This is a genomic window from Paenibacillus sp. CAU 1782 (assembly GCF_054551715.1).
Map to the genome: position 1 here is coordinate 59,463 of NZ_JBTOLL010000011.1, position 57,671 is coordinate 117,133.

The window sequence follows — 57,671 nt, forward strand, 5'->3', positions numbered from 1 at the left end:
ATAAACAGCCGGGCTACAACTAAATGATGCTTGTTCACAAAATAGCGCCGGGCTGCGTAAGCTTGGCTCTTTTTTTTGCCTTTTTTCAGCCTCCAATCTCTCTCCTTCAGCAAACACCTCATGTTACATCTGTCTATTTTGCACAGTCCGCCTACCGTTTTTTAGCGACAATATCTATTGTTGCTTATGTTTCCAGATGATAACATGTCAATAAAAGTGACATGAACAATGGTTGAGCAACGATTTATTGAACAATAAAAAGTAGCGGTTAACCAAAGTGTGATTGGTTCTGAAGAAGCGAAGTGTCGAGATCCATTGAAGGGACGGGAGGGATTTACTGTGCAGACTGCGGACGTTAACGATATCGTTGCCTTTCATCACGTAGGCAAAAAGTACAATACGGGTACGGTCGCTTTGAAGGATGTGCATTTTGGCATTACGGAGGGGGAGTTTGTCAGCTTTCTGGGTCCGTCCGGCTGCGGCAAATCCACTGCGCTGCGCATGGTTGCGGGACTTGAAGAACCAACAACAGGCGTTGTTGCGGTGGAAGGACAGGAGCCGAAAGCGTTGATCTCGGCAACGAGCGATGTTGCGTTTGTGTTCCAGGAAGCCAATTTGCTTCCCTGGAGAACCGTCATAGACAATGTGGTTCTTCCGCTGGAGCTGCGCGGGGGGAGCATGAAGGAGCATCGCAAGGAAGCGAGACGGGTGCTGGAGATGGTGGGGCTTCACGATTATGCCAACGCGTATCCCCGGCAGTTGTCGGGCGGCATGAAAATGCGCGTGTCCATTGCGCGGGCGCTGGCGGCAAAGCCCAAGCTGCTGCTGATGGATGAGCCGTTTGCGGCGCTGGACGAAATGACGCGGCAGGGACTGCAGCGTGAATTGCTGGACATCTGGCAGCGCGAAAAAATGACGGTGCTGTTTGTGACGCACAATGTGTTCGAGGCCGTTTATTTATCCTCCAAAATCGCGGTGATGTCAGCGCGGCCGGGGCGGTTGTCCGCCTTGATCGATGTGGCGCTGCCTTATCCCCGGACGCTTGCCATGCGGACGGAGAGGGCGTTCGCCAGCTATGTGGAGCAAGCTTCGCGCTATCTGGAACAAGGCTCAATAGGAAAGGAGCTGGAATAATGTCTCTTTCATCGGCGGAAACGATGAACGCGGCTTCGCCAGCGGCGGGAGCAGCGGGGAAAAAAGCCAGCAGAGCCAGGCAAATTTTTATGCGCCGGTATTTGGGGCCGATCGTTGCGTTTGTTGTGGTGGTAGCGTTGTGGCAGCTCATTCCTTCCTGGCTGGGCATGAAGCCTTTTATCCTGCCAAAGCCAACCGACGTAGCAAAAGCGGCAGTCGAAGATTGGCCGATTCTGTGGGAAGCCGTGCGCATTACCGTCATTGAATCAATCATTGGCTTTTTGCTCAGCGCGGTGATTGGCATCGCCATATCCGTGCTGCTGGCCAGCTCCGTCATTCTGGAAAGAAGCATTTATCCCTATGCCATCATTCTTCAGACAATCCCTGTAGTCGCGGTTGCGCCTCTGGTCGTAATCTGGTTTGGCGCAGGCTACAATTCTATCGTGGTTATCGCCTTTCTGATCGGATTTTTCCCGGTCATCTCCAATTCCTTAATGGGATTAAACTCCGTAGACAAACAAATGGATGAGCTATTCACCCTATACAATGCCTCCAAATGGCAAAAGATGTGGAAGCTTCGTCTCCCCGCAGCACTCCCCTACATGATGGCCGGCCTCAAAATCTCCTGCACCCTGTCGATCGTCGGCGCGATTGTTGGCGAATACGTAGCCGGAATCGGGGGCGGCAAAGGCGGCTTGGGTTACGCGATAACGATTGCGGCAGTCCAGATGAAAACGCCATTTCTGTTCGCGTGCGGCATTACCGCTGCTTTGCTGGGGATCAGCTTTTATCTGGTTGTAAGCCTGATCAGCAAACGGATGCTGGGTTACTGGCACGAGTCGGCAATGAAGTCGCAATAAATATGATAAAGGGAGAGAGAAGCTATGATGAAAAAGAGAAAAGGGTGGTTGTTGGGATTGCTGCTGGCGGCGGTTATGCTGGTGGCGGCATGCGGCGGAGGCGGGGGAAATGCTGAACCTGCGGCTTCGGAGACGGCGTCTCCTTCTCCAACAGATACGGCTGCCGGGGAAGCAACGGCTGAACCGTCACCTGAACCGTCGGCGCCTCTGGAAGTGAAGAAGGCCAAAATCGTATTGAACTGGTTTCCGAAAGCCCAGCATGGCGGCGTCTATGCTGCCCAAGGCGAAGGCATTTTCGAAAAACACGGATTTGAAATGTCCATCGAGCCCGGCGGTCCCCAGGTTTCAGCGGTGCAAATCGTAGCTTCAGGCAATGCCCAATACGGTCTGGCGCATGCCGACCAAATCGTAATCGCCAAAAATCAGGGGATCGACCTCGTCGTTGTAGCGGCAGCGCTGCAAGGAAGCCCTCAGGCCTTTATGTTCCAGGAAAATGTAGACGTAAAGGATTTTGAGGATTTGAACGGCAGGACGGTGTTTATTCAACCGGGCATTACGTACTGGGACTATCTGAAAAAGACGTATGATTTGAGCGGAGTTAAGGAAATGACCTATACCGGCCAACATGTCAATTTCCTGGCTGATCCGGAGTCTGTGACGCAAGCCTTTCTTACCTCCGAGCCTTTTTTCATGGAAAAAGAGGGAATTAAGACAAAAACGCTGCTTGTGTCGGAATCCGGATATAACCCTTATAACGTCGTGCTTTTTGTCACCAAAGATTATCTAGAGGGCAATCGAGAGGAAGTCGCCCGTTTTGTCACAGCCTTCCATGAAGGCTGGATGTCCTACAAGGACCATTCCGAGACGGTTAATGCCGCAATCCACGAGGCTAATCCCAATATCGATTTGGACGCCATACAATTTGAGGATGAAGCGCAGCGGGAGTTTGTTTACGGCGGCGATGCCGCGGAGCATGGGTTTGGCTATATGACGGAGGAGCGATGGTCAACTCTGATTGGTCAGCTTGTGGAGCTTGGTTTGCTGAAGGAGACATTTGACGCCAAGGATATCTTTACGACCGAGTTTTTACCAAAGCCCTGAATGAAAGGCATGCCAAACTGAAGGAGTACCAGAGGGGTCAACAACAGGCCTTCAGGATGTGATTAAACCATCGGACAGCCCCATTTCGATTGATTGGGTCAACCAGAGATTTCTGGTTGGCCTTTATTTTGCATGAAGGAAAGCCCGAGAGGAAATAATGGAAGGTATCATTACATTTTCCATGCGCAGAGGTGGTTCAAGATGGCAGACAGCTTCAGCTCTACATCGCAATCCGTCTCCTCGGATTCCACGATTGCGGCGGGCAATGCCGATGGGAAGGGAGAGGAGCAAACCTCCATCCCCCGAAATCTGGATGCTGTCATGCAGCAGATCCATCAGTTGTTCGACGGCAGCTCCGATATCGTGTATAAGCATTGGAACTACGGCCCCGGCTTACAGCTCCGCGCATGCTCGGTTTATTACAGCTCGCTAATCCAGGAAGATACCACAAATTATATGAAAACGTCGCTGCAGGACCTTGATACACACGAAATCGGCCCTGGAGCGGACGTGACGCTGGAGCAGCTTGTCCACTTTTTTGAAAAGGACGGCGTTTCCTCCAAAAAGGCAGAGGTTGTGGCGGATTTGAATACCGCGGTCAGCGAAATTTCCAACGGCCGTCTGCTAATCTTTATTGATGGATGGGACAAAGCTCTCAACTATTTGGCGGCATCGGTAGAAACCAGACAAGTAACCGAACCAGTTAACGAATCGGTTGTCCAGGGGCCTCGGGAGAGCACAGTTGAAAATCTGCAAAAAAACCTGGGTCTTCTCCGACTGCGCCTCAAAACGCCAAAGTTTAAAATCTGCATGTTGACCGGCGGAGGAGCAACCAATACAACCGTTGCTTATGCTTATCTGGATGGGGCGGTCGACGGCGAGCTGCTGCGGGAATTCAAAAAAAAGATGGAGCAGATTGGATCGGTTGAAATATTGGAAACCTCCTATATCGAGCAGTTGATTGAGGAGTCCACCTATTCGCCATTTCCGCAGCATCGTTATACGGAGCGGACAGACATGGCGGTAGCGGCGCTGCTGGATGGCAAAATAGCGGTGCTCGTTCAAGGGACGGGAAGCATTCTTCTCTGCCCCGGCCTGTTCGTGGAGTTTTTCCAGAGCAGCGAGGATTATTATCAGCGCACTGTACTGTCTACAATGCTCCGCTGGCTGCGGATGCTGGCTTTTATCATCGCGTTGATGCTCCCCAGCGTCTACATTGCGCTTTCCACGTTTCATCCGGAGCTGATTCCCACCGTGCTGCTGCTGGCTATCGCCAACGCTAGGGAAGGCATTCCGCTGCCAGCTTTTTTTGAAGCCTTGCTGATGGAATTTTTTTTCGAGCTGCTGAGGGAAGCGGGAGTTCGGCTGCCGCGCCCAATCGGGTCTGCGGTCAGTATTGTGGGAGCGCTGGTTATCGGGGATGCCGCGATCAGCGCGGGCATTGCCTCGCCCATTATGGTTATCGTGGTCGCATTGACGGGTATTGCCTCCTTCTCCATGCCGCAATACGGGATGGCGATAGCCCTGCGCATTCTTCGTTTTCCTCTCATGATCAGCGCGGCGTTAATGGGCGGTTTTGGCATGATGATCTGCCTGCTGCTCATTCTGCTGCATCTCTGCAAGCTAAGGACATTGGGACGCCCTTATCTAGCCTCGCTTGCACCGCTAAGAATAGCGGATTTACGGGATATTGCCTTCCGCCAATCCTTGAAGAAATTGCTGCGCAACCCGCGTAACGCCAAGCGGCATAAATCCATCATTTAGTGAACACCTTAGAGAGTTGACGGAGGTCGGAGATGCCATGGGGAAAAAACTGCCGGTAATCATCCTGTTATTGCTGCTACTGCCGGGCTGCTGGAGCAAATATGAGTTGACGGAGCGCGGTTTTGTCATGGGTGTCGCCATAGATCGCAACCAGAAGGGGCAGGTAGAGCTTCTGACGCAAATCTACCGTCCTTCATCTCCCCAAGCGGACAGGCCGGGCAATAATCCCGCCGAATCCAGCATCAATATCGCCACAGTCAACGATACGGTCATGGGAGCGATACGCGACATACCTATTCATCTGGGCCGCAAAGCGCAGTGGAGCCATCTTCGCGTCATTCTGGTGGGGGAGCAGTTCGCCAAACAAATGGATCTGATGAGCATGCTTGATTTTTTTCACAGGGATCATGAACCTCGCAGCAGCGTAACCCTGATGATCGCCAAAGGAAAAGCAAGCAAGCTGCTTGAGAAAAAGCCGCTGATCGAGCAAACAACCTCGCAGCAGCTTCTGCGCTCCGGGGAATCTTCCTTCCGCAACACGGGCAAAACGCTGGATACCACCCTGCTGGACGTGATTCGGCAGCTTAAAAGCCCCAATAGCAATGCCGCCTTGGCTTACGTTTATGAGGACAAGGTCAATCCGGCGCTGTGGTCGGCAGCGGGAGTTGCGCTGCTGCGGGATGGCAAGCTGGATAACGTTGTTCCCGCCGAAAAGGTGAAGGGGTTGCTGATCCTGCGAAATCAGTTTCACTTGGGCATTATGGAGGTGCCTTGCGCCGGAAAGGAAAAAGTGCACGAGACAAGCGAGGTTTTGTCTCTCGTGGTCAAAAAAAATCCTCATTTTGTAAAAGGCAGACTGGTTGTGGATGTAAAGATCAGGGGTGAAATCGCGGCAACGGAGCTCAAATGCTCCACGATTAAAGATGAGGCCGAGGAAAAGCGGTTTGTGGGCGAAGTAGAGCGGCAGATGGAGAAGGAGGCAAAGGAGGCATTGGGTTATATTCAACGGGAGAAGCTTGATGTGATCGGGATTGGCAATGAGATCTACAGCCGTAATCCAAAGGAATGGAGTAAATTGAAAGAGAATTGGGGCCAGCAATTTTCGGAAATTCCGTTTATGTTCGATATCAAGCTAAAGCTCATTACGGGAGGAAGTATTAGCGCCAAACCATTACCCTAGCCGGAAGCCTTTGAAAAAGCGCCTTTCATGGAACAAACATTCGGAAACAGCTGCTCTCCGCGGGGGTGAAAACAAGCCCTAGCAATTTCATAATTCCAAGCGGGTTAGTTTGATATAAGAGTGTAATCTTTATTTATACCATAACCCAATATTAAAAAGCAATAAAAAATCAAAAAAAACACTTGTCATCCTGGACGAGTGTGAGGTATGATAGGAAACGAGATAAGAAACGGAAAAACAGGAGGTGAATGGCGATGGAAAAGATGGCTATGCAAATGATGATGACCATGTGCATGGATGAAATGATGTGCAAAATGAAATCCATGAAGATGATGATGGACATGATGATGGAAGCCAAGATGATGGACGGCATGGATATGAATATGATGATTATGAAAATGCAGGAATGCGATGAAATGATGACCATGATGATGAAAATGATGCGCGAAATGGAGCAAGTGTCCATGTAAGGATTCAGGATGAATCTGGCCATTCATCCCGGGTTTGATGCAGATTTTACATCGGCAGAGCAGTCCACTGCATGCCAATAAGATGTTCGGTTTAACCTGTCAGGTTTGGCAAAGCAGATCACTGCATGCCGAATTTTTTTTATTTTTGAGGGCCTTGACCCTGATCCTATAACGTTTCGCCCTGCGCGACGTAATGTTCCTTCAGCTTGCTGGCGATCATAATGCGCTGCAGCTTGAATTCCCAAACCTTCTCCGTCAACTGGCGTCTTTCGGCGTCGCTGTATTGCACATTGTGCAATTGCTCGTACAGTTCCAGAACCTTGCGGTTAATGGCATCGAATCGCAACCACAAATCAACTCGCAATCCATGCTGAATTTCCAACGCAATGTGAGCATCCCTGGCCTTTAAGGTTTGCAGGATGTGCTGCTGCCACTCCGTATCCCCGATTTCAATCGCAAAATTGTAAAGATCCAAATAATTATCCGTCCACTTTGCAGCGATATCTTTTTCGGTAATCTTCATAGCTGGCATCCTCCTGAATGAACTCGCTTTATATACCTAGTATTATACTAGGAATTAAGGGGATTGCAAGCCCCAATTCAGAAAACACAAAAATTTATCCTTTTTCTCATTCTTGAATGCAGTATAATACAAGGTGGGCCGTTGTTGGTCCCATTTAGGCAAAACCTTTTTTCAAGGATGTGTCTGCAGCAGCTTGATTTGCTTCTACAGGAGGGTTGAATTGTGGGTTACGTACAGGAGACCTCGAAGGAATTGTTTCAATACTTTCCTTTGTTGACCAAGAGGGATGATTTCGATGAATTTTGGGGACAGACGATAGCAGAAGCGCAAGCGGCGCCGTTGAATCCGGAAAGAAACCAGCTGGATTACCCGTCCAAGGCGGTGACGGTTAGCGAAATATCCTATTGCGGCAGCGATGGGACCCGGATTTATGGCTGGTTTATCGTGCCGGCATTTATGGGCAAAGCGACGTATCCTTGCCTGATTCATTATCATGGCTTCGGAGGCAGTCGTGGCGAACCGTCCGAGCTGATGCATTGGGCCATGATGGGGCTTGCGGTGCTGTCGGTCGATTGCCGCGATCAAGGCGGCCGCACCGGGAGCCAGGCGCCTTACAGCCACGGCTTTGTCGGCAATGTAGCCAGCAGGGGCGTACATAGCCGGTTTGAATATTATTTCCGCCATGTGTATACGGATTGCTTGAAGGCGATTGATTTTGCTTGCGGGCAGCCGGAGGTCAACGCCGACCGGATTATCCTTGAAGGCGGAAGCCAGGGAGGAGCGCTTGGCATGGCCGTTGCCGCATTGGATGACCGGCCCAAGCTGGCCATGGTTGATGTGCCCAGCAACAGCGATATCGGCGAGCGGGTTCGCGGCAATCACGGAGCGTTTGGCGCAGTAGCGGAATATTTGAGGCGGCATCCCGACCAGACTGATCTGGTAATGGACAACCTGAGCTATTTTGACACGATGAACATGGCTGACCGGATTACATGCCCTGTGCTGGCATCGGTGGCTCTTAAAGACGAAATTTGCCCGCCGCTCATGTATTTCGCCACCTATAACCGGATAGCGGGGGAGAAGGAAATTCACATTTACCCCTTTAACGGACACGAAGGCGGAGGGGCGAGGCATACGGAGATCAAGCTGGCTTATCTAAAGGAGCATTTTGGCCATTGGTTTTAGGATTTAGGACACCCTGGATTTGACGGAAACTGAATGATACATGCATCCGGCAGAGCGAATATAGTTGTAGCCTGCGGAATAGCCCCTCTTCCTCCATCGACTGTCAGCCCTGTTGGAGCTTTCCTCATTGCGGCAACAAAATGTTCCAAGCAAGCTGATGATGAGGACATTTTGAACAACCTTTTTAACAGGGATGGGTGGGGGAAAATGAGACGGAGCAAAGGAATAAATTCACCGTGGACGTACGCGTTCGGGATGTTGGCCATGATGATTCCGAGTCAGGCGTTCAGCACGTTTTATACGTACTATTATATTGAAAAGCTGGGATTGGGACTGGCCCTGGCAACATTGGCCCGGGTGATCTTTATGATCTGGGATGCGGTCAACCAGCCGCTGGCTGGGTATTTCTCCGACCGGACCCAATCGCGATACGGCCGCCGAAAACCTTGGATTTACATTGCGGTTCCGCTTTTTATGCTGACGTTTATTCTGATTTTTTCGGTGCCGGGCGGTTTGTCGGGGTACGGCCTGTTCGCGTGGTTCCTGATTGCGTTAATTCTGTACGAAGCCGCCGCAACGATTCTATGGGTCAACTATGGCGCGTTGTTCCCTGAGTTATTCAGGGGCGGGACGATTCGCACCAAGGCATCCGCCATTCAGCAGGGGTATCAGATTGTGGCGCTTCTGATCGGAACCGCCGTGACCCCTATTCTGTTCAACAGTTTGGGCTTTGGCTCCATGTCGATCATTTATGCGGTAGTATTTGCCTTCTTTATGCTGCTGTGCATGAGATATGTTCAGGAGGACTCGGAGGCGCTCAAGACGCCCCGCATGGGATTAAAGGAAGCCTTTAGCGCGACGTTGTCGAATAAGCCGTTTTGGGTGTTTAATATCTCCAATTCGTTTGCCCAGACGGTAAACGGGCTTCTTAGCTCCATGATCCCCTTTTACGCGAAATATGTGCTGAAAATCCCTGAGGAACAGGTAACCATTCTGCTGGCCACCATCTTTGTTTCGGTTATACCGTTGGTTGGCGTATGGTATTGGCTGGTCCGCCGGATGGATCCTGTCATCGCATGGCGGTTATCTCTTGGCGCGTATGCGCTCTCCGTTATCCCCCTCTGGTTCGGCAACAGTCTTGGAGCGGGCGTGGTAGCAGGAGTTATTGTCGGGTTCGGCATGGCCGGTTTTCTGGTTACGCCGCCTGTTGTCACCGGGCTGATAATCGACCGGGATTTTGAGGAAACAGGTCGTCGAAGAGAAGGGGTTTATACAGCTGTCGCTGGTTTTATTACTCGCTCCAGCGGCTTGATTTCGGTGCTGGCCTTTTTTATCGTCGGTCAACTATTCGGGTACAAAAGCGGGGATGAGCCGGGTCCTGATCCCGAGACGACCTTCCGCGTGCTGATCAGCGTCGTGCCTTTCCTGCTGCTGTTTACTGCGATTGGGTTATCGTTTCTGATGAAATTCAAGGACGGCGTTTCTGTGAAGGAAAATAATGGGGGTTCGGGAATCAATGTATGAAATTAGTATGGATCTTAAAAGCGACTGGGCCAAAACGGCCCTTGAAGTGCTGCGCGGCGCTGGCAGCGCAATCGACGATAACGCCGGGTTCCAGGAAACGGCGCTGAACTATTTCCTGCTGACAATGCCACAGGAGCAGGCTGAAGCTATGACGGACGAGACGGGACGAAGGCTGGAGGAGATGGAGAACATCGTCATCTCCCATATGCAGGACACGATCGTGCCGGATATCCGCGAGCGCACCCGCTATACGGGAAATACGTTCCATTTTTGCTGGGTATACAATCAGGGCGAGCATATCGTGGAGCTGAATTCGGAATACCGAATTCCTTTGTAAATATAAGATAGGTGCAGTGCCTTCGTGGCAAAATAGAGAAACAAAGCTTTGGATGAGAAGGAGTGGAGACATGGTCAAGGAAAAAACAGGCGGCGCTTTCGGCAGCCGCAGCAACTTTATTGTCGTAATGGTTATGATTCTTGGCGTGTTCGTCGCCATTCTGAATGAAACCTTGCTGAATGTGGCGTTGCCGCAGATTAGAGGAGATCTTGAGATTGCCGCAAGCAAAGCCCAATGGCTGAGCACGGGATATTTGCTGGTCATTGGCGTGTTAATCCCCATGACGGCTTATTTGATGAGACGTTTCCCGACGCGCAGCCTGTTTCTGTCGGCGATGCTGCTGTTTATGGCAGGGACGCTGGTCGCGGCGCTTTCACCCGGCTTTGAGCTGCTGCTGCTGGGACGTATTCTGCAAGCATCCGGCACGGGATTGCTGTTCCCGCTGCTGACCAACGTTGTATTTTCGGTTGTGCCGATTGAAAAAAGGGGCTCCGCCATGGGTACGATCGGCATCGTTATTACATTCGCCCCAGCGATCGGGCCAACGTTATCCGGCATTATCGTGGAGCATTTCAGCTGGCGCGTCCTGTTCTACAGCGTGCTTCCGGTAGCCTTGTTTGTTATTTTGTTCGCCTACTACAAGCTGCAAAATGTGACGGAAACCAGCAAGCCGCGAATCGACGTGTTGTCCATGCTGCTGTCGACCATCGGGTTTGGCGGTCTGGTGTATGGCTTCAGCAGCGCGGGGGAAGGACACGGAAGCTGGAACAGCCCGACCGTGCTTGTTCCCATGATTGCGGGAGCGGTCGCCCTGCTGCTGTTTGTATGGAGGCAGCTGACGATCAAGGAGCCGCTTCTGGATCTGCGTACCTTCACCCATCGCATATTCAGCCTGTCGACGCCAATTATGATGATTGTCATGATGGCGATGTTCTCCGCGATGCTGCTGCTGCCGATGTTCCTGCAGGAGGCGCTGCAGTATACGCCGCTTGAAGCAGGACTTGTTATGCTGCCTGGCGGCATTCTGATGGGGATCATGTCGCCGATTACCGGACGCCTGTTCGACCGGTTTGGAGCCAAATGGCTGTCCATCATCGGACTCGTATTGCTTGCCAATACGCTGTGGCAGTTCTCCGGCCTGACGCCGGAAACGCCATATGCGTTTATCATGGTTATGAATACTCTGCTCATGCTGGGCATCTCCATGATGATGATGCCGGTTATGACCAACGCGCTGAATTCTTTGCCGCCAAAGCTGTACACGCATGGCACGGCCATATTGAGCACGCTGCAGCAGGTATCGGGCGCAATCGGCACGGCCTTGCTTGTAACCGTGATGAGCAATCGCTCCGCAAGCTTCCTCGCGGAAGCGGGAGTTGACCCGGCGGATGATCCCGCAATGGGAATGGCCGCCATGATGGCAGGCATGAAAAGCGCGTTTCTGATCGCGTTTGCCTTGGTTGTCACGGCGCTGGTTCTGACCCTGCTGCTGAAGCGGGCAAACCGCCCTTCAGGCGAGGGAGAGACGGCTCCTCAGCCGAGCCACTAATACAAACGAATACCAATGAACACAAATAAAGGCGCCGCTTTGGGGAACGTTGATGTTTCCCAAGGCGGCGCCTTTTGCGTGCCGGTCGTTTAGTGGATGCCTCGGTAATAACCGAGGCGGCTTTGAACGACCCCCTCTAGTTGAGGCCGATGGCTGCTGGCTTGCGTTATTGCTGAACGCTGGTTTTCAGCAGCTCGGCGAAGGCGTCCAACTGCTTCCGCGTAGACAGCGGATCGGTAGTAAAATACGTATTCCAATCTAGCGAAATAACCTTGCCGTTTTTGGCCGCCGGAAGCTGGCTAAAAATAGGGCCGTTTACGATTTCGTCGGCTCTTTCAGCGCCGCCGTCGTTTGCGAGTATGGACAGGAATACATAGTCGGAGACGACATATTCAGGCAGCACCTCCAACGAAATTTCCAATTGCCCAAGTCCTTGATCCAGCACGTCACGCTGAATAATGTCCGGGGCTTTCAAGCCAAGCAGGTCGTAGATGACATAACCGCCCATTGCTTTATTGCCATAAATAAACTGATTTTGGGGACGAACGTTGAAGATCGACACCGTTTCATCTTCGCCGATAATGGATGAAACGTCTTTCTTGGTTTGCTCCAGCTTTTCATTAAATTCCTTGAGCCATGTCTCGGCTTCCGCCTGCTTGCCTAAGATATCGCCAAACAACGCGATTTGCTCCTGAGGATTGTATTGCAGCCATGGAATCCACAAGGTAGGCGCGATTTTGGACAACTCGTCATAGGTAGCTTCAACATGAGTCACGATGAGATCAGGCTCAAGCTCGACGATTTTTTCCAGGTTCAGGCCGTTCCAGGGATCGCCTATAGGCTCGATACCCTCCCATTCGTTTTCCAAAAGGGGATAGGCTGACCATTCATTGTCGCCGCCAACCGGCTTGACGCCAAGCGCCAGCATTGCTCCTGTATACTGGATGGCCACAATTCGCTGCGGCCTGACGGGAATGACGCTTACGCCTTTGCCGTGCTGGAATTCTCTGGTTTCAGCTTCTTCGCTCTCGGCAGGTTCGGAAGCCGCCGGCTCCTGAGTTGCCGATGAATCGGAAGAAGATGTCGGCGACGATAGCGGTTCTGCGGAGTCCGGCTGGTTATTGCCATTTCCGCCGCAGGCGGTAAGGATTGCAAGCAGCAGGATAGCTGCGATAAAGCCCCCATGTCTAAAAGATAATTTCACGTTTTCCCCTCCATGATATTGATTCTCATTGTCGAGAAAAATCATACCAAACGCCGCCGACTTGGAACATGGCCTGCCGTAAGAAGTTTGGTGGACTTTTATAAGCAGACAACCTAAAAAAAGACTGCTTGTCGGGGAGGTTGCTATAGGCCAAACCAGTTTTCCATATCTTCTAGCTGCCGCTGGTTGGACAGGGGATCATAGCCGTGCCAGCGGCTCATATCGGCCTGATGAACAATGCCGCCATTCCGAACATACTGAATCCAGGCTTCTTCCTTCAAAAGGATTCCTGTTCGGGCTGCCGCCTGCGGTGACGGTTCGGTAATCAGCAGGATCACATCGGCAGTGAAGCGGGGGAGAATATCCTCGAGTTGTATCGCGAAGGAAGCGCCGTCCAGGCTTAGCTTCTGTACCTCCAAAGGCGCATGAAACCCTAATTCGCCATAAACGACCTGACTGCCCATGCCCCGATTCAGATACAGGTAAGAGGATGTGTTACGGATATTCACAATAAGCAAAGTCCGCTTCAAGCTGACGGAGGCCTGAAGGCGTTCTTTGAGGATAGCGCCGCGCTGCCCAAAGTCTTGAAGCCAAAGCCGCTTTTGCTCCTCACGGCCCGTTATGCCCGCCAGCAATGAAAAGTGTCCGCGCCAATCGCTGCCGTACCATGGGACAACCAGAGTGGGAGCCAGCGTTCGGCAGGCTTCAATTTTGCTTTTCTCCAGATTGTCGATTGCCAGAATGATGTCGGGACGCAGAGCGGCCAGTTCATCCTGTGAAAAGCCAACCGCCGAGTCACGTACCAGGCAGCCGCCTTCGGAAAGCACGGTTTCGTATTCGCCGAAGCGCCATGGATAAGCAAGCGTAGCCGCAGGCGCAATGCCAAGCGCCAGCAAATGCAGAGTCAGATGGGGACTCAGGGAAACAATCTTTTTGGGTGAGCGGATATAGCTGGTCGGAGATACTCCGACCTCTTGCTTGAAGCGCCGGCTGGCGTAATGCTCGTCCTTGTAGCCAACCTCTCTTGCGGCCTCAAGCAGCCTAGCGCCGCCGAACAGCAGCCGTTCCTGAATATGACGAATGCGCAATTCCGTAATGAACTCGGTTAAGCTTTTGCCGGTAACCTGTTTGAACAGGGCCGAAAAATATTCCGGCGTAAATCCCGCCTTCTTCGACAAAACGCCTCTTTTCAAATCCTCGTGGTAATGGCTGCGAATATAGTCCGCAATTTTTTGAATGACGGCTTCATTCCCGTCGCTCTGGTCTGAACGCGGGGAATTGGCAGAGCTAAGCTCATGCATCCAATCGTGGAACAGGGCGACGGCCAGCGAATAGTGAATTTGCTCCGAAGCGGGCTTCAAGCGGACCAACTCGTCCGCTAACTGCAGAAGCCGTTCCGGCCGGGGAGCGGATAATGCGCCCCAATCTGCAAACCCTTCCCTCAGCCGGGCGAATATAATCTGTTCGTCTTGCTCCACACGGGAGCCAAGCCGATTGAAGGAAACCGCATAGACGACAGCTTCATTAAAATAGGGCTCTACCGATATGGCCATGCCGGGAAGTCCGTAGAAGCATTTGCCTGAAGCAAGCGGATATTTCTGCCCATTCAGCAGCAAGGTGCCCATTCCGGATTCCACCAGCAGCACGATATGCATATTGGAAGGGGGCAGAGTCAGCTTGTCTCTGCATACATGCCTGACTGCGCCTGCAAACTCGTTAGTGACGATGCTACCGGGAACCTGCTGCGGCGATTCTGGCTGTCCATACTGCGTCATGGAGGCTCACCTTTTCTTCAGTTGTAGTCATGGATCGTTGTTGGCTTTATTTTGTCAGTATAGCATATAGGGGTGTGATGGGGAGCGGAGGAGCATGCGGTAAGGCGTTGTTATGCAAGGGGCTGCCGTTGGAAACAACGCTCATAAAAAAACTTATTGAAAAAAGCTTGATAATAATTATCGTTATTGTTAAAATAAAAAAAGAAGAAGGAATACCCCAGTATCCCTTCTCCAGATCATTATTTAACTTCGAATGTTTTGCAGTCTGTTTCAGACGATGTGTGCGCTTTTTCTTGAGATGTGATATAGATTTGTTCAGCAGCGCATTTGTTTCCGTTATGCCAGTGGACACAAGTGTCAACTTCGCAGAGTACGTCTTTAGCCATCGTGAGCACCTCCTTATGAAATTGTTGTGAAACCCAATACAGCACAGATCGTCAATATCAAGTTACCAGCTTGACTAAAGATCTGCATGTCCCTTTTACCAGAAGGGGCTATTTGCGTTTCAGTACTATTTTAACCCATTTCCATTATTTCTGCAACATGACCGGCAATCGTGAATGAAAATGAAAGCGCGGCGACGGGATGGATTGAGGACAACTGGTGCAACGGAGCTTTGAGCTGAAATCAGGCGAAGGCGACAGCGTCAGGGGCGAGGTCAGGATGCAAGGGATATCTGATGCCGAGGGTTCGGCGGATATCCCTTTATTTATTGGTATCTTCAGTTTTCTTTAACGGCTTCGGATATTTTCTTAGCCTCATTAATTAGCCCGTTGCTGTTGATTTTGTTGAAATCTTCATAGGTGAAGGTTATGGTTCTATCACTGTAGAGCTTCTCTCCTGAATAATCCATCATTTGCTCGACTTCCTCAATTTTCTGCAGGGGTAAAAGGGTGTCCTTATGGATAACGTAGCGAAGCTTGTACTTCTGGTCTTTGTTGATGACCAATGTGTACTCTTTGCCATTCATGTCATGATGGCCTTCCTGTGACGTTTGCTCATGGTTGATCCCCGTAACATTTAGAATGAATCTATCGTTTTCTTGCCCGATTGTTAGGGTAAGATCCTTCAACCCTTTTATCACGGCAAAGGGATCTATTTCTGGTTGCCATTGTTCCTTATGGATATCCATAGCCCTTTGATCCCCATTCGAAATCTCGATCCACGGCTCTCCGATTCTTTTCTCGAATACTCCATAGGCATCGGCTACATAGTAATTGATGATTGAATTATCCTTTTGAAAACGTATTTCGCTAAACAGCAAGTATGGTGACTTGACGTATTGTAATGCCGTGGCGGAAGTTGGCCCCTCCCAAATGAGTTCCTCTTTTGTACTGCCGTAATTCCGCAGGAAACCTTCAGTGTCTACGCCGTAGCTCTCAAGAGAGTTGACTAGTTCAGAGGATAATCGAAGCAACTCCTCCGCTTCTGGCAAACCCTGATCATTTGTGTGTATTTCTACTTTCTTGATGGATTGCTGTTCACAACCGCTTAGAACAAAAAGCAGCAGCAGACTGACTGCCAGCGTGGTTTTACAAAAACTAGACATCGCTTCTCATCCATTCCCTTCATGTTGTATATAGACTACCTCCTATATCGGCACCTTATTTTCCAAACTTTAGGATGGTAAGCTGAGACTGCCAAAATAAAAAGCCCGCACGAGCAGGGAAGTTACGGCCTCCCTGCTCAGTACGAGCGTCTGCACCATTGCATTGGTGGATTAAACCGCCGTGAAGCAAGCAGTCTATACGTATTGCGGGGTTATACAATCAAGAGGGGTCCGGGCTAATGCTGTAGGTGATCCACTCTTCGCGTTCGCCGCCTATTTTGTCATAAAAACGCTGAGCGCGATGGTTGTCATGTGCTGTAACCCAGCTTATGTCCGCATAGCCGTGCTGCGCCGCATAACGCCGGCAGGCTTGAACGAGTGCGGCCGCGACATCCCGGCCGCGTTGTTCCTCCACCACGTAAAGGTCGTTCATAACGACAACCCGTGATGCTCTCAAGGTGCTGAAGGTAAAATAAAGCGTTGCAAAACCCGCCAGCTTTTCCCCGTTATCCGCCACCAGTTGAATGCCTTCCTTTTGCTCAAGGAGCTGTTCGATCAGAGCATCTAACCGATTTTCGTCAGGAGGATTGCTTCCATAAAAGTCAACGATATATTCCAGCATCAAAGATTTTAAGCGTGGCAAGTCCCCTTTTTCAGCGGGTCTGATCGCAAAGTGGTGTTTGTTTTCCATCATTCCTTTTCCTCCCAATGTTCATCCGATGACTCTATTGTAGCGATGGATTCTCGGCCCCGTAATAGAGGAAGTGGAGGAAAGTTTGTATTTCCTTCGGTCCCTATTCCATGCGGTCGCCTGCTAGGCGCTTCTAAACTAACAATGCTGTAAGGAAACTGTAATGCTAATCGATAGGAAATGAATGGGAAGTCAACTAAGCTTGGAATAGATGTTTGGGCATAGCAGAAGGGAGAAATCACATTGGGGATAGAAGAACGGAAACAGCGGATTGAAGTCATTGATATCGTACGTGGTATTGCTTTATTAGGTGTATTCATTATTAATATGAGGTTTTTCAGTACGCCTTATCTAGCGATAGCTTATCAAGCTGAGTTATGGCCGGGATTTTGGGACAAGCTTGTAAGCGAGCTGGAAACCTTGTTTGTGGCGGGCAAGTTTATTTCCATTTTTTCATTTCTGTTTGGTTTTGGAATGGTCTTGATGCTGGAGAGTGCGAAAAAACGAGAGATATGGTTTGCCCCGTTAATCACTAGACGGCTGCTGGCGCTAGCCCTGTTCGGCCTGCTTCACGGTTTTCTCATCTGGTATGGGGACATCCTGCTTCATTATGCGCTGCTGGGGTTTCTGCTTTTATTGTTTGTGAACCGTAAGCCGCGGACGCTGCTTATTAGCGCGCTGGCGCTGATCTCGCTGCTGCCCTTGTTGACCTTGATCGGAGGCGGAGCCGGCACATTCCAGCTGCCCGACTATTTTGACAGTTATGTAGCACTGAACACAAAGATTTATGGCGAAGGCTCGTACAGCCTTATTTTGCAGCAAAGAATTCAGGAGTGGATGGGAACGGCACCGGAGCAGATCGGATTTTATCCGCACTTGCTAGGCATGTTTTTGTTGGGGGCTTTTTTTGCCAGGAAAAAATGGTTCCATCGAGCTGAGATGCACAGAGTCATGCTTGGAAAGCTTTGTGTAGCGATGCTGCTTTTGTTCACAGGATTAACAACGCTGACGATTATTTCGGCAAAACCATGGTCTGATCTAGCGATGTTGATCGGCTGGCCGGTCGGCGCTATGTTGTATATAACAGCGATTGTACTTGTTTCGCAGACTGAAGCAGGCAAGAAGTGGCTGAGCCCTTTTGCGTATGTTGGACGTATGGCTTTTACCAACTATATTCTGCAATCCGTCATCGGAACATTGATTTTTTATGGCTACGGATTTGGTTATTTCGGGCAAGCAGGGCATGTCGTGCAGCTGCTTATTTCAATCTGCGTGTTTGCGTGTCAGCTGCTGCTCAGCAGACTTTGGCTGCGCCGGTTCAGGATGGGGCCTCTGGAGTGGATATGGAGAGTCATTACCTATTGGACTGTGCCATCCATGAAAAGCCGGGGCTGAAGGCATTGCTGCCTCGACCGTCCGGAAATAATTGTGTTCGTGTCTATTTCAGCTGTTTAATCCCTACAGCAGTCTTGCCGGTTGTTTGGTATAATGGGAGGCATGATGAGGATCAAGGAAGGCGGATAAATAGATGAAAAATATTATGTCGTTGCAAGAGCTGCATGACTCCCTGGATGAGCCGAATGTGGTAGTCGTGGACTGCCGCTTTGTGATGGGCCAGCCGGATGCGGGCCGAGAGCAGTATAAAGCTTCGCATATTCCCGGCGCAGTTTATTTGGATTTGGAAAAGGATTTGTCCGCACCGATCGGCGAGCATGGCGGACGCCATCCGCTACCGGATATCGTAGAATTGACCATGGCGCTCAGCCGCGTAGGCATCGGCAATGAATCTCAAGTTATCGCTTATGACGATCAAGGCGGAGCGATGGCTTCCCGGCTTTGGTGGCTGCTTAACTATCTGGGCCATGAAGCGGTGGCCGTGCTGGATGAAGGGTACACGGCATGGGTTAACGCGGGATATTCCGTTTCTGCGGAGCTCGGGACGGTTCAGCCGACTAAATTTCTAGCAGTTGTTGAGCACTCCATCCTGATGGAAATGGACGAGCTGAGGGAGCGGCTGGATGACGAAAGATTGACGCTGATCGATTCCCGCGAAGCTCCTCGTTACCGTGGCGAGGTCGAGCCGCTGGACCGGGTGGCGGGACATATTCCCGGCGCGATCAATGTCTTCTGGAAGGACGGCTTGACGGAGAGTGGTTCTTGGAAGGATGCCGAGGCCCAAGCGGAGCGTTTTGCCGATCTGGATAAGGATAGCGAAATTGTTGTTTATTGCGGTTCGGGCGTAACGGCAACGCCTAATGTGATTGCCCTGCAGGAAGCGGGTTTTTCGAGGGTGAGGTTGTATGCGGGGAGCTGGAGCGATTGGATCTCGTATAGCGAGAATCCGGTGGCGACGGGGGAGGAGTAAGTGCCGAAAGACCGCGTCGGACGCAGGTTTGGGGGCTGCGGCAGGTTAGGAGTAAGTGACCTGTTGCAGCCCTCTTTTGCTCTTTTACAAACAAGAAGCGGAACCACTTCAGAAAATGCCATACTAGAAAAAGTTGACGTCATTCAAAAAAAACGAACATTTGATCTCATTTATTCTATATGCTATATTATGGTAGTAAGGTTATATTAATGTGCAAAGGTGGGCTTGATAAACATGAGAGCGCAATTAGAAGGGATTACAGTTTTAGCGAATGATGTCCCCCGATTGGCTAGATTTTATCGTGATGTCCTGGGATTTAATACAGTAATTGAGGAAAATCATTATGTTGAATTTGAAAATAGCGGAGTTCGCCTAGCGATTTTTTCAAAACCATTAATGGCGGACAACACGAACAATCATCCTTCTTTTACGGAAGAACGCAAAGGACAAGCTTTTGAGCTTAATTTTCAATGTGATTCACCTGAAGATGCCCGTGAAACTTATCATGATTTCGTCTCAAAAGGAGCTACGGGGATTACAGAGCCTAAGTTGATGTCTTGGGGGCACACAACGGGGTTCTTTGCAGACCCGGAGGGGAACATTCATTCCATCTTTGCAGTCAACCCAGTGGCGAAGGGAGAAGAGTAAGAACTGAGAGGCCGCGTTGGACGCGGGTTTGGGGGCTGTGACAGGTTGCCGAGGGGCAGGCTGTTGCGGCCCTCTTTGAGCTTTTCTGTCAAACAGCTTCCAAACAAGAACCCAAGGAAAGCAGCTGCAAGCGGCCCGGGGCTAGCCACATAAGGCGGTCGGGTCAGGTGGTTGTTGAATGGCATCGGAGTCCGGGAGGACTCTTGCTCTGAACGGCTCCTGTTCATAAGGCAGCCGAATGCTACAGACGCGTAAGCGATGCGTTCTCCCGAATATATCCATCATTTCCGTTCGGTTTCGGCGGCAGTACCGCCAACCGATCCAAGCTCAGACCGAACTTTTGCCACGGCTTTGCTTTGCTCATTCATTGTATCATGTTGGTTTTTTTAACATCTGCAACGAATATCTCATAAAGGCCTGTACCGCAGGAGCAGGCGTAGACACAGAGCGGGTGACAAGTCCGATGGAACGGTTAAAAGAAGGGGTTAGCTGCCTAGTAGAAATGCCTTTTGAATCAAACGGGATAGCCAGTTCAGGCAGAAGTGTGATTCCTAATCCCGCACGGACGATTGAAATAATTGAAAAGGTGTTGCTTAAATTGTAATTAATATTCAATCGGCTTGATGAGTTCTGTAAAATCGAATTTAGTAGTTGCTCGTATCCCCGCACGTTGATATATGGTTCTGCAGCAATGCTACCTATATTAATAGTCGTTTGTAAATTAAGTCGATGTGTATCTGACATCACTACGTGAATTGGGTCGTCGAATAAATCATTAAAAGTCAATTCATTATTGGGATCAACCGAAAAGCCGATATCCACCTCGCCCTCTTTAACCCATTCGGCTATATCGCAATAATCGCCTTCCGTAACAATACACTCAATGTTTGGATGTTTTTGGTGAAAGCCAAGCAATAATTTTGGTATTAGATTTGCAGTAAAGCTTGGAAAACAACCGATTTTGACCTTGCCGGATTCAAGCTTCGTTAGGCTAAGCGCTTTTTCCTCAATAATCCGGGTTTGGTTCAGTGCTTCTCTTGCATGTGGAAGAAAAGAAGTACCTGCTTCCGTAATCCGAACTTCCCTCTTGTTGCGATCAAACAGCTCAATGCCAAGCTCGGCTTCAAGCGATTGCAGGGAGTGGCTTACAGCAGATTGTGACATATTCAAGCTCTCCGCAGCCTTGGTAAAGCTTCCTTTTTCGTGAATGGCAATAAAGACTGCAAGCTGTAGTAGCGTCATTTTATACTTACACCTCTTATTATCTATTTTATTCATAGTAAATAGTTTAATTATTCATTTGATTGATGGGTTATTCATTAATATACTAAATGAAGTACTGTAAATACAAGTTTGGGAAGGTGCTGGCTAAACGTGATTCGTGAAATGACTATCTATGACTATGAGCAGATGACTGATTTTTGGGGGGAAATTGAGGGGTTGGCATTAAGCGCTGCCGATTCCAAAACCAATATTGAGATGTATTTGGACCGGAATAAAGGACTCAGCTATGTATATGAGGTGGAGAGCAGCATAGTAGGAACAATACTTTGCGGGCATGATGGTCGAAGAGGATTTATTTATCATGTTGCCGTGAAGCCAGAATTCCGACATAAGAAAATCGGACAGCGATTGGTAGATTTGTGTCTGAGCAAATTAAGAGATGAAGGAATAGACAAATGCCACATCTTTGTTCTGGATGATAATGAAGGTGGCAACTATTTTTGGAGCAGGTCTGGCTGGGAGAAGAGGAGCGGTTTCTCGGTCTTTTCGAAGGACACCGAGTGATACGGCGTATAAGACAATTGGAGCAACTGGATTTCGTATAGCGAGAATCCGGTTGCTGTTAGGGATAAAGAGAAACCGAAAGGCGTATAGCAGTATGTGACTCGGAGTACATCGCACATGTGGCGATGTACTTTTTGCTTTTTACTATGCTGCGTTGGCTCGGAAGAATGGAGCGGATGAAAAGGCTGTAAAGATTGCTCTTAAGCAGGCGTTAAGGTAAGCCGCAGTATAAAGATGTTATACTGAAATGAATAGGCAAGAATAACCGATATTCTGATAGCCTGTTAAAGGCTGGAGTTATGGAGCGCAGGAAGGGGATATCTCTGGATGAGTTTATTTATTGAGCGTTTGCGCAAGGGCTATGGGAAAAAGCTCATCTCGCTCCACACCTGGAACGGGTGGATCATTGTTATTTTGGCATTGACGGGGCTTCTGCTGCTGGGAGGTTTCTGGCGGGGGGTTCTGGGCGAAGGCCGCGTATGGCTTAAATGGCTGCATATCGTGGTTGGAATTGCTTCGCTAGTACCCGTTGTTTATTATTTATTTCTTGCCGCTAAGCACTGGAAGCGAATTAAAGATAAGCCGTGGCAAAAATTCAACGTCATTTTTGTGCTGGCACTGCTCGCTGGATGGCTCTTGTCCGGCCTGCTTCTATGGCAGTTTAGACTGGTTGGCCCAGAAGTATCGAATGCGGCATTGCTTACGCATGATTTGCTGACGTGGATCGGACTGCCTTATATCATTTATCATTCCATTACGCGGATGAAATGGCTGAAGGAACCTCATCGTCGTACGATAAAACCGGTTACTGAGGAATTCATTCATCCGGCTGCAGGGCCGCAAGCGGTCTATTCACGGCGGCAGGTTATTAAATGGACATTGGGTGCCGGATTAGCGATTGCGGTGGGACCTTCTTTTGTAAAATGGCTGGGCGGCACGCTGGGGACGGGCTCAGGCGGGGTTTCATCTATTGATGGGCTTATTGCAGAGGATGGCAATAAGCTGCTGCCTGAGCCGCAGCCGCTTCCAGCATCGCTTCCGCCTAGCGGCGGCGGTGCAAAAGGGACTTTTCGCGTGTACACAGTAACGCCAATTCCAACATTCGACAATAGCAATTGGTCGTTTACGATTGATGGATTGGTCGATCAGCCTATGACGTGGAACTGGGAGCAGTTTGTTGCTTTGAAGCGGACGGTGCAGGTGAGCGACTTTCATTGTGTGACGGGGTGGTCTGTGTACAACAATACGTGGGAGGGCATCACGCTTAAGGAACTGCTTAAAAGCGCAGGTGTTCAATCGAAAGCGAAGACGGTGAAGTTTTATTCCGGAGACGGTGTGTACACCGATTCCCTAACACTCGAGCAAGCGGATATGGATGATGTGATGGTCGCTGTTATGCATGATGGAAAGGTGATTCCAAGCGATCTCGGCGGTCCGGTCAAGCTTGTTGTACCCAAAATGTATGCGTACAAGTCGGTCAAATGGCTGAACCGAATTGAGCTGATTGAAGGGGAGCATACGGGATATTGGGAGCGGCGCGGGTATGCAACCGACGCTTGGGTTTGATAAGAAGCTGGAGAGATAAGCTTTCTTATTCTGACAATCTCATTGCAACCGGAGATGAAGAAAACCGATAAGATGGATTTCGGTATTGTAATTGGAGTACATCGCACATGTGGCGATGTACTTCTTTGCGTTGGGCTCAGGAGCTCTGGAATGCACTCAAAGTAAACTCAGAGAGCCTCAAGCCTCTGTTGCCAAGGTCCGCTGCAATGAGTCGTTTCTTTTGAAGTAGTTGGCTGCGGTTCGCTTCGCTTTCCTTACAAGGAGACCGCGTGCAGCCTGGACGGCACGCGGTCTATCTCATAGAAGAAAGTTGATTGGACTTGCTATAAGAATAAGAGAGGGGGGCCGCGCCAGACGTGGTTGAACGGCTGCAGCGGCCCCGATTTGCTAATTCATTTAGACCATCATCCCGATATCGTGCTGGCCGACGATAAGCTTCACCGACTCGAGATAAACCCGCGTGATCGTGGGTCGCGCGATGAGATCGATTTCGATATCCGTGATTTTATACCGAGCGATTTTGCCGTCCCTTTTATCGTAAACGACATTAAATTCCTTCAATCCTACTTGATGAATCAGAACGGAAGACCCAACCGATAAGGAAGCCGTTTCGAACTCCCCATGATCGAACAACACTTCCGAAATAATCTCATCGTTCATATCCACAATCGTGACCTGTTGGCAAAATTGGTATTGCATTCGCAGACATCTCCTTTAGGTGGTATTGATGCAGAATGAGCGAATTGGATGCCCCATACCGCTCTTCTTACTTTATCGGATAAACCGGGCTGCCGTATAGCGTGATTTCACCAATTCTTTATATTTTCCTCAGCGTGTTAATAGACTAAAAAAGAAATATGGTACTTTGACCGCCAAGGGAAGACACAAATCAATTGAAGTTGATAGTGAACAGTGTTACTCTAACAACGGTAAACCCATAATCTATCGTTTGCAATACAGCTAATCATTGTCACTATTTTAGATATAGAGAAAGGAACTACCATGATAAAAGTTAATAACTTATCCTTCTCATTTCCGCAAAAAGAGCTATATAAAAATATTTCATTTACGCTTGAGGATTCGCAGCATTGCGCTTTTATAGGATCAAATGGCAATGGTAAAAGTACATTAATCGATATCTTAATGGATCCGGAAAGATATTTGTTCGAGGGCAAGCTAGAAATCGATCCGTCTTGCAAGATTGGTTTCGTAAGTCAATTTCCGCAATTCGATAAAACGAAAGAAACCACCGTTTTTGAATATATAGGGGAAGAATTTATTGAGATACAGAATGAAATAACCGCTATTTGCACGGAGATGGAAACATCATCGGATATTGATTCCTTATTAGAAAAATACCAGTTAGCTTTAGACGCATTCGATTCACTTGGCGGGGAAGATTTTGAAAGCAACATGAATAAGAAACTAAATGCAGCAAACCTTATGAAGCTGAAAGATGTTAGGGTATCCGACTTGAGCGGCGGGGAGTTCAAGCTTATTCAAGTGATGAAGGAAATGCTTGGTAGTCCGGACGTAATGATTATGGACGAACCGGATGTATTCTTAGACTTTGAAAACCTTAATGGGCTTAAGAACCTTATCAATTCCCACAAAGGCATATTGTTAGTGGTTACGCACAACCGATATTTATTAAATCATTGTTTTAATAAAATCATACACCTCGAAAACATGGAGATCCAAGAGTTTGAAGGGCGATATATGGATTATACCTTCTCTTTGCTTCAGTCTAAAGTTGAGTTGCAAGAACTTAAAGTCGCCGAGGATGAAGAAGTGGAGAGAAACGAAACGATCATTGCCAATCTTAGAGTGATCGCAACGTATAATTCAGAAGCGTCTAGAGGAAAAGCATTAAAAGCCAGAGTCAAGTTTCAAGAAAGATTGGAAGCGCGCAGAATTAAAGCGCCATTTGTTGATATTAAGCAACCGATTATTTCTTTTGATATGGATAATGAGATTGAGGAAACCACTGTCGTAAACGTCCATCAGTATAGTGTTGCTTTTGACGAATTGCTTTTGGACAAGGTTAGCTTTGAGATAAAATCTACGGATAAAGTAGCCATTATTGGTTCGAACGGCACCGGGAAAACGACATTACTCCGAGATATCTTCCAAAATAATCATGATTCCATTGAAATAAATAGCGATGTTAAACTAGCTTATTTATCTCAAAATCAAGGCGAAGTGCTGAAGGAATCGAATACCATCCTGGAGGAATTCATCGATGCCGGATTTAAAACGTATGATGAAGTCAGAGCGTATCTTTCAAACTATGGCTTTGAAGGAGAGATCGTTACCCAAAAGATAGAATCTTTATCCGGTGGAGAAAAAAACATGCTTCAATTGGCTAAAGCCGCCGCCAGTAAAGCAAACGTATTGCTGCTTGATGAACCGACAAGTCATTTGGATATCTATTCACAATTAGCGCTAGAAAAAGCGATCGAAAACTATAAAGGCGCGATTGTTATGATTTCACATGATTTCTATTCGGTTGTAAATGGTATGGATTATGTGTTGATTATCGAAGACAAGTCGATCAGGAAAATGAGTATTCGAAAATACAGACAGATGATATATGCGAGTCATTTTGATAAGGACTATTTATTAGCTGAACAAAATAAAAAATCGGTTGAAATGCAAATAGAATTGGCTTTAAAGGATACTGATTTTGAACGTGCAAAGGGATTGGTTGATGAGCTGGAAGAGCTGATCAAATCACTTTGAAGCACCGTATGATGCAGAGAGCACGTTGCCCATGTGGCGATGTGCTTTTTTGCGTTTTGCTTTAGTCTGGGAGGAATGCGATTGCCTTATGGTGACAGTCGGGGGATTGATGTATACGTGGCTTGATTGAATGGACTGGAGCGGGCGAAAAGGCTGTGAAGGTTGTTCTTAAGCTGGCTCTAAGGCATTCTGCAATATAAAGATGCTATACTGAAACAAATAGGCTGGATTGACCAATATTCCGGGCATACGTATGGCGGATGTTATGGAGCGTTGAAAGGGGACATCTCTGGATGAGTTCATTTATTGAGCGCTTGCGCAAGGGATACGGGAAAAAGCTCGTCTCGCTTCACGCCTGGAACGGGTGGATTATTGTTATTTTGGCGTTGACAGGGCTTATGCTGCTGGGCGGTTTCTGGCGGGGGGTTCTGGGCGAAGGCCGCGTGTGGCTTAAATGGCTGCATATCATGGTCGGAATTGCTTCGCTATTACCCGTTGTTTATTATTTATTTCTTGCCGCTAAGCACTGGAAGCAAATTAAGGATAAGCCATGGCAAAAATTTAATGTCATTTTCGTATTGACACTGCTTGCTGGATGGCTTTTGTCCGGTTTGCTTCTATGGCAGTTCCGACTGGTCGGCCCCGAAATATCAAATGCAGCGTTGCTTGTGCATGATTTGCTGACCTGGATCGGACTGCCTTATATTATTTATCATTCCATTACGCGGATGAAATGGCTTAAGGAACCGAATCGTCGTACGATAAAGCCGGTTTCCGAGGCAGTCATTCACCCAGCCGCAGGGCCGCAAGCGGTCTATTCTCGGCGTCAGGTTATTAAATGGACGCTGGGTGCGGGAATAGCGATTGCGATGGGCCCTTCTTTTGTAAAATGGCTTGGCGGTACGCTGGGTACAGGCTCAGGCGGGACCGCATCTATTGACGAGCTTATTGCAGAGGATGGAAATAGGCTGCTGCCTGAGCCTCAGCCGCTTCCAGCATCGCTTCCGCCTACTGGCGGAGGGGCAAAAGGGAATTTTCGCGTATACACGGTAACACCCATTCCGAAATTCGACAATAGCAATTGGTCGTTTACGATTGATGGCTTGGTCGATCAGCCCATGAAGTGGAACTGGGAGCAATTTGTTGGTTTGAAGCGGACGGTGCAGGTGAGCGATTTTCATTGTGTGACGGGTTGGTCCGTGTACAACAATACGTGGGAGGGCATCAAGCTTAAGGAGCTTCTGAAAAGCGCGGGTGTCCTGTCAAAAGCTAAGACGGTGAAATTTTATTCAGGTGACGGTGTTTACAGCGATACACTGACACTAGAGCAGGCGGATATGGACGATGTGATGGTCGCCGTTATGCATGACGGCCAATCGATTCCAAGCGATCTCGGCGGCCCGGTCAAGCTCGTTGTACCGAAAATGTATGCGTACAAGTCGGTCAAATGGCTGAACCGTATTGAACTGATTGAAGGGGAGCATACCGGATATTGGGAGCAGCGCGGCTATGCAAACGACGCTTGGGTTTGAAGGCTGCAATAAAGGTTCTCATTCCTTGCCCTTTTCTTTAAAGTTCATGCAAGGCTTGCCTGAGGAAGTCAAAACGACCTGGCTTGGCATCGCCTGTGTTTTAAATCCGAAGGCCCTGCAGCCTCTCGGCGCGCTGGGGTCCCAAGTTACATAATAATGGCGGCATTTTATGCAATTTATGTGCTGCTGTTCAATCTTTATAATAAATCATCCTTTTAAAAATGACGAATTTTAATAAAAATTCGTCATCTAGAAGATCAAGGAAGCGCATGAACCCAACATGCACTCCACCCATCTTACCATAATTGAACGCAGACAACTAGGGCGCGTCTGAAAACTCCGCAGGGAGCGAAAAGGCGGTGATAGATGCCCTTGAGTGAATTTTAAGACATTCCCTAGAAGCGTTGAATCGATTAGGCTGGTCATGCCGGAGGATTTAGTGGAAATTTGGAATACTCCCCCTTGACCTTAAAGCTGCTTTAAGGTGTATGATGATCTTACCCGGGAATATACCAAAAAGTGGGGGCGTATCAATGGAGAATACTAGAATGACGTTTGACGGCGGTTTTATTATGGTTCCATGGGATCAATTTGATGAGGCAGTCGAATGGTACGGTGAAAAAATGGGCTGGACGTTAATTGGCAGAGGCGAAGGGCCGCCGGTTGGCAGGAAGGCTTTTTTCAAAATGCCTGGCAATGGACAAGCCAATCTGAAATCGTTTGAAAGCGATTTAAGCCACTTTACGTCAGAGGATTATCATGAGGGCACTTGCAGATTCTGCTTTCGTACGGCTAATCTGGACCAGACATTGGAATACTTCGATCGTCAAGGCGTTGCATGCAGCACACCGGTAATGATGCCGGACAGAGTACGTTCCGCTGATATCTTTGCATTCGGAAATGTGCGGCTGACCTTAAGCGAGGACAAAAAGCTGGAGAGTAAATTCCCGGAATCGCGAGTTATTCAATATGCGGCAAAACCATTGTGGCTGGGCGTTTCTGATCTGGACGCTTCAATTGACTGGTATTCGCGGGTATGCGGCTGGGAAAGCTCGAAGAAAAATTTTCAAGACCGTGGATTTGCACTAATGCGCGAAGCTTGGGATTTTGCATGGCTGGAAAAAGTGGATAGCGAGCTTTTAACGAAAAAAGCCAATCCCGGCGCCAGATTGTATTTTCAGATTAAAGAGCAAGAGGACCTATATAAGAAAAACGAATGGCTGAAGGAGCAGGGGATCGAGACGTCCGAAATTGTCGGAGAGCGTTGGAAGGGCTTCCACTTCTTTGATCCGGACGGAAATCGTCTGAACGTGTGGAGCTATTATTAAGTAATGAAAGCGACAGGAGGAAGGGTCCTTGAAAGCAAATATGACGATCCAGAGCTTTTCTGAGCGTACGGGTCTTCCTCCCAGCACACTTCGTTATTATGAAAAAGAAGGGCTGCTCAAGCCAAGTCATCGCGCGGATAATGGCTATCGCTACTACCGGGAGGACCAGATTCCGAGCGCTTTAAGGATTCATACACTACGCCAAGCGGGAATAGGTCTAAGCGAGATCCGTCAATATTTTGCTGTGGATACTGAGGGGCAAGCAGAATGGCTGCGAAAGTGGCGGCAAGACGTCGATGCGAAGCTGTTGGCGCTGAATGTAGCCAAACAGTATCTGGATGGCGTGGACTCCGTCGACGAGCATATCCGGTTAGTCCGTTGGTCTCAGTCCACAAAAATGCTGTGGTTTCGGTATCGCGTCAAGCGTCAGACAAGTCCTTTTGCAAAGGCTATAGACGAGAGCGCGGCTTTCCTGGAAAAGCGGGGACTCTTGCAATCAAAAGAGGCCTACGTGCGTCACGAACGTATAATCGGGAATGAAATGCTGGGCAAAGTCGGTTTTCGCTGGTCATTGAAGTCAGGTGATTCTGTCGAATGGATGAATGAAGCGGGGCTTGAAGCTGAATTTGAGGTTATCCCCCCGACATTGTTCGTTACACTTGATTGCTTGTCGACGGATCAATACGCTTGTTTTAGCTTAATGCTGATATTGCAATCGTTTGGATTTCAGCCCACGGGTCCTAATCTGGAGCGGTACCAGCTTCACGACAAGACACATTATCAGTGGATGATACCTGTCACACGCGGTGAAGAGCAGGCGAACATCATGGACTAAGAGTGTTTGGCTTCATGAAGGGCATGTATTAGGTTTATACCGGACTCATGCCCCTCGATCTCTGCCCGGAGTGTCTCAACGTAATCTCCTGACTAAGCGGGGGGCTTTTCATGCCTCCTTGACAGACGCCACTTTTCGCGTACCGCTTCCTCATTTAAAATTTCGACCACCCGAACATCGGCTTCGCCAGCCGGCGCAGCAAATATGCGATCATTGTGCCTGGGGTCCATGAACCGCGATTCAGCAGGTATTGCTGGTATTGATCGTTGATAATATACGTCCAAGTGGAGGGGGGGTTGTTCAGCCCGAACTTTTCCCACACTGCCGGATCATTGGAACCACCCAGCTTGGACAGCATGTCCGCTGCCTCTCTATCTATTTCAGCCGGCATCTGCTCGTAGGCCTCAATGATTTGATCATGAAATTCATCGATCGGATTGTGTTTGACCAATCCCGTTAGATGGATGCCTTCACGAATGTACGAAGCGTAGGCCAAATGGTCAGCCCAGAACTTGTCGATATAAAAAAGCCGTACTCGCTGCTCGGAAGGGCTCATGGACGTTACGCCGTTCAAAATGGCAAGCCGCTTCTCGTATAACGTGCGCCTCTGAATCTCGATTACATCGGAATAACTGTTCAGCTCCTGACGGATATGGAAGTTTTGGCCCATAATCGTGCGCTGGATATGGTCGATTTTGTCCCGGAGCTCGGAATCTTCGAGAGCCTCATCCTGCCTAAGGCCGCGTTTTGTTAGAGCGGCGCCGAATTGCAGCAGCAGCTCGTCCTCCAGGCTAACGTAAAAGACGGAAGACCCCGGGTCGCCTTGGCGGCCTGCTCGTCCCCGTAGTTGATTGTCGATCCGCACGCTTTGGTGCATATGCGTGCCGATCACGTACAAGCCGCCTAGCCTGGCAACGGCTTCGCCTTGCTCGGGGTTGCCGCCGCCAAGACGAATGTCAACGCCGCGTCCCGCCATATTCGTCGAAACCGTTACAGCTCCGATTTCTCCCGCTTTGGCGATGATTTCGGCTTCCTCCGCATCGTTTTTGGCATTCAAGACGTGGCATGGCACATGGGCCTCCGCAAGAGCCTTCGCCAGAATAACCGATTCCTCGACGCTTGAGGTGCCAATCAGAATGGGACGACCCGTAGAATGAATGGACACAATATCCTGGACAAGCGCCTTGAATTTAGCTTCTTTATGGGTATAAATACGATGCGGATGATCGATCCGTATGTTTGTCCGATTCGACGGGATTTCCACGACCTGCAAGCTATAAAGATCCTCGAATTCGAATGCCGAAGCTTTTGCGGTTGCCGTCATTCCGCAAATCTCCGGATACAGGCTAAGGAAGTGCTGAAGGGTGATCGTGCCGAGAACCTTGCCGCCGGCTTTTGAGGGCAACCCTTCTTTGGCGTAAAGCGCGCTCTGCAGCCCCTCCGGCAAATGCCGGTTTTCCGCTACGCGGCCGGTATATTCGTCGATCAGCTCGATTTTGCCGTTTCGAACAATATAATCAACATCCTTTTTCAAGAGTAGCTCCGCATGCAGCGCACAGTTTAACGTCATTAACAACCCGCTATTATGATCTTCGTACAAATTGCCGCAGGCCAGCAGCGATTCCACTTTTGCCGAACCGGCTTCGCTTAGGTAGACGTTTCGTTTGAACTCGTCAAAGTCATAATGCTCATTTTCTTGAAGCTGTCGTGCTATTTCGGCCAGATGATTCTCCTCATTGCCAGAGGAGTCCGGCTCGCCGGCGATAACGAGCGGAACGCGTGCTTCGTCTAAAAGCAAGGAATCCGCTTCATCGACAATCACGTAGTGGAAGGTGCGATGCACGGTATCGGCTTTATCCAGAGCAATGGTGTCCCGCAGGTAATCAAAGCCCGCCTCTTTGGCTGTCACGTAGGTGATATCCGCAGCGTACGCTTCCCGTTTCCGCGATAGACTCATGCCCGCTTGAACGGCGCCAACTGTTAACCCCAGAAACGAATAGACAGGCCCCATCCAATTTGCATCACGGTTTGCCAAATAATCGTTAAAAGTCAGCACATGGACGCCTTCGCCCGTGAGCGCATGCAGAAAAGCGGGCATAACGGCGGAAAGCGTTTTGCCTTCGCCGGTATGCTGCTGGATCAGAAATCTCTCGTGCAGTGCGATGGCGGCCATGATTTGAACATCATAGGGCCGTAATCCCAGCGTTCTTTTTGCTGCCTCGCAAACCAGCGCATAAGCGTCAATCAGCAGCTCGCCCAGAGGCGCGCCCCCTTGAGCTTCCTTTTTCAGCCGGAGAGATTCCGCTTGAAGCTGGTTGTCGTCCCATGCCTCCAAATTCTGTTGGCGGATGAGACTTGCCTTGTCCCGATAGCCCTTAAGCCTTAGCTGGTCTTCGCGGTCCCTGAAATTCTGAATGAACTTGACGGCTGCATTCATAGGCATACGCTCTCCCCTTAACAGAAATATCTTGGACAAGTTTAATGCACGATTGTTATCAAGAGTCCATTTCGCGAAAAAATTATTGTTTACTATTCTTATTCATCTTTCAACCGGCGTTGGTACAATATGATCGCTACAATACATAAAACAAGCGTCCATGCCAAAATAATGAGAAGGGGCTTCAGCACGTCCCCCGTCGTATAGCCAGAGGACAAATCCAGCAAATGAACGAGCTGGCTGCTTGGCATATAATCCAACACTTTAAAGATCGGGTAACGATCCACCAGAAGCGCTCCCCCGGTCGCTCCAGTGAATATTGCCGCCACGGGAAGCACGGATAACGATGCTTCAAGCACCGACTTGGAGTATAAGCCACAGATCGTCCCGGCTGCCGTGTACAGAATAATGGATAGCGTGACGGCAACGACAAATGCCCACAGGCTGGCAGGCTGATAGTCCACAAGGTACGTCGTAATAGCCAGCACAACCGCCGACATGACAAAAGCTAACGAACTCTTGCCGATCAAAACATCCCCGGTACTGGCCGGAGTCATCATTAAGGATCGCAGCGTGTTGCGCTCCTTTTCCTCCGCAATCAAGCAGGCTTGAACTAAACATGTCACGATGACGAACGAAAAATTGAGAAGAAAACCAAACGCCACGGGCGTGCCGGAGTCGCGAAAAATAAAGGCAAATACAATAGGGAAAACGAGACAAATGGAAACGGCGTAATTACGCGAAAATTCCTTGTAATCCTTCACGAATATCGCTCGCGCGCGTTTTAATGAGATATTCATAGCAGCTCACTTCCTGTCATTTTGATAAAAATATCGCCTAAGGTGGGCTCTTTCGTCTCTAAGCGGTCGATTAAACCCGATTTCATCCAATGAGCTATTTTGTCGGCCGTTACGTCATTGATCGGAAGCTCGTGTGCTTCTCCATTGATTAATTCGACAAGGATGATGTTTTCCCGATGCTGCTTTTTAAGCTCCTTTGGCGAGCCGATCGTTTGGATTTGGCCCTGATACAGAATGGCTACCCGATTACACAGCAATTCTGCCTCAGCCATATCATGCGTCGTTAGAAAAATCGTTGTTCCTTTTTCGTTTAAATAGCGCAGGCCTTTATAAATATGCGCCGTGTTTACCGGATCCAATGCCGAAGTAGGCTCATCCAGAAACAATAATTCCGGCTCATGGATAATCGCGGATGCCAACAGGACGCGTTGACGCATTCCTTTTGATAATTGACTGAATTTCTTTTTGCGCTCTCCGCTCAAGTTTACAAATTGCAGCACCTTGTCAATGGAGGATTCCGGAAGATCATATAGTTGGCGATAAAGCTCCAGATTTTCCTCTATCGTCAACCTCTCGTATAGACCGCTGTTATCTGTCAAAATGCCAAAACGTTTCTTCTGACGAGATTGCTGCATCATTTCCGCCGGCTCGCCCAATACAGATACGTGTCCGCTTGTGGGATTAAGCTGAGCCGTTAATAGCTTGATTAAGGTTGTTTTTCCAGCGCCGCTTGGTCCTAAAAAACCGAAAATTTCTCCCTTTGGAATCGAGAAAGACACATCGGAGAGCGCATCCTTATGTCCAAATGTTTTGCGAATATGATCGACTTGAATAACAGCCATGAACACCACTTCCTTAGAGTTGATGACTTAACTATATAGGGAATATAGGCATTCATCGATCAAAATCGGCTGAAATGTAGCTGTTTTGCGCTGAACTGTACCCTGAAATGATTGACTGAGCCGCCTTCTGTGACGGCATTAAAGGTTCAGTAGCGTTTTTAATTCCTGCAATTTTGTTCGCGATAACGGAACTACGGCATCTTTGCCGGTAATCAATCGCAGGCTGTAGCTATTTTTTGTCCATGTAATGATCTCTCTTATTTTTTGCAGATTAACAATGTAGGAGCGATGGCATCTGAAAAATCCGAAATTGGCCAATCTCTGCTCAAGCTCGGTCAGCGTCAAAGCGCAGTCATAATTTTCACCATCCACATGGACCAGAATCGTCCCTTCTACACTTTCGATAAAATCGATTTCGGGCGGATTGAACAAAATGACTTTTCCATTTCTTTTGGTATAAATCTTCTGCAGGGTGATATTGGCCGAATCTTGTTCCTGCGCTTCCTGCTTGTCCTCTTCTGTGTCCTGAATATCCAGGGGATGAAAGTCAAGCTCATTCAATCGATAGATGACATCGCAGGAAATGAGGGCATCCTCTAAATTGGAGGTTAAAATGAGGATTTGCTTTTCCCTCGAAAGGTCATCTAAAATCCGCTTGAACTGACGGCGATCCCCTTCCTCCAGAAAGAAATAGGGCTCCTCCAAAACAAGCGTAGGCTGATGCGCAAAATAGACGCGCAGCAAAGTCACATACATTTTTTTCGAAGGGCTGAGGTCCTTGATTTTCACCTTCCGTTCTTCTTTTATAGCAAAATACTCCAATAACTGGGCGGCGCGTTCATTCCGCTCCGATACGTTGATTAAAAAAGAGATGAGCTCTTCCACGGTTAACCGGGGATATTCGTCTTGTTGAACCCAGAATAAATAATAGCTGGAGTGGTCCGTTAATTGATTCATTAGAAACTGCCTTCGTTTCAAGTCCGTTATGACGCCAACGGTTTGGTTGCATGTCATAGGTAATTCTATTTTTGGAAGAAATACTTCTCCGTCATTGTACACTGGTTGAAATTGCATGTCGTCCTCCTGATCATTCCTCATAAGGATATATGAAACAATTATACGGTCGGAAGCCTCTTTTGTCAGTTATGGGAAATGAGGCAATTGAAAAAGAGCTGTAAGAAGAGGGATATATGCTCTACTTAATTCTTAACGAAGATACGTCGCTGCTAGTATACCTTCTTGGGATTGAGATTCAAGGAATGGTTATAACGCGGTATGGTTGGGTTGGAGGTCGGTTGGATAGGAGGCATGGTTTTATGGCAGATTACATAGCTAGAGTATATAGCTAGGTCAGGCGCTGCAAATCCAGCGGACAAACTCTAACGAGAAGCTCCAGCGGACAAACTCTAACGAGAGCTCAAGCGGAGAAACTCTAGCGAGAGAGCTCAAGCGGAGAAACTTTAACGGACAAAAATGTCCACTAGAAGGGCAAAAACTGCTTTTTTCAATTGTAATGGACGGATTTGTCCGTTACACCTCTAAAAGAGCATGTATGATGTGTTTTCTTTACTGTAGTGGACATGGATGTCCATTAGAAATGCAGAAGTACCAAAAAACCACCTGTAATGGACAAAAATGGCCGTTAGAGGTGGTTTTGATTTTGTTTATTAGGTTAGTGGGAAGGAGTAAGCATCCCTGACGGATAATCGGTCAGTCCTTAGCGCAATATCAGGCAGCCTAATCGCAAGAACGGAAAGCCCTGATCACAAAAACGAGTAGCCCTTAGCGCAAGAACAGGCGGTCCCTGTCGCAAGAACGGGAAGTCCTGATCACAAGAACAGGCAGTTTCTATCGCAATATCGGGCAACCCCTGGCGTAAGCAGCAGTCTAGAGCCCGTAACGCCTGGTTTATTTCTGTGCGGCTTCGCCAACTGCTGAGAGGACTTTGCCGATAAAGGTTGGCGTTCCCCAGATGATGTACCGACCCTTTTGTTCATTGTCATCGAAGAAATATTGGAATTTCGCTTTTCCTCTGGACGGATCCGGTTGATTCATATGCCTCATGATGACCTCGGAGATTTGTACGGCTTCTTGCGTTCCGACGTAACAATCCAGCATCGTACACACCTGAAGCTGTCCCTCAACCACGCTGTCTTTTCCTTCAATAAAAGCTTGAATGTCGTCCATCGCATCTGACTTGATTTCGTCCAGCTTACTGCCAATGAACATTTCGGCATCCTCCTTCCGGATTCTCCATTCGCCTCCAACCTTTGTTGCTTTAAGTTGATCCTCTCGGATGTATCTTCTGATCGTTCTAGGGTGCATGTCGAGCATCTGGGCCAATTGATCTACGGTTAATAAATCAGCCATCTCCTAACACCTCCATTGTTCGTTTGATTACATTATAGTACCTATTGTTACCTTTGTAAACGTATAGATGTAATCAAAAGTTTGTTTTGGGCTAAAAAGTACCGTATGCTGCCCCTTGATTGATTTCAACACCCACGTAATTTCAGAATGTTATATTCCGGCGAAAATAGCGGGCTCTGATTAAAGAGTATTGTACACGTTTGGACGAGCCAGTGAACCTCTTCAATTTCCGAGGGAGTTCGATTATAACTGTTTTATATCTGGCAGCGGGGTCGAACATCGTCTAGACTATTTATTGTGGTTGTAAGTGAGAAGGGGGGAGACACCATGGCTGACCAGCAGAAAGTCTCTATGTTTTGGTTGTTGCGTTATTTGAAGCCGGTAAAAGGGCGGATCTTCCTGCTATTTATTCTGCTGCTTGGATCAACAGGACTGCAATTGATAAATCCACAAGTCATACAACGCTTTATTGATGCCGCGGCAGGGAGCGGGGGCATGGCTCAATTACTGGAGCTTGCGGCTATTTTTCTTGTAATCGCTATTGTTAATCAGACGATGGGGGTTGCGGTCACTTACTTGGGGAGTGATGTGTCCTGGCGCACGACAAATCGGCTTCGCGGCGATTTGCTCAAGCATTGTCTGCGACTTGATATGAAATTCCATAACCAGAAGACGCCGGGCGAAATGATCGAGCGAATTGATGGAGATGTGTCGAGCATATCTAATTTCTTTTCTATGTTTATTGTGCAAGTCATCGGGAGCTTCGTGCTGCTCGCCGGCATTCTTGGATTTATGTTTACGGTTAACGTTCCCATTGCTATTGTGATGACGGCGTTTACGCTCCTGTCCATTCTGGGGATGATGATTATCCGTAATGTGGGCGTTCAGTCTTCCAAAAACGATCGCGAAGCAAGCGCCTCATTGTTCGGCTTGATCGAAGAGAGAATTGCGGGTATTGAAGACGTGCAGGCCAACGGGCATGTCCCTTATGTCATGAATCGATTTTACAGGTCTATGCGAACCGTCTTTCTCAAAGGCAGAAAAGCCTGGATGCTTCGGGTTGTACCATGGAATGTGACGGTTGCCTTATTTACGCTAGCGGTGACGGCTGTGATGCTGCTCGGCGTACGCTCCTATATGCGAGGCGAAATCAGCCTGGGCATGCTGTATTTGATTTATCAATATACGCAAATGCTGAATGACCCCATTGAAAGGCTTGGCGATCAGGTGCAGGAATTCCAGAAGGCCAAGTCGGGCATGCTTCGTTCGCGGGAATTGCTTTCTCAGCAAACGGAAATCAATGACGGAGAAGATAACAGTCTTCCAGAAGGCGCTCTTAGTTTGGAGTTTGACCAGGTCTATTTTAGCTACAATAAGGATAAACCCGTTCTGCAAAATATTTCGTTTTCGCTTATGCCGGGAGAGCGCTTAGGCATTATCGGACGCACGGGCAGCGGGAAGTCCAGTCTTAGCCGAGTATTGCTTCGCCTATACAATCTGGACAGCGGCGTTATCCGCATCGGCGGAACCGATATTACGAAGCTTACTTTGCCTGCGCTGTATCGCCGGGTGGGCATGGTGACGCAGGATGTTCAACTGTTTGATGGGACTCTGCGAGACAATTTAACCTTGTTCAACGGTAACGTGCCGGATGCAACGATTATGGAGACCATACAGCAACTGGGTCTGAGTCCTTGGATTTTGGCTCAAGCGGAAGGCTTGGATACACATTTGTCGGCAAGCGGCTCTTCGCTGTCGGCTGGAGAAGCTCAGCTATTCGCGCTTGCCAGAGTATTTCTTGCCAAGCCGAGTCTGATCGTTCTGGATGAACCTTCCTCGCGTCTTGATGCTGCGACTGAAGCGATACTGCAAGCCGGGGTGGATCAATTGTTACAGCAAAGCACGGGTGTTATTATTGCGCATCGACTGGCTACCTTGGAGCAGGTGGATAAAATAATGGTGATAGGCGACGGCCAGCTATTGGAGTTTGGCCCGAGAAAAGAACTGGCTGGAAATCCGGCATCGCATTATGCCAGACTGCTTCAAAGCGGACGAGAGGAGGAGCTTGCATGACAATCACCAGATTTATCGGTAAGCTTTTTCGATTCAGATTAGCCTTATTTCTAGTGAATGGTCTGTTATGGTGTGCCTTTCATTCGCTTCCGCTGTTAATTGGCCTCGGAGTTCAGCTTTTTTTTGACAGAGTAGCTATCGAAGGCTCGGAGTTTATGTGGCTTGCTGCTCCGCTCGTGTTTATCGGGTTTGTCAGACTTGCCAGAGTCGGCGTTTTTTTCGCGGCATTCTATAAGTGGATTACTTATATTTATCACATTCAAGCGATCTTGCGAAGTAACATGCTAGCCGGTATTATGCGCTGGCCCGGAAGGAATCTTCCGGCAACGCCCGGCGAAGCGATGAGCCGATTTCGGGACGATGTTAATGAAGCCGTTGAGTATGTGGAATCATGGGTCGATTTTTGGGGAATGTTCGTATTTGCCGTCTTGTCAGTCTGGATTATGGCTTCAATTAACTGGCAGATTACGCTTGTTGCGCTGCTGCCGTTCGCGCTGGTAACTCTGATCAACAACTTATCGGGAAACCGCGCTCGCCGCTACGGGAAACAAAATCGCGAAGCAACGGGGAAAGTAACGAGTTTTATTGCGGAGACCTTTGGGGCCGTGCAGACCTTGAAGCTTGGGCAGGCGGTGGAGAATGTCTCCAAACGTTTCGAACAATTGAACGAAACTCGCCGTCAGGCGGCACTTAAGGATGATTTGTTCAAGCAATGGATGAAATCGCTCAGTCAGCATGTGCTCAGCATTAGTACCGGGCTTGTTTTGCTCATGTGCGCGTCGGAGATGAAGGCGGGGCAATTTACGGTAGGCGACTTTGCGCTATTTTCAAGCTATTTGATGAATATTGGCTACAGCATCTCGTTATTCGGTTATATGGTGTTCCAGCATAAGCGGCTCAAGGTTTCGTTCGACCGGATGCGGATGCTGTTCAGAGCCGGTGAAGAGGACCGTATTATGGAGTATCGGGAGACTTATTTGCATAAGGACCCGCCTCCGTTGCCCGTGATATCACGAGGCGAAACGCCGGGGGGAGAACAGTCAAGGTCTGCAACCTCAAAATCTGCAACCTCAAGGTCTGCAATCTCAACGGCTGCAACCTCTAAGCCGGAATCCTTGCAAGGCACAGGAGACAAGCTGCGGGAACTGGAAGCAAAAGACTTAAGCTACCAGTATCCCAATTCGGACAACGGAATACAAAATATTCATCTCAGACTGAAGCGGGGCCAGTTCCTTGTTATCACCGGGCGAATCGGCTCGGGTAAATCCACGCTGGTAAGGACGTTGCTGGGGCTGTTGCCCAAGCAACAGGGGAGTGTTACCTGGAACGGCCAAGAGGTTGACCCGGCGGGTTTTCTGATGCCGCCGTATACCGCGTATACGCCGCAGGTCCCGCGCTTGTTCAGCGATACGCTGAGAGAAAATATAACGGTAGGCAAGAAGGACAGCGAGGCCGCTCTTGAACGCGCAATTGCATTATCCGTTCTGGATAAGGATATTTGCGATCTGGACAATGGCTTGGAAACGGCCGTTGGCCCAAGAGGCGTCATGCTGTCCGGCGGACAGATTCAGCGGGCCGCGACTGCCCGCATGCTGATGACAGGCGCCGATCTGTATATTTTTGACGACTTGTCCAGCGCGCTTGATGTGGAGACCGAGCAGAAGGTATGGGATGGCTTGTTCAAGGAGCGGGATATGACCTGTATCGCCGTATCCCACAGAAGGGCCGCCCTGTCCAAAGCCGATCATATCATCGTCTTGAAGGACGGCCGGATCGAAGCGGAAGGCAGCTTGTCCGAGCTGCTGGCGACAAGCGAAGAAATGAGGCTTTTATGGCAGGGGGAAGAAACCCCCGAGGAAAAGCTGGTTGAAAGTAAGAGTTGACGTGCTTTAAAAACGAATAACCGTTAATTTTGAAATACTTGCTATAGACGCATCGTCATGAGGATTCAACTTCATGGTGATGCGTTTTTTTGTCGGTTTTTGAATTTCCCTCAAGCTGCGGTCGCTTTTTCTTATCTTGAGGGATGAATCATTTTTCAAATTTGATCCAGGTCAAATCAATTAAGTGGAATCCCATCTATACTGAGGGCAGCAACAATAAAACATGATTTTTCCAGGGGGATTTGGAATGACAACAACTACCTTTCAATTAGAGCAATTGACTTGTCCCAGCTGCATTAAAAAAATTGAAACAGCGTTAACCAAAAAGGAAGGCATTGCCGAGGTGAAGGTGTCTTTTACCGCAAGTAAGGTAAAGGTGAACCATTATGAAATGATTGTAGATGCTGCTGGCGTTGGTAAAGTGATAAGCGGCCTAGGCTTTCATATTCTAAGCATAAAATAGGGGGAGATATATCATGTCCAGAAAGAAACAGGAAAGGATTATTGTGATTGCCGGGCTGCTGATCGCGGTATCTTTTTTGCTGAAGCTATGGAATGCGATGGCGTTATTCTCTGATATGGCGATGATTACAGCTGCCCTCTATGCAGGATATCCCATCATGAAAAATGCCATTCAAGCTATAAGATATCGGATCGTAGGGATCGAAGCACTCGTTACGGCAGCTATCATCGGGGCTATTCTGATCCGGGAATATTGGGAGGCGGCGGCTGTTACCTTTCTTTTTCTTTTTGGCTCCTACTTGGAAGCACGGACAATCGAAAAAACTCGCGCATCGTTAAAAAGCCTGATGGATCTGGCACCCGCCATAACCTCGGTTATGAGAAACGGGATTGAGATGAAGGTGCCGACTGATGAGGTCGTTCAGGGAGATGTTGTTTTAGTCCGTCCCGGCGAAAGCATTCCGGTAGATGGCGTAATTGTCAAAGGGAAAGCCACCATCAATCAGGCGGCTATTACCGGGGAAAGTGTTCCGGTCAGCAGAGGAAAGAATACGAAAGTATTCAGTGGAACCGTCATTGAGCACGGATATTTGGAAATTAGGTCGGAGAAGGTAGGCGACGACACAACGTTCGCCCGCATTCTGAGTCTGGTTGAAGAAGCGCAGGAAGCGAAAGCGCCAACGCAGAAGTTTATCGAAAAATTCGCTCGCTATTATACGCCAGCTATTTTTGTCGCGGCAATTTCCGTATATCTCTTTACAAGAGATATTGAATTAACGTTAACCTTGCTGGTCATTGCTTGCCCGGGAGCTATGGTTATCTCCGCTCCGGTCTCTATCGTAGCGGGAATCGGGAACGGCGCTAAAAGGGCGATTTTGTTTAAAGGCGGCGATACGTTAGAACGGACGGGAAAGGTTCAAGTGGTCGCTTTTGACAAAACGGGAACACTGACCGTCGGCAAACCGCAGGTTACGGCAATCCGGGCGTTTGGCATGGATGAGGATAAGCTAATGTCAATTGCAGCGCGCGCAGAATATGCATCGGAGCATCATTTGGCCAAAGCCATTCTTGCAAAAGCGTCCTCGAATCTTGCACCCGCGCTTGTTCCCGCAGAAGAGTTTCAGGCGTTGCCCGGCAAAGGGATAGCTGCCACGGTTGAAGGAGTGAAGCTATATATCGGAAACCGCAAGCTAATGGAGGATCGCGGCATTTCATTGCATCAAGAGGCAGCCCATTACGTGTCTGGCGAGGAGCATGGAGCGCAAACCGTCGTTTTTGTTGCTGATGATAAAAGGCTATTGGGGCTGATTTCGATTGCTGACGTTTTACGAGAGGATGCCTTTGGACTTGTGGATACCTTGAAAAAGTCCGGGGTCAAAAAGGTGGTCATGCTGACCGGCGATAATAAACGCGCTGCCGCGGCGATCGCGCGTGCGCTTGGCATAGATGAATGTTATGCGGAGCTGCTGCCTGAGGATAAGGTCAAGGTTTTACAAACGCTGCAAAAGGAATACATCGTTGCGATGATTGGCGACGGCGTAAACGATGCTCCCGCTTTGGCCATTGCCGATGTAGGCATAGCGATGGGCGGGTCGGGAACCGACGCCGCAATCGAAACGGCCGATGTTGTGCTTATGTCGGATCGTCTGGCTAACCTTCCCTACGCCCTGGGACTTAGCCGTGCTACAATGACTAATATGGTGCTAAACATTTATTTTGCTGTAGCCGTTGTCGCTATTTTGCTCATTGGCGTGTTGACTAAACATGTGTTTATGGCCTCCGGCATGCTCGTCCATGAATTAAGCGTATTGTTCGTTATTATGAATGCGATGCGCTTAACACGCTATCGGGGCAGGACGGCTAGGCAGCATCTATACAATAGGAATAGAGGAATTCGTCATGGAATGCAATCATCATCAAGCAAATAATCGCGATGCCGAGGATCAGTCTCCGGCATTGTGCATTAATAATGTGCCGATTCTGGATATGTTATCGCCTGAGGAGAAGATAGAGGTGATGAATGCCGCCGACAGCAGGCAATATGCAAAAGGCGAGACCATTTTCTCCCCCGGGCATTCCTCGGCAAATTTATGGATCGTTCATCGGGGCAGCGTGAAAATATCTCGTTTCTCCCCCTCGGGCAAGGAGCAGATTGTGCGCATACTGAGCCCCGGCGATTTCACGGGGGAGCTTTCTTTATTCAGCCATGCGGTATTAACAAACACGGCCGAAGCATTGGAACCTACAGAGATCTGCCTGATACGAGGCAAGGTTATCAATGATCTCATGCTCAGAAAACCTCAGATTGCTATCAAGTTCCTTGAAAAGTATACGGAACGTATCGAAACGGCCGAGGATCAATTGGAACAGCTTACTCTTTATGATGTGGAGCAGCGAATTGCGAAAAATCTGCTGGTAATGCTGCATGATCAACAGAAGGAGCGCCACGAGGACAACGTGTTGCTACTGCCCGTAAGTAAAAAAGATTTAGCCGTTATGATCGGGACAACGCAGGAAAGCCTGAGCCGCAAGCTTGCCTTTTTTCAGGAACAAGGGTGGATCAAGCTCGTTGGCCAACGTCAAATCATCATTGTTGATCAGGACAGTCTTAGCCAATTGAATGAATAGAACATTGGAACACGTAGATGGGAAATTCGAGGTATACTTAGCAAATGATGTTGCCTGTCCATAGAAGCCCCCTTTTCATGCATTCAGGCTGTCGAGAAAGTCTCGACAGCCTGAATTAGTCATGGGCTTTTTTTGCCTGCGAAGAGTTAATCCTCGTTAATCTTCATATTCCTTGCCCAATAAAGCACCGGCGTGGCCAGGAACGAAATGAGCAGCTTCAGCAGGTAGGTGGTCAGGAAAATTTGAATCCAGATATCGAAGGAATGGATTTTGTAGAACGCGATTGTACAAAACACCAGCGAATCGACAAATTGGCTGACCAGCGAGCTTCCGTTGATCCGAATCCAGAACTGGTTGCGCACCGGGAATTTTTTCTTGAGATAGCTGAAAACCCGTACGTCCAGAAACTGGCTGACAAAGTACGCGCACATGCTGCCGGCTGCCACCTGGGGCAGAAAGCCGAACAATACCTTCATGGGTTCGTGGGCAAAGTCTTCCGCTTGCGGAACAAAACCAAGCGTCATTTGCATCAAAATCGTCGAAGAGATGAGCGTGAAAAAACCAAACCAAACGGCTTGCTTGGCCGCTTTCTGGCCGTACCTCTCATTAAGCAAATCCGTCGACATATAGATGGAGGTGTAGATCGTATTGCCCAACGTCATGACGATACCGAACGTGCCGATGGACATCTCTATTGTTTTGGCTACCTGAATATTAGCGATAACGGTGGCAAAACCGATCCAGGCATACAGCCCCTTTTTGCCGAAAAAGCGGTAGCACAGCAGAAACAGGCCAAAATGGACGAGCATAAACAAAATGCCCCAAAAGAAATTGAACATAACAAAAAAGCCTCCTATAGTTTTGGTAACGCGGGATAGTTTCGAACCGCGACTGCAAGAGCAGACAGGACTGCAAAAGCACAGACACTATCCTAACAGCTTTTCACCCCGTTGAAAAGAAAAAGTTGTCCTTTTAAGGTGTAGCTTGCGGATTGGCTCCTTGTGCATTGGACTCAAGCAAAATCTGTTTTCCGCCTGCATTCAGGAATTCCTGGACAAACGTATCAAAATAGTGGATGGGCTCGTCGCCGGTAATAATCGAAATATACGCCTTGTCTCTACTATTTATTAACTCAGGAGCAAATTGAATCAAGGAGGGGGTGGCTACCTCCAGGCTATTGTAGATGCCATGCTCGTCAAGGCCCAGTGTTGCGGCCCACTTCTCACGTCGGCTGGAAAGCTCCCCGGGAACCGTCATGCCAATAGTGGAGCCAATCGTATTGGTGTAATCCTTCATTTTGTTATAGGGAGGAAGAATGTGGAACTCGCCAGTGGATTCACGGGTCCAGTCCCAGTGTTTTCCTTGCAGGCCAAATTCCATTTGGATCTGCTCCACGGGATCGGGATTTGCGCTGACGTAGTCCAGCACTTCCAAGGTTTTCTCCAATTTCCCCGGCTCGTTCACCGTATCGGCTCCGATGGCAATAAAGCTCATCAGCACATTATAAGCCTTTGAACCGCTTTGCCCATAAGGACCGGTAACCGGAGGTCCGAATACAATGTTTGCGGTTGCGTTCCTTTGCAAAAGCTCCTGCACATTAAATAAAGCAGGGGTCGTGATTTCCTTGCCATTGTCATCAACCGTGACATAGTCGCCTTTTTGCGTCCAATGGTAGTAGTTGCCCATGGAGGTCATCCCGATTCTGCCATTGATAAAAGCATGGGACAAATGCTTGTAGCCGCCTTTATTTTCACCCGTTATAAACTCGGGATCAATGATTCCGTCCCGATACCACTTTTGCAAATAGGCCAGCGCTTCCTTCATTTCGGGCTCCAAAGCGCCAATGACGAGCTGGCCGTCCTTCTCCGAGAAGTAGAGCTGTTCGGTAAAAACGGCCTGTCCAAAAGCGCCAAACACGATATTCAAACCTTCCTTGGATAAGCCGTAGGTATCCTTTTTGCCGTTCCCGTCGGGATCATCATTGGCAAATGCATACATGACTGCCTCGAATTCATCCAATGTTTCCGGGATGTGAAGGCCCAGCTTCTCCAGCCAATCCTCCCGATAAACGACAGGGATTCGATACCTGTTGGTTTGATTGATGACCGGAATGCCATACAAAACGCCGTCTATTTTCCCATATTCCAGGTAGCGGGGATCGTAGCTGCGAATTCGCTGCACAATGTTAGGCGCATGCTCTTCAAGCACATCCTCCGGGATTTCCGCCAATACCCCTTGCGTCTTATATTTGAGCAGATCGTAAGGCTGCCTGATCCGGAACAGGTTTGGGCTTCCTCCCTGGGCCAGCTTTAAGTCCAGCAGTTCCTCATAGTTCTTGTTCTCCAGATTCCATATATCCAGCTTGATGCCAAATTTGTCTTCGATATATTTGATCATTTCCGCATCTTCCGGAATTGGGGCGTTCTGATGCAGCGTCCACGAAATGGTGTAGGCGGGTTCGTTTGCAGCTTCCTTAGGCGGAGCAGTGTGGAGAGATTGCTGCAGTGGCGATCCATCCTTGTCTGCAACCGAACAACCGCTTATGAACACTGCGATAAGAATACTAGCCGCAACTGCAATAGCTCGGGCTTTTGAAAAATGGAGATTCATATCCGTTCCTTCCCCGATAGCTGCAGATCAGCTCATCGCGCCGCGCATGAATTTTCCTGGCGTACAGCCGTGGATTTCCTTAAACTTTTTGATGAAATAAGCAGGGGTGCGATAACCGACTGTACTGGCGACCTGCTCAACGGTCAAGTCTTGCTGTGCCATAAGCTCGCGCGCCCGTTCCATTCGTTGAGCTGTGACATATTCGGAGTAGACGATACCCGTTTCTTCTTTGAAAATTTTGCTGAGATATTTAGGGCTGATGAACACAAGACTGGCGACATTTTCGAGAGAGAGGTCCCCCGAAAGATGCCCGGAAATATAGGCTTTGACGGCCGTAATCGTATCGTTGCTTCTTTCTTTGCTGCGTTTCTCCATATGCGCAAGGAATGCAGTTACCCGTTCGATGATCCATTCGGCATAGTGGTTGATCCTGTAGATCGAAGCAAACTGCTTGTACAAATTGACGGAGCTGCCTTCGTCAGGCTGCCAGCGAACCTGGCTGATGCAGTCCGAATAAACGGTGACCACTTTTAAAAGCATAATACGGCTATACTCGGCGGAATAAAGGCCTTCTGCAATTGCGGCTATCAAATCCTCTGCGGCTTGAACGCTGCCTTTCAGATCTCTTGCCTGTAGCTTTTTCTCAAAGTTCACCAGGTAGGAATCAGAAATTTCGAGGGTGCTGGTTTCCCTGTGTAATATGGCAAGATCCTGAATGACCGACAAAGCGGGATAGAAATAGCTATAGCGAATCAACGTTTTGGCTTCGCGATAGCTGGAATGGATGTCCGCGAGCTGCTGAACCCAACTGCCTAGCGATAAAACAAAATCCAAATCGAATTTGCTTTTTGCTTCGTCGAGGATAAAGCTTGTTATTTGTTGGGATAACCCATCGTCCGGTTGGTTGGTACAGAGGATTACCACCATTTTGTGATCCTGCAGCTCCTCCGCAAGCAGCCCGGTACCCATAAACTTGGCGTCATTGATCCCCTGAATGAGGCTATACATCGTATGCTGAATTTGCCTCGGCGGGAGTCCTTTCCACTTTTCGCTGACCGGATCGATAACGATACAACGGAAGCGGGAGTAGTCTGTCGACACTTGAACCGATTGAAGCTGTTCCTTCAGCTCCTCCGGCGTAAATCGGTTGTTCAGCATATTCAGCACAATGTTATGTTTAATGATATTGTGATTGGCCAGCAGCGTTTCTTCCAGATTATCCACTTTATCGGACAGGTTAAGAAGCGCGGAATCAATAAGCCGGTATTCATTCAGCTTGACCCCTGCCGGACTGTCAAAGCGATGCCTGATCGTATTCATAATCCGCTTTAAAGGGCTGTAGCCGGCTGCCGTGAAAATGGAGGCCAGCGCGATGCCTACTGCAACAGCCAGCAAACAAAGAAGGAGCACGCCTTCCCTCAGGCCATTCATTTTGTAATAGAAGGTTTTGATCGGTGTCGTGTTGTAAATGGTCCACCCGGTGCCCGCCAATTGATCATGGGAAACGACATAGGCTTCTTGATCCAGCGTTTGCGTGAAGCTTCCGGCTGGAGCGCCAGAGGAAATCAAGGATTGAATGAAATCATGATCCTCTGCCGGACTGCCCAGCATGGATTTATCTGCGGCGGAGATGACGGTTCCATGCTCGTTCACGATGTACGTAAGATCATATCCGGCAGGGTTCATGTTCTGTATAATCCCGCTGAGAGCAGACTCCTTGATGTCGATTGCAATCATGATTTTGCTGTCTTTTCCCGAAGATTGAAACGGGTAGCCATGGACATAGGAAATTAAAGGCCTCATGCTGCTTTCATCCGATATTTCGGTGAACGCATCTTGAGGGACCTTGCGGGTTTCCATCCATAACGAGTTTTTATCGGACTGTTTCATCGCTTTAATCCAATCGGTCGCGGTGCTGTTCATGGAAGGGGCGTTTATATCCAGCACCAAGCCGTGGACGGAGGAAATCATGTAACGGTCTTTAGCGTGGTACAGATGAATTCCTTGGATCAGATCGGAATGGCTTGCTACTTGTTTTTTGAGCAGCTCCTGGATGTCCATAATTTTGCTGTGATTTCCTTGAACGGAATTCAAATCAATCGAGACGGGACTTCCCAATGCAATGGACAAATAGATTTGATCGACGCGCTGAATGATGGAGGATTCAATATAATTAACGGTATTGTTCAGCATCATTTGTTTGTTGATTGTGATTTCTTCTCTGTATTGATGAGAGTAGACGAGATAGAAGATTGAACTGAGCAGAAGCGCGATGACAAGCACAATGATGAGATAGGAAAATGCCAGCTTGGAACGTACGGACTGAAACGGATTTCGCATCCCTCTACCTCCTTCACCCTAAGGCGGTAATCATGAACGAAGTCATTATACTATAGCTGCGAGGCGAGCGAGCGCCTTCATCATATTTTAACAATGAAGCCTATTCATCGCGTGGTTATTGGACTAGCTGGACTATTCTCCACAATTCCTTAATATATGGCGAATGTTTTTAGAGCAAATGATACGAAAATGATATAAAGCGGAAATCGTTGTATAGATGCCAGGCCCCTCCCATGCTACAGTTGCACCGTACCGGTCAGAAGGATGATCAGATTGGCTTGATCATTTCGGCGGTGCAGAAGAAAACCATAATTGTTGAGGAGAGGATCATGTTGTCGAGAGTTACAAAAGTAAAAAAGGCAGTGGCATTGCTGGTTGCGCTATCTATTGTAAGCCCAACGTTTAACGGCGATAGCTTCGCCGCCAATCAGGCAGGTCAAACCTCCGACATTAAAGGACACTGGGCAGAGGCGAAAATTCAAGAGTGGATCGATGAGGGCTTGATCAGAGGCTACCAGGATGGTTCGTTTAAACCTGACAAACAAATGACCAGAGCAGAATTCATGAGCTTGGTGAATGCCTCCTATAAATATACGGCCGAAGCCGAAATCAGCTTTACTGACGTCCCTGAGGATGCGTGGTATTACGAGGCGGTAGCGATAGCCCGCGCAGCGGGATATATGAACGGTTATAGCGATAATACGATCCGGCCGCAAAATCCGATTACACGTCAAGAAGCCGCAAAAATTATAGCGTCGATAAATGAATTGGAATTGGATGAGGAAGCGGCTAATGCCTTTATCGATGCAGCGTCTATTGCCGCTTGGAGCAAAGGATATGTTGGAGCGGTTGCCGGCGCGGATATTATGAACGGCTTTGGCGATCAATCGTTTAGACCGCTGAAACAAATTACGCGTGCGGAAGCTGTTGCCGCATTGGATAACGCTTTGGATTATCAGGAATCGGTAACGCCAACGCCAACTCCTGAAGCCGAAGTGGAGCCTGAGCCAACCGCATCCGCTACGCCGGCTCCGGGCACGGTCGTTAATCCCCCGGTCGTGAATCCTGGAACGTCAACTCCTACGGTAACCAAACCATCCAAACCAGTAGGAACGACAAACGAGCTGAACGTTCCGGTTCCTGATGTGACCTATCCATTGCCTGCAGTTAAAAATGGACAAAATGCCGCTGATGGCACATTGAAAAATATCGCGGCAACAAATCCGTTTATTAACATTCTTGGCGGCTTCGATAAAGTCTGGTCCCTGAATCAGCCAAGCTGGACGGACGGAACGGCAGCTACCATAATTGGAGCAAGCGGTAGAGTCGCAAATTATGGAGACGGACCCGATGTCTACTATGACGGCTATAAAAATAATGCGGCTGCGGTTGTAGCAGACAAACAAGCGTTTGCCAATGTTGAGATCCGAAATTCGGAAGCATGGGTTGCGAATATCAAGTATGTAGAAGACGTAACGCAAAATCGGACGGATGAGGAAGCGCTGGCGGCCTACTACGATGACCAACGGGATAAAATTTATGGCGTCATGGATGCGCTAGGGCCATTGGCCAATAAATATGTCGATACGGTTGGTGCGACCACAGCTGTTAAACGGGACATCAGCGAGATGAATGTTGTGTTGGAAGAGGAAACAGTGGAGGACGAAAGCCAGGGAATCGGCGCCAACTGGCAAAATACCGAGCTTGCGGATATGGTGAAGCTAATCGATCTGTTCCGGTTTAGAATACCGGCGTCCTCAAATCCGTCCAAATATTTCTACTCTTCGCCAAGACCTTGGAGAATGAATTCCCTTGGAGAGGTTAAGGAAGTTGTAGACGCCAATGGACTAGCGGTGTGGACATCCATCGGAAGCGGCGCAAAAGCCGAAGAAGCATTGTCGACGGGCGGCACAAAAGCAACAGGGAAAAGAAACTATCAACAATATGAAACAAACGTCGAAATCATACCCGCCCTTCAATATGTAAGAAGAATCGCCGAGGATGGCGCAGGCAAAGACGGAGCCTTTCCAAGCGGACATACAAGCGCGGGGTATTTGTCCTCGTTTGGTTTTGCCATCGCTACTCCGGAACGGTTCTCCGAATTTTTAACAAGGGCCGCTCAATATGGCGAAAATAGAATCGTAACCGGCATGCATTCCCCGTTTGATGTCATCGGCGGAAGAATTCAAGCTACGGCGATGGTTGCATATGCGCTAAATCAGCCCGAAAACCGTGAGATTCTGGAGAACGCCTATCAGAACACGGGCGAGGTTTTTGGCGCATTGGCGGAAGCTAAAAATATGAGCTTGTACGACTATGCTCACGCGGTAACCGATGCATATACGTTTGAGAGTGCATACGGTCCTGCAAGATGGGAAAACCTTGAAGCCAACAAAGCTTTGTATCGTGAAAAAATGACGTCGGGCATTCCGCAAACCGGCGAAAAAGGGTTGGCTCCTGTTGTGCCTGAAGGAGCAGAGGTTCTGCTGGAAATGCGCCAGCCGTATCTGACGGCTGAGCAGCGCAGAGAAGTGTTGTACACAACAGAGCTGGATTCCGGCTACCCGGTAATCGATGAATCCAATGGCTGGGGCAGAATCGACCTGGTTATGGCAGCGGACGGATACGGTGCGTTCCTGGACAATGTAACGGTGAACATGGACGCTTCCAAAGGAAGATTCCATGCGCGCGACTGGTGGAGAAATCATATTAGCGGCAGCGGCATGCTTACCAAGCAAGGAACCGGAACGCTTTCCTTGACAGGTAACAACACCTATACAGGAGGAACCTTGCTGGAAGGCGGAACGTTGATCGCTGAATCCGCAAGCGCGTTTGGCCAAGGCGATCTTTATGTCGAGAACGGAACCGTTGAAGTTCGTGCTACAGGCGCTTTGAATATTGCGGGCAATCTCACGATGAATGCGGGAACGTTAAAGCTGGCAATGGATCAGGAAAACAATCAAGTGAATGTGGCTGGAACCTTGTACCTGGACGGCGGAAATCTGAATCTGGACTTCTCTAACCTTAACATCGAGGATTCCGCGACCATTACTTTGATTACAGCAGGTAAAATGAAAGGTCAATTCAATTCCGTAATGGCTGACGGTTATAACGTAAGCCTTACTTATGAAGCCAATCGTATCGTTGCGCGAGTGGTGGCGGTAAACTAAAGATGAGTTAAGGGGTTGTCCGAAAAGTACGGTGAATAAATATTCAGCAAAACCGGTCCTCTCTGCTGAATATTCATTACTTCCACTTGACTTTTCGGACAGCCCTTTGCTTTTTTGGAGATATAGTGAGGTGAAAAGCATATAATTATAAATCCGCCACTAAATATAAGTCTATACTTTTTATGAGAATTTCTGTATATTGGTAATTCTGGCATGCAAAATTTCATGATGGAGGTGTTTGCGACACATGTTTCCGGATTTGACCAAGCATCGTTATTATTTAAGAGGGCAGACCATGGATTGGTGCAATCAACTAGCGGCGAGGACGGGGAAATATGAATACACCTGGAACTATGTCTATGATGGGCCATCCGCCGAAAATCGGTTGACGGAAAGACTTGCTTCATTGATTCATGGGAAGGTGCTTGATATGGGCTGCGGACATGGAGAATATGCGGCTCAATGGGCAAGCCTTGCGGAGGAGATCATCGGGTATGACATGACAGAAGGATTTATTGCAACCGCTAATCAAAACCGAAGTTCAAATGCTACATTTGTTGTGGGATACACACACGATGGTTTGCCTTTTCCCGATGATTGCTTTGATATCGCTTACACGAAAAAAGGGCCGACCAGTTGGTACAAGGAAGGAAACAGAGTGGTTAAGCCGGACGGTACGCTTATCCTGTTCCATCCCGGTGACCAAAGCGAGGAAGACGCTACGCTCGCAAGCTGTTTTCCGGGGTTATTTTCTCCACCTTCTGTCGGCACTCCGATTCTGGATCGGATTCAAGAAAGATTGGAAGATAGCGGCCTTGTCGTTATCGAGCAATCGGTATGGCGGGAAAGCGGATGGATACCGACGCCGGAGGATGTATTTGAACTGGTGTGTTTCGGGCAAAGCGATGGTTTTAGGCAATATGTAAGAGAGCAATGCTTCGATGAAATCGTTTCGCAATTTCAAAAGCATGGGAACGATAAAGGCATAAAAACGACAGGCTCTTATTATTTCATTCAGGCAAAAGCAACCTAATAGTAGTTGATCATAGGATGGCTATCCGTCAGGATGGCCTTTTTTTCGTAGAGTGTCCAATAAAGAAGGACAGCTTGGCTTTTTGTCATCAAAAGGAGGCCTTCCGGAAGGCGCGGGCAGAAAAAGCATCGGCGTTACGAAAAAGGTTTCTTTAACGTTAACGGAGGAGATATGGGGAAAGCTGGAGAAGCATTGCGCTACCCATCAACTATCTCGCTCTGAGGCGCTTCGCCAAATGTTGGAGTCCTATTATTCGTCATCCCACTAGGAGGGGAGCAAAAGCCGTGTTGGTTTCAATTACGAAGGATTACCTTGTAAAAGCGCTCCAGCTCGTGTTAAGGGCCGTCTCTACGAATAGCCCGTACCCCATTCTGACGGGAATACACATTCAGGCATTACCGGATGAACTGGTTGTTACGGGGAACAGCTCCAGCATGAGCATTCAATACAGAATTCCGCAAAGGGATAACGCCGTGACCGTCCGCAGAAGCGGAGCTATTGTTGTACCGGCGCGGTATTTTTACGATATTGTTCGAAAATGCGACGATGAGTGGATCTGCCTGGAAATACGGGAGGGACTAATGCTCACGATTACGTCGGGATCAGGAAGAAAAAAATCCGCACCCCTAAAAATGGCATGGATACATAATAGTCTATAAAAAAATTCAATATCAGTCTATATCTTTTTTCAATAAATGGGTATCGTTAATGATGCGACCGCGGCGCAATGGCCTAAAGAATGAAGGAGACGGTACCTATGATTACGCTCAGAACGATAACGCTGGAAAACCGGCGCGCCATGTTTAACCTGGAGGTAACGGAGGAGCAGCGGCAATATGTCGCATCCAATCTGTCCAGCGTGGCTTCCTGTTACGTCCTTGCAACCAATGGAGGACATCCTTTTCCTCTGATCATTTATGCGGATGAGCAGCCGGTCGGGTTTGTGATGCTGGTGTATGGTATAACCGGTTACGATGAACCGTCGTTTGCGGCGGACAACTATTGTATTTTACGTTTGATGATAGACAAGGCGCATCAGAACAAGGGTTATGGACGGCAGGCCATGGCGAAAATAATGGAGTTTATCCGCACGTTCCCTGCAGGTCCGGCGCAGTGCTGCTGGATTCCTTATAAGCCGGACAATCTCGCCGCCAAAAGGCTTTATGAAAGCTTTGGCTTCCGGGATAACGGCGAAGTGTTCAACGGGGAGTGCATTACGGTTTTGCCGCTTTAGCAACAAACAACTATTGGACAAAAGAGATGCTGGAAATGGCCGTGCGGCTGTGGTCCCGATCCTCCTTTACATGTGTCATTTACCATTTAACTGGCATTCACAAGCTGACTAACAAAAGTGAATCCCCGCTGTTGAACATCTGAAAGGATGTTTAGCAGCGGGGATTTTTTTGCTATTTCTCACCGGACATGTCAGCCAGCGATGTTACCAGTTGTTGCCCGATACGCGCGTTACCGAGAAATTCGGGCTTTGGCCCTCGCCGTAAATTGCTTGAAGGCCGGGATTGTTGATCTTCACGTTGGTGAAGCTCGCCCCGCCGAATGCCGGACCTTGGCCCTGCTCGGCGCGCACAACCAGCTTGATGCCATATCGCGACGGATTATTGATGTTGACGTTTTCGATGCGAACGTTCTGCATCGGGATGTTGTTTGGCGACATCGACTGGAACATGAGGCCAAAATAGACCGGGTTGTTAATGTCGACGTTTCGTACAACAACGTTTTTGAAGGCTCTGTCGCCGCCGAAGAACCAAATGGCGCCGAAATTCTGGTAGTCATTGATTTTGTCGTCCGCGCCAACGCTGGTCCAGAAGTCGCCGCCCGTACGGTCAAGCGTTAAACCGTCGATCACGGTATCCTCGTCGCCGAAGCCAAGCGTATTGTAGCCGAAGCTAAGGCTGCTGATCGTCAGGCCCGGGTACGTAAGCGTGTCCGCGCCGTACAGATTTTGATACAGGTTGCCCGATCCGCCGTACACGGCAAAAGCCGCCGCGCGCCTGACGTTTGTGGCCGTCAAGTTTCTGTAGATGTTGCCAACGTTGTAGGAGCCGCCTGAATCAATAGCGCTGAACAGCGCAAACGCGTCATCGCCGGCGCCTCTGGAATAGTTGTTTTCGAGCAGGTTGTAGGACGAGCCGTTTGTCATATTGATGCCGTCCGCAAACGTATTTTTGATCCGATTGTCCTTAAACGTATTATAGGAGGAATTTACGCCCCAATAGAGACAGACAAAATGCTCCGCCCATACGTTTTGTACCGTCACATTTTGCATGCCGTTTCCGTCAATGAACTTGCCCGGGCCGTCGACCCGGTAGATGTAGTTGCCCCATGCGGACAAATCCTTGATTGTGGAGCCGTTTGCGGTGGAGCCGATGTTGAATCCGATATCGGTGTTGCTTTGAATCTGCGGTGCGACAAGTTTAGTGTGCCAAGGCCCTGCCCCGATGATTTCCGTAGCGCGCCCGTAGAGGTAGATTTTGTTGTTCAGCGCCCATTCTCCGGCGGGGATGAAAATTCCCTTTTTCGACGTATCCTGCCTAAACTCAGTTAACGCTTGATCAATCGATTTGGAGGCGGAGACCTCCACATATTTGGCTGGGTCAGGGTTTGCGGCAGGAGGCGCGACATTTTCCGTTTCGATCATGTCCACGTAAATCCAGGCAACATCGCCTGCATCCTTCTGAATTCGGATTTTGGTGCCGGAAGGATATACCTGATCCAGCATAAGCTGCGCATCCTCGTACAGCCAGTAGGCAGTCAAGCCCGCGCCCGGGGAATTGTCGTATCCCAATCGTCCCAGCGTACTTGGCGTCGCGTAAACGTAGGAGAATTTGGAGGACACGGTGAAGTTGCCCTTATCGACGCCATTGGCGTAGATGCTAACCGTACCTGTCGTATTTTCGGCAACCGCATTGCGCAGTACAAAAGCATTGGCAGGAGCCGTCAATGTAAATTCCACGTATTCGCCTGTTGCGTCAAGCAAAACAGCGGACCTTCCCGAAGCTTCGCCTGCATAGTCGCCAGGAATAAAGTTGGGTGCAAGCCGTGTGCCGTTTGTTGCATTGCCCGGGGCTTCGGCCTCCAGAATCGTAAACGGCATGTTCGCTCCGCGGCCCGCATACAGGCTGGAGGTGGATGCGTTATTGGCCTGCTTGATGGGAACTTCGTTGCCATCGGCGGCAATGGTCGTTGTCACGGAGTAGCTGCCGTTAACCGCTGTCCATGTCCCGACGTTTACGTTCACGGACTGCCCAGCGGCAAGCGTGCCGTTGTATGAGCTATTGAATGTTTGAATGGTGGCTCCGGCCCCATTTTTAAGCACGACCGTAATGGGGTGGACGCCGCTTGCGGAAGCGATGTTGCCTTGATTTTTCAAATTGACGCTGAACGTGACGGAGTTGCCTCCGCTTGGATTGCCGGGGTTCCAGGATGTTGTTGCGATCAGATCGGAGCTTGATACCGGAGCAACAACGAGCGGTGAAGGATGAGCGTACGTATTGTTGGCTTCATTTTGCTCGGACACCACATTCCCTTCGTCGACTCTTGCGCTCACGGTATAACTGCCGGCATTTTTTGTTCCGATATTGGCGTTTACTGAAGTCGAACCTCCGGCGGACAAGGCGCCTACAGGCGCGGAACCAACAAGCTCGCTGCCCAGGTAAAAGTTTACCGTTGTAGCGGGCGATCCCAGATTGCCGATATTTTGAACTGTGGCGCTTAGCGTAATGGCGCTAGTCTCCACCGGAGAGGAAGGACTCCATGACATTGAGCTGATCGTCAAGTCGGGATTGGGAGCAGGCGTGCCATAGACCTCGAACTCGGCGATTTGCCCAGCGGGAGCGCCGGTATTGGAAGTAATATGGAGACGAACGGACTTGGCTGTTCCCGTCACCGGAATGGTAACGGTATTGCCGGTAGCGGGATTAAATGTATAGTTTTGCGCCGCAACCAGATTGCTGAACGACGAATTGCTCTGCGTATTGCCAAGCACCTCTATATTCTGTGTCCGCGTGCTCCATACTGTTGCGGGATTCAGCTTGAGTACAATGGAGGACAGATTATAGTTGGCTCCCAGATCAACGGTGAGTTGGCTCGGATTGCTTCCGCCTTCCCAATACGTGGATGAGCTGCCGTCATTGCCATTGGCCGCAATAAACGTATGGACGGTGGAGGAGGCCGTGATTGGTTTGTTTAAGGCGATATTTCCTCCGGGCGGCGTGGTTGGCGTTGGCGTAATGGTGGGCGTGGGTGCAAGTGTTGGCGTTGGCGTAATAGTGGGCGTAGGTGTGACTGTCGGTGTTGGTGTAATAGTTGAGCCGTAAACTTCGAATTCGGACAGCTGCCCGGCAGGCCAACCGGTATTAGCTGTAAAAAGCAAACGAACATAGCGAATCGAATTTGCCGCAAAATTAACCGTGACGGTATTATTGTTCACCGTTGGATGAAAGGAATAGCTGCCGGATGCGGCGAGATTGCTGTAGGTTGAACCGTTCACGCTGCCTTGTACGCTGAATGTTTGCGTGCGGGCTTCCCAGCTTGGAGGCAGCTTCAGCACGATTTGATCAATGCTAACCGTGGAGCCGAGGTCAATGCCAACCCATTGGGGGAACGCATAATTTGTGCTTTCCCAATACGTACTTTGATTACTATCGTTTACGTTGCTGGCGACATAGACGTCGGCATGCCCGCTTGCGGTTACGGTTTTGCCAAGCGCCAGATTGGGGCCGCCGGCTGCCGAAGTGAGGGGAGGATATAGCGGCAATTGCGACAGGACAAGCGTGATTGCAAGCATCCAGATCATGAACAGATTGTGAGGAAGCAGCTTCTTCATTTTCATAGGTAACATAAACACCCTCCTAAGAAATGATATCAGACTATAAAGCGCTTACATTTTGAAATGCGCAAATACTGCTGCTGCCAATCTAACCCCCGCTGCTCTGAGTGTAAAGACACCTCCTGATCCGTATTCGGTATTTTGCGTTCACGATGTACCATAAGCTTATTACAAGGAGGCACACGGAAAAAGATGCGTTTTTACGAAGATTAGGTGTATTTTTATTTTCTTGATGTGCATTTCGTCTGTCGGAATGTATTTTATTTGGAAGGTTTTGTGCAGCTACTTCCCAGTAGAGGGGGGATTACTATATGATAAAGAATGGAATTAAATCGTTTATTTTGAACAGGATGATGCCATATGAAATGGATAAGAAGTAGATTGCCTTTGCTTTTTAAAGATAATGCCGGATCGGATAATTCTTTTATTTTTTATGTGGCACTATCCTTTTTAGTCCTTATACCGATTGCGTTTGTTGGGGCTTTTAAAAATGTATCTTTTTTAGTCTCGTTTGCCTTTTCCAGCTT

At 48.8% G+C, this 57,671-nt stretch carries 48 protein-coding genes (1 of these 48 only partly in view); 31 read left to right on the top strand and 17 right to left on the bottom strand.

Going from position 1 to position 57,671, the window contains the following annotated elements; all coding sequences use genetic code 11:
* Window positions 1–339 precede the first annotated feature (339 nt).
* The 6 genes from ACX93W_RS19375 to ACX93W_RS19400 all read left to right on the top strand — a co-directional run bounded on the left by ACX93W_RS19375 (window position 340) and on the right by ACX93W_RS19400 (window position 6,509).
* Window positions 340–1,134, top strand: a complete 795-nt coding sequence (locus ACX93W_RS19375; RefSeq protein WP_459394025.1) for an ABC transporter ATP-binding protein — start codon at window positions 340–342, stop codon at window positions 1,132–1,134.
* Window positions 1,134–1,994, top strand: coding sequence for an ABC transporter permease (locus ACX93W_RS19380; RefSeq protein WP_459394026.1), 861 nt, complete (start codon window positions 1,134–1,136; stop codon window positions 1,992–1,994). The genes ACX93W_RS19375 and ACX93W_RS19380 overlap by 1 nt, the downstream gene beginning before the upstream one ends.
* Window positions 1,995–2,018: 24 nt before the next feature.
* The gene (locus ACX93W_RS19385) at window positions 2,019–3,095 is read left to right on the top strand and encodes an ABC transporter substrate-binding protein (RefSeq protein ID WP_459394027.1); all 1,077 of its coding nucleotides are present in this window, start codon (window positions 2,019–2,021) and stop codon (window positions 3,093–3,095) included.
* A gap of 201 nt (window positions 3,096–3,296) precedes the next feature.
* Window positions 3,297–4,859, top strand: a complete 1,563-nt coding sequence (locus ACX93W_RS19390; protein ID WP_459394028.1) for a spore germination protein — start codon at window positions 3,297–3,299, stop codon at window positions 4,857–4,859.
* Between the two features lie 37 nt (window positions 4,860–4,896).
* Window positions 4,897–6,039, top strand: a complete 1,143-nt coding sequence (locus tag ACX93W_RS19395) for a Ger(x)C family spore germination protein (RefSeq protein WP_459394029.1) — start codon at window positions 4,897–4,899, stop codon at window positions 6,037–6,039.
* A gap of 254 nt (window positions 6,040–6,293) precedes the next feature.
* Window positions 6,294–6,509, top strand: coding sequence for a hypothetical protein (locus tag ACX93W_RS19400; RefSeq protein WP_459394030.1), 216 nt, complete (start codon window positions 6,294–6,296; stop codon window positions 6,507–6,509).
* Window positions 6,510–6,675: 166 nt separating this feature from the next.
* On the opposite strand, the gene ACX93W_RS19405 is transcribed toward ACX93W_RS19400, so the two are convergent.
* The gene (locus ACX93W_RS19405) at window positions 6,676–7,032 is read right to left on the bottom strand and encodes a hypothetical protein (RefSeq protein WP_459394031.1); all 357 of its coding nucleotides are present in this window, start codon (window positions 7,030–7,032) and stop codon (window positions 6,676–6,678) included.
* 222 nt (window positions 7,033–7,254) lie between these two features.
* On the opposite strand from ACX93W_RS19405, the gene ACX93W_RS19410 reads away from it, so the two are divergent.
* From ACX93W_RS19410 to ACX93W_RS19425, 4 genes are all read left to right on the top strand, one after another.
* Window positions 7,255–8,217, top strand: coding sequence for an acetylxylan esterase (locus tag ACX93W_RS19410; RefSeq protein ID WP_459394032.1), 963 nt, complete (start codon window positions 7,255–7,257; stop codon window positions 8,215–8,217).
* Window positions 8,218–8,424: 207 nt separating this feature from the next.
* Window positions 8,425–9,741 carry an MFS transporter gene (locus ACX93W_RS19415; RefSeq protein WP_459394033.1) on the top strand — a complete coding sequence of 439 codons (1,317 nt, stop codon included), beginning with the start codon at window positions 8,425–8,427 and terminating at the stop codon, window positions 9,739–9,741.
* Window positions 9,734–10,078: a hypothetical protein gene (locus ACX93W_RS19420; RefSeq protein ID WP_459394034.1), complete on the top strand. Its 345-nt coding sequence runs from the start codon at window positions 9,734–9,736 to the stop codon at window positions 10,076–10,078. The genes ACX93W_RS19415 and ACX93W_RS19420 overlap by 8 nt, the downstream gene beginning before the upstream one ends.
* 70 nt (window positions 10,079–10,148) lie before the next feature.
* A complete protein-coding gene (locus tag ACX93W_RS19425; protein WP_459394035.1) occupies window positions 10,149–11,627 on the top strand; it encodes a DHA2 family efflux MFS transporter permease subunit in 1,479 nt (492 codons plus the stop codon).
* Window positions 11,628–11,793: 166 nt separating this feature from the next.
* On the opposite strand, the gene ACX93W_RS19430 is transcribed toward ACX93W_RS19425, so the two are convergent.
* From ACX93W_RS19430 to ACX93W_RS19450, 5 genes are all read right to left on the bottom strand, one after another.
* Entirely contained in the window at window positions 11,794–12,831 is a 1,038-nt protein-coding gene (locus ACX93W_RS19430; protein WP_459394036.1) for an ABC transporter substrate-binding protein, read from the bottom strand.
* A gap of 143 nt (window positions 12,832–12,974) precedes the next feature.
* Window positions 12,975–14,606, bottom strand: coding sequence for an AraC family transcriptional regulator (locus tag ACX93W_RS19435; protein ID WP_459394037.1), 1,632 nt, complete (start codon window positions 14,604–14,606; stop codon window positions 12,975–12,977).
* 239 nt (window positions 14,607–14,845) lie between these two features.
* Window positions 14,846–14,992, bottom strand: a complete 147-nt coding sequence (locus ACX93W_RS19440; protein ID WP_459394038.1) for a DUF1540 domain-containing protein — start codon at window positions 14,990–14,992, stop codon at window positions 14,846–14,848.
* 335 nt (window positions 14,993–15,327) lie between these two features.
* A complete protein-coding gene (locus tag ACX93W_RS19445) occupies window positions 15,328–16,155 on the bottom strand; it encodes a DUF6612 family protein (protein ID WP_459394039.1) in 828 nt (275 codons plus the stop codon).
* Between the two features lie 220 nt (window positions 16,156–16,375).
* Window positions 16,376–16,849: a GNAT family N-acetyltransferase gene (locus ACX93W_RS19450; RefSeq protein WP_459394040.1), complete on the bottom strand. Its 474-nt coding sequence runs from the start codon at window positions 16,847–16,849 to the stop codon at window positions 16,376–16,378.
* A gap of 240 nt (window positions 16,850–17,089) precedes the next feature.
* On the opposite strand from ACX93W_RS19450, the gene ACX93W_RS19455 reads away from it, so the two are divergent.
* The 3 genes from ACX93W_RS19455 to ACX93W_RS19465 all read left to right on the top strand — a co-directional run bounded on the left by ACX93W_RS19455 (window position 17,090) and on the right by ACX93W_RS19465 (window position 19,859).
* The gene (locus ACX93W_RS19455) at window positions 17,090–18,241 is read left to right on the top strand and encodes a DUF418 domain-containing protein (protein ID WP_459394041.1); all 1,152 of its coding nucleotides are present in this window, start codon (window positions 17,090–17,092) and stop codon (window positions 18,239–18,241) included.
* 133 nt (window positions 18,242–18,374) lie between these two features.
* A complete protein-coding gene (locus ACX93W_RS19460) occupies window positions 18,375–19,211 on the top strand; it encodes a sulfurtransferase (protein WP_459394042.1) in 837 nt (278 codons plus the stop codon).
* Between the two features lie 234 nt (window positions 19,212–19,445).
* Window positions 19,446–19,859 (top strand): VOC family protein, encoded by a 414-nt coding sequence (locus tag ACX93W_RS19465; RefSeq protein ID WP_459394043.1) that lies wholly within the window; start codon window positions 19,446–19,448, stop codon window positions 19,857–19,859.
* A gap of 372 nt (window positions 19,860–20,231) precedes the next feature.
* Here the strand turns inward: ACX93W_RS19465 and ACX93W_RS19470 are convergent, their stop codons facing one another.
* Window positions 20,232–21,101 carry a LysR family transcriptional regulator gene (locus tag ACX93W_RS19470; protein ID WP_459394044.1) on the bottom strand — a complete coding sequence of 290 codons (870 nt, stop codon included), beginning with the start codon at window positions 21,099–21,101 and terminating at the stop codon, window positions 20,232–20,234.
* Window positions 21,102–21,233: 132 nt separating this feature from the next.
* Between ACX93W_RS19470 and ACX93W_RS19475 the strand changes: the two genes are divergently transcribed.
* Entirely contained in the window at window positions 21,234–21,647 is a 414-nt protein-coding gene (locus ACX93W_RS19475; RefSeq protein WP_459394045.1) for a GNAT family N-acetyltransferase, read from the top strand.
* A 327-nt stretch (window positions 21,648–21,974) separates the two neighbouring features.
* The gene (locus ACX93W_RS19480) at window positions 21,975–23,213 is read left to right on the top strand and encodes a molybdopterin-dependent oxidoreductase (protein ID WP_459394046.1); all 1,239 of its coding nucleotides are present in this window, start codon (window positions 21,975–21,977) and stop codon (window positions 23,211–23,213) included.
* A 396-nt stretch (window positions 23,214–23,609) separates the two neighbouring features.
* Here ACX93W_RS19480 and ACX93W_RS19485 read toward each other — a convergent pair whose 3' ends face one another.
* Entirely contained in the window at window positions 23,610–23,912 is a 303-nt protein-coding gene (locus tag ACX93W_RS19485; protein ID WP_459394047.1) for a hypothetical protein, read from the bottom strand.
* Between the two features lie 303 nt (window positions 23,913–24,215).
* On the opposite strand from ACX93W_RS19485, the gene ACX93W_RS19490 reads away from it, so the two are divergent.
* From ACX93W_RS19490 to ACX93W_RS19510, 5 genes are all read left to right on the top strand, one after another.
* Window positions 24,216–25,955: an ABC-F family ATP-binding cassette domain-containing protein gene (locus ACX93W_RS19490; protein WP_459394048.1), complete on the top strand. Its 1,740-nt coding sequence runs from the start codon at window positions 24,216–24,218 to the stop codon at window positions 25,953–25,955.
* Between the two features lie 293 nt (window positions 25,956–26,248).
* Window positions 26,249–27,487: a molybdopterin-dependent oxidoreductase gene (locus ACX93W_RS19495; RefSeq protein ID WP_459394049.1), complete on the top strand. Its 1,239-nt coding sequence runs from the start codon at window positions 26,249–26,251 to the stop codon at window positions 27,485–27,487.
* Complete coding sequence (locus tag ACX93W_RS19500) at window positions 27,465–27,641, top strand: hypothetical protein (RefSeq protein ID WP_459394050.1); 177 nt, start codon at window positions 27,465–27,467, stop codon at window positions 27,639–27,641. The genes ACX93W_RS19495 and ACX93W_RS19500 overlap by 23 nt, the downstream gene beginning before the upstream one ends.
* 379 nt (window positions 27,642–28,020) lie before the next feature.
* Window positions 28,021–28,815: a VOC family protein gene (locus tag ACX93W_RS19505; protein ID WP_459394051.1), complete on the top strand. Its 795-nt coding sequence runs from the start codon at window positions 28,021–28,023 to the stop codon at window positions 28,813–28,815.
* Between the two features lie 28 nt (window positions 28,816–28,843).
* A complete protein-coding gene (locus ACX93W_RS19510; RefSeq protein ID WP_459394052.1) occupies window positions 28,844–29,650 on the top strand; it encodes a helix-turn-helix domain-containing protein in 807 nt (268 codons plus the stop codon).
* Between the two features lie 154 nt (window positions 29,651–29,804).
* Here ACX93W_RS19510 and ACX93W_RS19515 read toward each other — a convergent pair whose 3' ends face one another.
* The 5 genes from ACX93W_RS19515 to ACX93W_RS19535 all read right to left on the bottom strand — a co-directional run bounded on the left by ACX93W_RS19515 (window position 29,805) and on the right by ACX93W_RS19535 (window position 36,099).
* On the bottom strand, window positions 29,805–32,087 hold the full coding sequence (locus ACX93W_RS19515; RefSeq protein WP_459394091.1) for a preprotein translocase subunit SecA: 2,283 nt from the start codon (window positions 32,085–32,087) through the stop codon (window positions 29,805–29,807).
* A 98-nt stretch (window positions 32,088–32,185) separates the two neighbouring features.
* Window positions 32,186–32,887 (bottom strand): ABC transporter permease, encoded by a 702-nt coding sequence (locus ACX93W_RS19520; protein ID WP_459394053.1) that lies wholly within the window; start codon window positions 32,885–32,887, stop codon window positions 32,186–32,188.
* A complete protein-coding gene (locus ACX93W_RS19525) occupies window positions 32,884–33,729 on the bottom strand; it encodes an ABC transporter ATP-binding protein (protein ID WP_459394054.1) in 846 nt (281 codons plus the stop codon). Before ACX93W_RS19525 ends, ACX93W_RS19520 begins: the two co-directional genes overlap by 4 nt.
* A 138-nt stretch (window positions 33,730–33,867) precedes the next feature.
* Window positions 33,868–34,803 carry a LytTR family transcriptional regulator DNA-binding domain-containing protein gene (locus ACX93W_RS19530; protein WP_459394055.1) on the bottom strand — a complete coding sequence of 312 codons (936 nt, stop codon included), beginning with the start codon at window positions 34,801–34,803 and terminating at the stop codon, window positions 33,868–33,870.
* Window positions 34,804–35,637: 834 nt separating this feature from the next.
* Window positions 35,638–36,099 carry a helix-turn-helix domain-containing protein gene (locus ACX93W_RS19535; RefSeq protein ID WP_459394056.1) on the bottom strand — a complete coding sequence of 154 codons (462 nt, stop codon included), beginning with the start codon at window positions 36,097–36,099 and terminating at the stop codon, window positions 35,638–35,640.
* 327 nt (window positions 36,100–36,426) lie between these two features.
* Between ACX93W_RS19535 and ACX93W_RS19540 the strand changes: the two genes are divergently transcribed.
* The 5 genes from ACX93W_RS19540 to ACX93W_RS19560 all read left to right on the top strand — a co-directional run bounded on the left by ACX93W_RS19540 (window position 36,427) and on the right by ACX93W_RS19560 (window position 43,145).
* A complete protein-coding gene (locus ACX93W_RS19540; protein WP_459394057.1) occupies window positions 36,427–38,172 on the top strand; it encodes an ABC transporter ATP-binding protein in 1,746 nt (581 codons plus the stop codon).
* Entirely contained in the window at window positions 38,169–40,055 is a 1,887-nt protein-coding gene (locus ACX93W_RS19545) for an ABC transporter ATP-binding protein (protein ID WP_459394058.1), read from the top strand. The genes ACX93W_RS19540 and ACX93W_RS19545 overlap by 4 nt, the downstream gene beginning before the upstream one ends.
* A gap of 247 nt (window positions 40,056–40,302) precedes the next feature.
* Window positions 40,303–40,518 (top strand): heavy-metal-associated domain-containing protein, encoded by a 216-nt coding sequence (locus ACX93W_RS19550; protein WP_459394059.1) that lies wholly within the window; start codon window positions 40,303–40,305, stop codon window positions 40,516–40,518.
* Window positions 40,519–40,531: 13 nt separating this feature from the next.
* Complete coding sequence (locus ACX93W_RS19555; RefSeq protein ID WP_459394060.1) at window positions 40,532–42,445, top strand: heavy metal translocating P-type ATPase; 1,914 nt, start codon at window positions 40,532–40,534, stop codon at window positions 42,443–42,445.
* A complete protein-coding gene (locus ACX93W_RS19560) occupies window positions 42,417–43,145 on the top strand; it encodes a Crp/Fnr family transcriptional regulator (protein WP_459394061.1) in 729 nt (242 codons plus the stop codon). Before ACX93W_RS19555 ends, ACX93W_RS19560 begins: the two co-directional genes overlap by 29 nt.
* Window positions 43,146–43,291: 146 nt before the next feature.
* Here ACX93W_RS19560 and ACX93W_RS19565 read toward each other — a convergent pair whose 3' ends face one another.
* The 3 genes from ACX93W_RS19565 to ACX93W_RS19575 all read right to left on the bottom strand — a co-directional run bounded on the left by ACX93W_RS19565 (window position 43,292) and on the right by ACX93W_RS19575 (window position 48,095).
* Window positions 43,292–43,984: a queuosine precursor transporter gene (locus ACX93W_RS19565; RefSeq protein WP_459394062.1), complete on the bottom strand. Its 693-nt coding sequence runs from the start codon at window positions 43,982–43,984 to the stop codon at window positions 43,292–43,294.
* A gap of 133 nt (window positions 43,985–44,117) precedes the next feature.
* Entirely contained in the window at window positions 44,118–45,755 is a 1,638-nt protein-coding gene (locus ACX93W_RS19570) for an extracellular solute-binding protein (RefSeq protein ID WP_459394063.1), read from the bottom strand.
* Window positions 45,756–45,782: 27 nt separating this feature from the next.
* Window positions 45,783–48,095, bottom strand: coding sequence for a helix-turn-helix domain-containing protein (locus tag ACX93W_RS19575; RefSeq protein WP_459394064.1), 2,313 nt, complete (start codon window positions 48,093–48,095; stop codon window positions 45,783–45,785).
* 329 nt (window positions 48,096–48,424) lie between these two features.
* On the opposite strand from ACX93W_RS19575, the gene ACX93W_RS19580 reads away from it, so the two are divergent.
* The 5 genes from ACX93W_RS19580 to ACX93W_RS19600 all read left to right on the top strand — a co-directional run bounded on the left by ACX93W_RS19580 (window position 48,425) and on the right by ACX93W_RS19600 (window position 53,532).
* Window positions 48,425–51,265: an S-layer homology domain-containing protein gene (locus tag ACX93W_RS19580; protein WP_459394065.1), complete on the top strand. Its 2,841-nt coding sequence runs from the start codon at window positions 48,425–48,427 to the stop codon at window positions 51,263–51,265.
* A gap of 247 nt (window positions 51,266–51,512) precedes the next feature.
* Entirely contained in the window at window positions 51,513–52,298 is a 786-nt protein-coding gene (locus tag ACX93W_RS19585) for a class I SAM-dependent methyltransferase (RefSeq protein ID WP_459394066.1), read from the top strand.
* 82 nt (window positions 52,299–52,380) lie between these two features.
* Window positions 52,381–52,566 (top strand): ribbon-helix-helix domain-containing protein, encoded by a 186-nt coding sequence (locus ACX93W_RS19590; RefSeq protein WP_459394067.1) that lies wholly within the window; start codon window positions 52,381–52,383, stop codon window positions 52,564–52,566.
* Between the two features lie 16 nt (window positions 52,567–52,582).
* Window positions 52,583–52,957, top strand: coding sequence for a hypothetical protein (locus ACX93W_RS19595; protein ID WP_459394068.1), 375 nt, complete (start codon window positions 52,583–52,585; stop codon window positions 52,955–52,957).
* A 98-nt stretch (window positions 52,958–53,055) separates the two neighbouring features.
* Complete coding sequence (locus ACX93W_RS19600) at window positions 53,056–53,532, top strand: GNAT family N-acetyltransferase (RefSeq protein WP_459394069.1); 477 nt, start codon at window positions 53,056–53,058, stop codon at window positions 53,530–53,532.
* A 204-nt stretch (window positions 53,533–53,736) separates the two neighbouring features.
* Here the strand turns inward: ACX93W_RS19600 and ACX93W_RS19605 are convergent, their stop codons facing one another.
* Window positions 53,737–57,156 carry a CARDB domain-containing protein gene (locus tag ACX93W_RS19605; RefSeq protein ID WP_459394070.1) on the bottom strand — a complete coding sequence of 1,140 codons (3,420 nt, stop codon included), beginning with the start codon at window positions 57,154–57,156 and terminating at the stop codon, window positions 53,737–53,739.
* 348 nt (window positions 57,157–57,504) lie between these two features.
* Between ACX93W_RS19605 and ACX93W_RS19610 the strand changes: the two genes are divergently transcribed.
* Window positions 57,505–57,671, top strand: partial view of a tetratricopeptide repeat protein gene (locus ACX93W_RS19610; RefSeq protein WP_459394071.1) — the 5' end (the start) only. 1,498 nt of this gene lie beyond the right edge of the window; only the first 167 of its 1,665 coding nucleotides appear in the window; its start codon is at window positions 57,505–57,507; its stop codon lies off the right edge, out of view.

What these genes read in the sequence shown, in the direction of transcription:
- ACX93W_RS19465 (WP_459394043.1), top strand. Translation starts at nt 19,446, where the DNA reads ATGAGAGCGCAATTAGAAGGGATTACAGTTTTAGCGAATGATGTCCCC.
- ACX93W_RS19535 (WP_459394056.1), bottom strand. Translation starts at nt 36,099, where the DNA reads ATGGCTGATTTATTAACCGTAGATCAATTGGCCCAGATGCTCGACATG.
- ACX93W_RS19570 (WP_459394063.1), bottom strand. Translation starts at nt 45,755, where the DNA reads ATGAATCTCCATTTTTCAAAAGCCCGAGCTATTGCAGTTGCGGCTAGT.
- ACX93W_RS19560 (WP_459394061.1), top strand. Translation starts at nt 42,417, where the DNA reads ATGGAATGCAATCATCATCAAGCAAATAATCGCGATGCCGAGGATCAG.
- ACX93W_RS19470 (WP_459394044.1), bottom strand. Translation starts at nt 21,101, where the DNA reads ATGACGCTACTACAGCTTGCAGTCTTTATTGCCATTCACGAAAAAGGA.
- ACX93W_RS19580 (WP_459394065.1), top strand. Translation starts at nt 48,425, where the DNA reads ATGTTGTCGAGAGTTACAAAAGTAAAAAAGGCAGTGGCATTGCTGGTT.
- ACX93W_RS19515 (WP_459394091.1), bottom strand. Translation starts at nt 32,087, where the DNA reads ATGAATGCAGCCGTCAAGTTCATTCAGAATTTCAGGGACCGCGAAGAC.
- ACX93W_RS19500 (WP_459394050.1), top strand. Translation starts at nt 27,465, where the DNA reads ATGCAAACGACGCTTGGGTTTGAAGGCTGCAATAAAGGTTCTCATTCC.
- ACX93W_RS19435 (WP_459394037.1), bottom strand. Translation starts at nt 14,606, where the DNA reads ATGACGCAGTATGGACAGCCAGAATCGCCGCAGCAGGTTCCCGGTAGC.
- ACX93W_RS19380 (WP_459394026.1), top strand. Translation starts at nt 1,134, where the DNA reads ATGTCTCTTTCATCGGCGGAAACGATGAACGCGGCTTCGCCAGCGGCG.
- ACX93W_RS19445 (WP_459394039.1), bottom strand. Translation starts at nt 16,155, where the DNA reads ATGTCTAGTTTTTGTAAAACCACGCTGGCAGTCAGTCTGCTGCTGCTT.
- ACX93W_RS19605 (WP_459394070.1), bottom strand. Translation starts at nt 57,156, where the DNA reads ATGTTACCTATGAAAATGAAGAAGCTGCTTCCTCACAATCTGTTCATG.
- ACX93W_RS19525 (WP_459394054.1), bottom strand. Translation starts at nt 33,729, where the DNA reads ATGGCTGTTATTCAAGTCGATCATATTCGCAAAACATTTGGACATAAG.
- ACX93W_RS19485 (WP_459394047.1), bottom strand. Translation starts at nt 23,912, where the DNA reads ATGCAATACCAATTTTGCCAACAGGTCACGATTGTGGATATGAACGAT.
- ACX93W_RS19425 (WP_459394035.1), top strand. Translation starts at nt 10,149, where the DNA reads ATGGTCAAGGAAAAAACAGGCGGCGCTTTCGGCAGCCGCAGCAACTTT.
- ACX93W_RS19460 (WP_459394042.1), top strand. Translation starts at nt 18,375, where the DNA reads ATGAAAAATATTATGTCGTTGCAAGAGCTGCATGACTCCCTGGATGAG.
- ACX93W_RS19400 (WP_459394030.1), top strand. Translation starts at nt 6,294, where the DNA reads ATGGAAAAGATGGCTATGCAAATGATGATGACCATGTGCATGGATGAA.
- ACX93W_RS19385 (WP_459394027.1), top strand. Translation starts at nt 2,019, where the DNA reads ATGATGAAAAAGAGAAAAGGGTGGTTGTTGGGATTGCTGCTGGCGGCG.
- ACX93W_RS19530 (WP_459394055.1), bottom strand. Translation starts at nt 34,803, where the DNA reads ATGCAATTTCAACCAGTGTACAATGACGGAGAAGTATTTCTTCCAAAA.
- ACX93W_RS19555 (WP_459394060.1), top strand. Translation starts at nt 40,532, where the DNA reads ATGTCCAGAAAGAAACAGGAAAGGATTATTGTGATTGCCGGGCTGCTG.
- ACX93W_RS19390 (WP_459394028.1), top strand. Translation starts at nt 3,297, where the DNA reads ATGGCAGACAGCTTCAGCTCTACATCGCAATCCGTCTCCTCGGATTCC.
- ACX93W_RS19495 (WP_459394049.1), top strand. Translation starts at nt 26,249, where the DNA reads ATGAGTTCATTTATTGAGCGCTTGCGCAAGGGATACGGGAAAAAGCTC.
- ACX93W_RS19575 (WP_459394064.1), bottom strand. Translation starts at nt 48,095, where the DNA reads ATGCGAAATCCGTTTCAGTCCGTACGTTCCAAGCTGGCATTTTCCTAT.
- ACX93W_RS19440 (WP_459394038.1), bottom strand. Translation starts at nt 14,992, where the DNA reads ATGGCTAAAGACGTACTCTGCGAAGTTGACACTTGTGTCCACTGGCAT.
- ACX93W_RS19480 (WP_459394046.1), top strand. Translation starts at nt 21,975, where the DNA reads ATGAGTTTATTTATTGAGCGTTTGCGCAAGGGCTATGGGAAAAAGCTC.
- ACX93W_RS19415 (WP_459394033.1), top strand. Translation starts at nt 8,425, where the DNA reads ATGAGACGGAGCAAAGGAATAAATTCACCGTGGACGTACGCGTTCGGG.
- ACX93W_RS19450 (WP_459394040.1), bottom strand. Translation starts at nt 16,849, where the DNA reads ATGATGGAAAACAAACACCACTTTGCGATCAGACCCGCTGAAAAAGGG.
- ACX93W_RS19600 (WP_459394069.1), top strand. Translation starts at nt 53,056, where the DNA reads ATGATTACGCTCAGAACGATAACGCTGGAAAACCGGCGCGCCATGTTT.
- ACX93W_RS19585 (WP_459394066.1), top strand. Translation starts at nt 51,513, where the DNA reads ATGTTTCCGGATTTGACCAAGCATCGTTATTATTTAAGAGGGCAGACC.
- ACX93W_RS19540 (WP_459394057.1), top strand. Translation starts at nt 36,427, where the DNA reads ATGGCTGACCAGCAGAAAGTCTCTATGTTTTGGTTGTTGCGTTATTTG.
- ACX93W_RS19520 (WP_459394053.1), bottom strand. Translation starts at nt 32,887, where the DNA reads ATGAATATCTCATTAAAACGCGCGCGAGCGATATTCGTGAAGGATTAC.
- ACX93W_RS19490 (WP_459394048.1), top strand. Translation starts at nt 24,216, where the DNA reads ATGATAAAAGTTAATAACTTATCCTTCTCATTTCCGCAAAAAGAGCTA.
- ACX93W_RS19505 (WP_459394051.1), top strand. Translation starts at nt 28,021, where the DNA reads ATGGAGAATACTAGAATGACGTTTGACGGCGGTTTTATTATGGTTCCA.
- ACX93W_RS19420 (WP_459394034.1), top strand. Translation starts at nt 9,734, where the DNA reads ATGTATGAAATTAGTATGGATCTTAAAAGCGACTGGGCCAAAACGGCC.
- ACX93W_RS19405 (WP_459394031.1), bottom strand. Translation starts at nt 7,032, where the DNA reads ATGAAGATTACCGAAAAAGATATCGCTGCAAAGTGGACGGATAATTAT.
- ACX93W_RS19565 (WP_459394062.1), bottom strand. Translation starts at nt 43,984, where the DNA reads ATGTTCAATTTCTTTTGGGGCATTTTGTTTATGCTCGTCCATTTTGGC.
- ACX93W_RS19550 (WP_459394059.1), top strand. Translation starts at nt 40,303, where the DNA reads ATGACAACAACTACCTTTCAATTAGAGCAATTGACTTGTCCCAGCTGC.
- ACX93W_RS19395 (WP_459394029.1), top strand. Translation starts at nt 4,897, where the DNA reads ATGGGGAAAAAACTGCCGGTAATCATCCTGTTATTGCTGCTACTGCCG.
- ACX93W_RS19545 (WP_459394058.1), top strand. Translation starts at nt 38,169, where the DNA reads ATGACAATCACCAGATTTATCGGTAAGCTTTTTCGATTCAGATTAGCC.